The sequence below is a fragment of the Alicyclobacillus hesperidum genome, from assembly GCF_900107035.1.
Taxonomy (GTDB): domain Bacteria; phylum Bacillota; class Bacilli; order Alicyclobacillales; family Alicyclobacillaceae; genus Alicyclobacillus; species Alicyclobacillus hesperidum.
In genome coordinates, this window is sequence record NZ_FNOJ01000005.1 from 114999 (window position 1) to 172669 (window position 57671).

At 52.9% G+C, this 57671-nt stretch carries 60 protein-coding genes and 4 tRNA genes (1 of these 64 only partly in view); 15 read left to right on the top strand and 49 right to left on the bottom strand.

The annotated features are described in order from the left end of the window. From rdgB to BLU70_RS05635, 5 genes are all read right to left on the bottom strand, one after another. Positions 1 to 151: the beginning of an RdgB/HAM1 family non-canonical purine NTP pyrophosphatase gene (gene rdgB / locus BLU70_RS05615; protein WP_074692574.1), read on the bottom strand. 455 nt of this gene lie to the left of the window's left edge; only the first 151 of its 606 coding nucleotides appear in the window; the start codon lies at positions 149 to 151; its stop codon lies off the left edge, out of view. A 14-nt stretch (positions 152 to 165) separates the two neighbouring features. Beyond that, complete coding sequence (gene murI / locus BLU70_RS05620; protein ID WP_040289260.1) at positions 166 to 1011, bottom strand: glutamate racemase; 846 nt, start codon at positions 1009 to 1011, stop codon at positions 166 to 168. Positions 1012 to 1091: 80 nt separating this feature from the next. Beyond that, positions 1092 to 1526, bottom strand: a complete 435-nt coding sequence (locus BLU70_RS05625) for a MarR family winged helix-turn-helix transcriptional regulator (RefSeq protein WP_237716434.1) — start codon at positions 1524 to 1526, stop codon at positions 1092 to 1094. A gap of 143 nt (positions 1527 to 1669) precedes the next feature. Continuing rightward, a complete protein-coding gene (locus tag BLU70_RS05630; protein WP_006446718.1) occupies positions 1670 to 1897 on the bottom strand; it encodes a helix-turn-helix domain-containing protein in 228 nt (75 codons plus the stop codon). A gap of 137 nt (positions 1898 to 2034) precedes the next feature. Beyond that, a complete protein-coding gene (locus tag BLU70_RS05635) occupies positions 2035 to 3255 on the bottom strand; it encodes a MalY/PatB family protein (RefSeq protein WP_074692643.1) in 1221 nt (406 codons plus the stop codon). A gap of 200 nt (positions 3256 to 3455) precedes the next feature. On the opposite strand from BLU70_RS05635, the gene BLU70_RS05640 reads away from it, so the two are divergent. The 4 genes from BLU70_RS05640 to BLU70_RS05655 all read left to right on the top strand — a co-directional run bounded on the left by BLU70_RS05640 (position 3456) and on the right by BLU70_RS05655 (position 7098). Continuing rightward, a complete protein-coding gene (locus BLU70_RS05640) occupies positions 3456 to 4289 on the top strand; it encodes a sulfurtransferase (RefSeq protein ID WP_006446720.1) in 834 nt (277 codons plus the stop codon). Continuing rightward, on the top strand, positions 4279 to 4674 hold the full coding sequence (locus BLU70_RS05645; RefSeq protein ID WP_074692577.1) for a hypothetical protein: 396 nt from the start codon (positions 4279 to 4281) through the stop codon (positions 4672 to 4674). The genes BLU70_RS05640 and BLU70_RS05645 overlap by 11 nt, the downstream gene beginning before the upstream one ends. A 107-nt stretch (positions 4675 to 4781) precedes the next feature. Next, positions 4782 to 5513 carry a GntR family transcriptional regulator gene (locus BLU70_RS05650; protein ID WP_006446722.1) on the top strand — a complete coding sequence of 244 codons (732 nt, stop codon included), beginning with the start codon at positions 4782 to 4784 and terminating at the stop codon, positions 5511 to 5513. A 157-nt stretch (positions 5514 to 5670) separates the two neighbouring features. Next, a complete protein-coding gene (locus tag BLU70_RS05655) occupies positions 5671 to 7098 on the top strand; it encodes an MFS transporter (RefSeq protein ID WP_040289263.1) in 1428 nt (475 codons plus the stop codon). On the opposite strand, the gene trhO is transcribed toward BLU70_RS05655, so the two are convergent. The 11 genes from trhO to gltX form a co-directional block, all read right to left on the bottom strand. Further along, positions 7061 to 7996 (bottom strand): oxygen-dependent tRNA uridine(34) hydroxylase TrhO, encoded by a 936-nt coding sequence (gene trhO, locus BLU70_RS05660; RefSeq protein ID WP_040289264.1) that lies wholly within the window; start codon positions 7994 to 7996, stop codon positions 7061 to 7063. The genes BLU70_RS05655 and trhO overlap by 38 nt on opposite strands. Before the next feature lie 90 nt (positions 7997 to 8086). After that, positions 8087 to 8551 carry a hypothetical protein gene (locus BLU70_RS05665; protein ID WP_006446725.1) on the bottom strand — a complete coding sequence of 155 codons (465 nt, stop codon included), beginning with the start codon at positions 8549 to 8551 and terminating at the stop codon, positions 8087 to 8089. Positions 8552 to 8628: 77 nt separating this feature from the next. Continuing rightward, positions 8629 to 9402 (bottom strand): succinate dehydrogenase iron-sulfur subunit, encoded by a 774-nt coding sequence (gene sdhB / locus BLU70_RS05670; RefSeq protein ID WP_040289265.1) that lies wholly within the window; start codon positions 9400 to 9402, stop codon positions 8629 to 8631. After that, entirely contained in the window at positions 9399 to 11159 is a 1761-nt protein-coding gene (sdhA, locus tag BLU70_RS05675) for a succinate dehydrogenase flavoprotein subunit (protein WP_074692579.1), read from the bottom strand. Before sdhA ends, sdhB begins: the two co-directional genes overlap by 4 nt. Before the next feature lie 53 nt (positions 11160 to 11212). Then, a complete protein-coding gene (locus tag BLU70_RS05680) occupies positions 11213 to 11839 on the bottom strand; it encodes a succinate dehydrogenase cytochrome b558 subunit (RefSeq protein WP_006446728.1) in 627 nt (208 codons plus the stop codon). Positions 11840 to 12007: 168 nt separating this feature from the next. Further along, positions 12008 to 13837 carry an excinuclease ABC subunit UvrC gene (gene uvrC / locus BLU70_RS05685; RefSeq protein ID WP_074692582.1) on the bottom strand — a complete coding sequence of 610 codons (1830 nt, stop codon included), beginning with the start codon at positions 13835 to 13837 and terminating at the stop codon, positions 12008 to 12010. A gap of 12 nt (positions 13838 to 13849) precedes the next feature. Continuing rightward, complete coding sequence (locus BLU70_RS05690; protein WP_074692585.1) at positions 13850 to 15379, bottom strand: hypothetical protein; 1530 nt, start codon at positions 15377 to 15379, stop codon at positions 13850 to 13852. 148 nt (positions 15380 to 15527) lie between these two features. Continuing rightward, positions 15528 to 15603: transfer RNA gene (locus BLU70_RS05695), tRNA-Lys, on the bottom strand. A gap of 9 nt (positions 15604 to 15612) precedes the next feature. After that, a tRNA-Glu gene (locus BLU70_RS05700) sits at positions 15613 to 15685 on the bottom strand. Between the two features lies 1 nt (position 15686). Next, positions 15687 to 15760: transfer RNA gene (locus BLU70_RS05705), tRNA-Gln, on the bottom strand. Positions 15761 to 15897: 137 nt separating this feature from the next. Beyond that, a complete protein-coding gene (gene gltX / locus BLU70_RS05710) occupies positions 15898 to 17385 on the bottom strand; it encodes a glutamate--tRNA ligase (RefSeq protein ID WP_006446731.1) in 1488 nt (495 codons plus the stop codon). A 61-nt stretch (positions 17386 to 17446) separates the two neighbouring features. Between gltX and BLU70_RS05715 the strand changes: the two genes are divergently transcribed. After that, on the top strand, positions 17447 to 17776 hold the full coding sequence (locus tag BLU70_RS05715) for a hypothetical protein (protein WP_074692588.1): 330 nt from the start codon (positions 17447 to 17449) through the stop codon (positions 17774 to 17776). A gap of 214 nt (positions 17777 to 17990) precedes the next feature. Here the strand turns inward: BLU70_RS05715 and hisC are convergent, their stop codons facing one another. The 3 genes from hisC to cax form a co-directional block, all read right to left on the bottom strand. Beyond that, entirely contained in the window at positions 17991 to 19088 is a 1098-nt protein-coding gene (hisC, locus tag BLU70_RS05720) for a histidinol-phosphate transaminase (RefSeq protein WP_074692591.1), read from the bottom strand. Positions 19089 to 19157: 69 nt separating this feature from the next. After that, complete coding sequence (locus BLU70_RS05725) at positions 19158 to 19814, bottom strand: DUF502 domain-containing protein (protein WP_040289268.1); 657 nt, start codon at positions 19812 to 19814, stop codon at positions 19158 to 19160. Between the two features lie 13 nt (positions 19815 to 19827). Then, positions 19828 to 20892 (bottom strand): calcium/proton exchanger, encoded by a 1065-nt coding sequence (cax, locus tag BLU70_RS05730; protein WP_074692646.1) that lies wholly within the window; start codon positions 20890 to 20892, stop codon positions 19828 to 19830. A gap of 127 nt (positions 20893 to 21019) precedes the next feature. Here cax and BLU70_RS05735 point away from each other — a divergent pair, with 127 nt between their 5' ends. Beyond that, positions 21020 to 21388: a hypothetical protein gene (locus BLU70_RS05735; RefSeq protein ID WP_040289269.1), complete on the top strand. Its 369-nt coding sequence runs from the start codon at positions 21020 to 21022 to the stop codon at positions 21386 to 21388. A 4-nt stretch (positions 21389 to 21392) separates the two neighbouring features. On the opposite strand, the gene BLU70_RS05740 is transcribed toward BLU70_RS05735, so the two are convergent. Together BLU70_RS05740 and BLU70_RS05745 are read right to left on the bottom strand one after the other, a co-directional pair. After that, the gene (locus BLU70_RS05740) at positions 21393 to 21617 is read right to left on the bottom strand and encodes a hypothetical protein (RefSeq protein ID WP_006446737.1); all 225 of its coding nucleotides are present in this window, start codon (positions 21615 to 21617) and stop codon (positions 21393 to 21395) included. Beyond that, a complete protein-coding gene (locus BLU70_RS05745) occupies positions 21614 to 22516 on the bottom strand; it encodes a DUF72 domain-containing protein (RefSeq protein ID WP_006446738.1) in 903 nt (300 codons plus the stop codon). The genes BLU70_RS05740 and BLU70_RS05745 overlap by 4 nt, the downstream gene beginning before the upstream one ends. 93 nt (positions 22517 to 22609) lie before the next feature. Here BLU70_RS05745 and BLU70_RS05750 point away from each other — a divergent pair, with 93 nt between their 5' ends. Together BLU70_RS05750 and BLU70_RS05755 are read left to right on the top strand one after the other, a co-directional pair. Continuing rightward, on the top strand, positions 22610 to 22804 hold the full coding sequence (locus tag BLU70_RS05750) for a hypothetical protein (protein ID WP_232302234.1): 195 nt from the start codon (positions 22610 to 22612) through the stop codon (positions 22802 to 22804). A gap of 73 nt (positions 22805 to 22877) precedes the next feature. After that, the gene (locus BLU70_RS05755; protein ID WP_244885123.1) at positions 22878 to 23933 is read left to right on the top strand and encodes an LCP family protein; all 1056 of its coding nucleotides are present in this window, start codon (positions 22878 to 22880) and stop codon (positions 23931 to 23933) included. 26 nt (positions 23934 to 23959) lie between these two features. Here BLU70_RS05755 and BLU70_RS05760 read toward each other — a convergent pair whose 3' ends face one another. The 10 genes from BLU70_RS05760 to BLU70_RS14880 all read right to left on the bottom strand — a co-directional run bounded on the left by BLU70_RS05760 (position 23960) and on the right by BLU70_RS14880 (position 30861). Further along, positions 23960 to 25114 (bottom strand): glycosyltransferase, encoded by a 1155-nt coding sequence (locus tag BLU70_RS05760; protein ID WP_006446740.1) that lies wholly within the window; start codon positions 25112 to 25114, stop codon positions 23960 to 23962. Positions 25115 to 25168: 54 nt separating this feature from the next. After that, complete coding sequence (locus BLU70_RS05765) at positions 25169 to 25408, bottom strand: hypothetical protein (RefSeq protein ID WP_006446741.1); 240 nt, start codon at positions 25406 to 25408, stop codon at positions 25169 to 25171. Positions 25409 to 25441: 33 nt separating this feature from the next. Then, positions 25442 to 26323, bottom strand: coding sequence for an NAD(P)-dependent oxidoreductase (locus BLU70_RS05770; RefSeq protein WP_052012281.1), 882 nt, complete (start codon positions 26321 to 26323; stop codon positions 25442 to 25444). Beyond that, positions 26320 to 26799, bottom strand: coding sequence for a MarR family winged helix-turn-helix transcriptional regulator (locus tag BLU70_RS05775; RefSeq protein WP_237716431.1), 480 nt, complete (start codon positions 26797 to 26799; stop codon positions 26320 to 26322). Before BLU70_RS05775 ends, BLU70_RS05770 begins: the two co-directional genes overlap by 4 nt. 69 nt (positions 26800 to 26868) lie before the next feature. Further along, a complete protein-coding gene (locus tag BLU70_RS05780) occupies positions 26869 to 27552 on the bottom strand; it encodes a TVP38/TMEM64 family protein (RefSeq protein WP_052012282.1) in 684 nt (227 codons plus the stop codon). A gap of 122 nt (positions 27553 to 27674) precedes the next feature. Next, the gene (locus BLU70_RS05785) at positions 27675 to 27875 is read right to left on the bottom strand and encodes a hypothetical protein (RefSeq protein WP_176780847.1); all 201 of its coding nucleotides are present in this window, start codon (positions 27873 to 27875) and stop codon (positions 27675 to 27677) included. A gap of 86 nt (positions 27876 to 27961) precedes the next feature. Continuing rightward, positions 27962 to 28489 (bottom strand): GNAT family N-acetyltransferase, encoded by a 528-nt coding sequence (locus BLU70_RS05790; RefSeq protein ID WP_081503925.1) that lies wholly within the window; start codon positions 28487 to 28489, stop codon positions 27962 to 27964. After that, a complete protein-coding gene (gene rpiA / locus BLU70_RS05795; RefSeq protein WP_006446747.1) occupies positions 28486 to 29163 on the bottom strand; it encodes a ribose-5-phosphate isomerase RpiA in 678 nt (225 codons plus the stop codon). Before rpiA ends, BLU70_RS05790 begins: the two co-directional genes overlap by 4 nt. Before the next feature lie 42 nt (positions 29164 to 29205). Further along, positions 29206 to 30657 (bottom strand): cardiolipin synthase, encoded by a 1452-nt coding sequence (gene cls, locus BLU70_RS05800; RefSeq protein ID WP_074692599.1) that lies wholly within the window; start codon positions 30655 to 30657, stop codon positions 29206 to 29208. 81 nt (positions 30658 to 30738) lie between these two features. After that, entirely contained in the window at positions 30739 to 30861 is a 123-nt protein-coding gene (locus BLU70_RS14880) for a hypothetical protein (RefSeq protein WP_272942622.1), read from the bottom strand. A 68-nt stretch (positions 30862 to 30929) separates the two neighbouring features. On the opposite strand from BLU70_RS14880, the gene BLU70_RS05805 reads away from it, so the two are divergent. After that, complete coding sequence (locus BLU70_RS05805; protein WP_040289276.1) at positions 30930 to 31256, top strand: DMT family transporter; 327 nt, start codon at positions 30930 to 30932, stop codon at positions 31254 to 31256. Here the strand turns inward: BLU70_RS05805 and BLU70_RS05810 are convergent. The 6 genes from BLU70_RS05810 to BLU70_RS05835 all read right to left on the bottom strand — a co-directional run bounded on the left by BLU70_RS05810 (position 31247) and on the right by BLU70_RS05835 (position 39103). After that, positions 31247 to 32218 (bottom strand): cation diffusion facilitator family transporter, encoded by a 972-nt coding sequence (locus tag BLU70_RS05810; RefSeq protein WP_237716432.1) that lies wholly within the window; start codon positions 32216 to 32218, stop codon positions 31247 to 31249. The two genes, BLU70_RS05805 and BLU70_RS05810, sit on opposite strands and share 10 nt — an antisense overlap. 617 nt (positions 32219 to 32835) lie before the next feature. After that, on the bottom strand, positions 32836 to 33738 hold the full coding sequence (locus BLU70_RS05815) for an SPL family radical SAM protein (protein ID WP_074692602.1): 903 nt from the start codon (positions 33736 to 33738) through the stop codon (positions 32836 to 32838). 135 nt (positions 33739 to 33873) lie between these two features. Next, the gene (locus BLU70_RS05820) at positions 33874 to 37077 is read right to left on the bottom strand and encodes an adenosylcobalamin-dependent ribonucleoside-diphosphate reductase (RefSeq protein WP_006446754.1); all 3204 of its coding nucleotides are present in this window, start codon (positions 37075 to 37077) and stop codon (positions 33874 to 33876) included. Between the two features lie 26 nt (positions 37078 to 37103). Next, entirely contained in the window at positions 37104 to 37577 is a 474-nt protein-coding gene (gene nrdR / locus BLU70_RS05825) for a transcriptional regulator NrdR (protein ID WP_040289278.1), read from the bottom strand. A 149-nt stretch (positions 37578 to 37726) separates the two neighbouring features. After that, positions 37727 to 38578 carry an HAD-IIA family hydrolase gene (locus tag BLU70_RS05830; protein ID WP_006446756.1) on the bottom strand — a complete coding sequence of 284 codons (852 nt, stop codon included), beginning with the start codon at positions 38576 to 38578 and terminating at the stop codon, positions 37727 to 37729. A gap of 60 nt (positions 38579 to 38638) precedes the next feature. Further along, positions 38639 to 39103 (bottom strand): hypothetical protein, encoded by a 465-nt coding sequence (locus tag BLU70_RS05835; protein WP_074692604.1) that lies wholly within the window; start codon positions 39101 to 39103, stop codon positions 38639 to 38641. A gap of 326 nt (positions 39104 to 39429) precedes the next feature. On the opposite strand from BLU70_RS05835, the gene BLU70_RS05840 reads away from it, so the two are divergent. The 3 genes from BLU70_RS05840 to BLU70_RS05850 are packed head-to-tail and all read left to right on the top strand — an operon-like array spanning position 39430 to position 42007. Further along, a complete protein-coding gene (locus BLU70_RS05840) occupies positions 39430 to 40683 on the top strand; it encodes a glycosyltransferase family 39 protein (protein ID WP_074692607.1) in 1254 nt (417 codons plus the stop codon). 24 nt (positions 40684 to 40707) lie between these two features. Beyond that, positions 40708 to 41625 carry a glycosyltransferase family 2 protein gene (locus BLU70_RS05845; protein ID WP_074692610.1) on the top strand — a complete coding sequence of 306 codons (918 nt, stop codon included), beginning with the start codon at positions 40708 to 40710 and terminating at the stop codon, positions 41623 to 41625. After that, complete coding sequence (locus tag BLU70_RS05850; RefSeq protein ID WP_006446760.1) at positions 41609 to 42007, top strand: DMT family transporter; 399 nt, start codon at positions 41609 to 41611, stop codon at positions 42005 to 42007. Before BLU70_RS05845 ends, BLU70_RS05850 begins: the two co-directional genes overlap by 17 nt. A gap of 27 nt (positions 42008 to 42034) precedes the next feature. Here the strand turns inward: BLU70_RS05850 and dapF are convergent, their stop codons facing one another. Beyond that, a complete protein-coding gene (gene dapF / locus BLU70_RS05855) occupies positions 42035 to 42871 on the bottom strand; it encodes a diaminopimelate epimerase (RefSeq protein ID WP_040289283.1) in 837 nt (278 codons plus the stop codon). 109 nt (positions 42872 to 42980) lie between these two features. Here dapF and BLU70_RS05860 point away from each other — a divergent pair. After that, positions 42981 to 43067, top strand: a tRNA-Leu gene (locus BLU70_RS05860). A 63-nt stretch (positions 43068 to 43130) separates the two neighbouring features. Here the strand turns inward: BLU70_RS05860 and BLU70_RS05865 are convergent. Then, positions 43131 to 43550: a DoxX family protein gene (locus tag BLU70_RS05865; RefSeq protein ID WP_006446762.1), complete on the bottom strand. Its 420-nt coding sequence runs from the start codon at positions 43548 to 43550 to the stop codon at positions 43131 to 43133. A gap of 121 nt (positions 43551 to 43671) precedes the next feature. Here BLU70_RS05865 and BLU70_RS05870 point away from each other — a divergent pair, with 121 nt between their 5' ends. After that, the gene (locus tag BLU70_RS05870; protein WP_338082081.1) at positions 43672 to 44196 is read left to right on the top strand and encodes a CBO0543 family protein; all 525 of its coding nucleotides are present in this window, start codon (positions 43672 to 43674) and stop codon (positions 44194 to 44196) included. 60 nt (positions 44197 to 44256) lie between these two features. Here BLU70_RS05870 and BLU70_RS05875 read toward each other — a convergent pair whose 3' ends face one another. The 6 genes from BLU70_RS05875 to BLU70_RS05900 all read right to left on the bottom strand — a co-directional run bounded on the left by BLU70_RS05875 (position 44257) and on the right by BLU70_RS05900 (position 51391). Next, positions 44257 to 45621, bottom strand: a complete 1365-nt coding sequence (locus BLU70_RS05875) for a GH1 family beta-glucosidase (protein WP_074692614.1) — start codon at positions 45619 to 45621, stop codon at positions 44257 to 44259. 17 nt (positions 45622 to 45638) lie between these two features. Next, entirely contained in the window at positions 45639 to 46616 is a 978-nt protein-coding gene (locus tag BLU70_RS05880) for an ABC transporter ATP-binding protein (protein ID WP_040289288.1), read from the bottom strand. Continuing rightward, complete coding sequence (locus BLU70_RS05885; protein WP_006446766.1) at positions 46609 to 47601, bottom strand: ABC transporter ATP-binding protein; 993 nt, start codon at positions 47599 to 47601, stop codon at positions 46609 to 46611. The genes BLU70_RS05880 and BLU70_RS05885 overlap by 8 nt, the downstream gene beginning before the upstream one ends. Then, complete coding sequence (locus tag BLU70_RS05890) at positions 47588 to 48571, bottom strand: ABC transporter permease (protein WP_006446768.1); 984 nt, start codon at positions 48569 to 48571, stop codon at positions 47588 to 47590. Before BLU70_RS05890 ends, BLU70_RS05885 begins: the two co-directional genes overlap by 14 nt. Further along, a complete protein-coding gene (locus BLU70_RS05895; protein ID WP_040289290.1) occupies positions 48568 to 49557 on the bottom strand; it encodes an ABC transporter permease in 990 nt (329 codons plus the stop codon). Before BLU70_RS05895 ends, BLU70_RS05890 begins: the two co-directional genes overlap by 4 nt. Before the next feature lie 106 nt (positions 49558 to 49663). Next, entirely contained in the window at positions 49664 to 51391 is a 1728-nt protein-coding gene (locus BLU70_RS05900; protein WP_006446770.1) for an ABC transporter substrate-binding protein, read from the bottom strand. Between the two features lie 475 nt (positions 51392 to 51866). On the opposite strand from BLU70_RS05900, the gene BLU70_RS05905 reads away from it, so the two are divergent. Beyond that, the gene (locus tag BLU70_RS05905) at positions 51867 to 54413 is read left to right on the top strand and encodes a beta-mannosidase (RefSeq protein WP_074692617.1); all 2547 of its coding nucleotides are present in this window, start codon (positions 51867 to 51869) and stop codon (positions 54411 to 54413) included. Positions 54414 to 54473: 60 nt separating this feature from the next. Here BLU70_RS05905 and BLU70_RS05910 read toward each other — a convergent pair whose 3' ends face one another. From BLU70_RS05910 to BLU70_RS05925, 4 genes are all read right to left on the bottom strand, one after another. Beyond that, a complete protein-coding gene (locus BLU70_RS05910; protein WP_040289292.1) occupies positions 54474 to 54923 on the bottom strand; it encodes a hypothetical protein in 450 nt (149 codons plus the stop codon). A gap of 82 nt (positions 54924 to 55005) precedes the next feature. After that, the gene (locus tag BLU70_RS05915) at positions 55006 to 55242 is read right to left on the bottom strand and encodes an indolepyruvate ferredoxin oxidoreductase subunit alpha (protein ID WP_006446774.1); all 237 of its coding nucleotides are present in this window, start codon (positions 55240 to 55242) and stop codon (positions 55006 to 55008) included. A gap of 350 nt (positions 55243 to 55592) precedes the next feature. Next, entirely contained in the window at positions 55593 to 56648 is a 1056-nt protein-coding gene (locus BLU70_RS05920; RefSeq protein WP_040289293.1) for an LLM class flavin-dependent oxidoreductase, read from the bottom strand. After that, on the bottom strand, positions 56645 to 57616 hold the full coding sequence (locus tag BLU70_RS05925; protein WP_074692620.1) for an ATP-grasp domain-containing protein: 972 nt from the start codon (positions 57614 to 57616) through the stop codon (positions 56645 to 56647). Before BLU70_RS05925 ends, BLU70_RS05920 begins: the two co-directional genes overlap by 4 nt. Between the last annotated feature and the right edge of the window lie 55 nt (positions 57617 to 57671).

Below are 57671 nucleotides of genomic sequence, written 5' to 3' on the forward strand. Positions count from 1 at the left end.
CCTGGGCAATCGCAAGAAACGTCGTCGCAGTCTCAGGCGCTTCAGGCAATTCCGCAGGCAGGGGCAGAAGCTCAGCCGGGATATCTGCGAGTAGCAACCGAAATTCCTCAACCTTATGCACATTCTTTGTGGCAATGAACAATCGCATCATTTATCAGACCATCCTTAGGGATTCACCATGCGCTCAATTGTCACGACGAGTGGAGCATCCACATGTTCAACCGCTGCAGCCACCACAGGTTCCGCAAACCAGTTGGCGAGTGCCACCTTCAAACTGGCTGAGTCCCCTGATGTGAGATAGCGGTACATAGGTTTGGCAGAATCTGTATTACGAAGGTTGCGCTCGGCAAGCAACCTTGCCACGTGAGCCGCCGTCGCATCGGCCGACGAGATGACCTGCACCGCGGCACCCATCACACGTCGGATGATCGGTGCAAGCAACGGATAATGGGTGCAACCGAGCACCAAACTGTCGATATCACTGCCGGCCAAGGGCTTAAGCGATTGGCGGACGACAGCCTCGACGTGATCCCCATCCAATTGGCCCCGTTCAACGAGTGGCACAAACAACGGACAAGCCAACTCATGTACAACGATGTCAGGCGCGATTGTACAGATGGCCTTCCGGTAAGCATGGCTCGAGACGGTCACGGATGTCCCGATGACACCGATACGACGATTGCGCGTCGCCCTGACTGCCGATAAAGCCCCAGGAGCGATCACGCCGACGACCGGAATCGGGAGTCGCTCTTGAAGATTGTGCAAGGCGACCGCTGTTGCCGTATTACACGCGACGACCAACAATTTAATGCCGCTCGCAAACAGATAATCTGCAATTTCTTCCGAAAATCGAATGACTTCCTCTGGCTGACGGTCGCCATACGGACAACGAGCACGATCTCCAAAGTAAACCACAGACTCATGTGGTAAGCGCTCTTGTATAGCACGCATCACTGTTAAACCGCCAATGCCCGAATCGAACACACCTATCGGCAGCCGCGACGTTTCCAAGGTATGTGCACTCCTCACGCTGATCTCAGGTGTCGATGAGCACCAATCGCTACGACCTGCAACACGCCGTAGGCTGGCGCCTACTGATTAGCCATATTCGTCAAAAGCAGTTCGAGTGCTTCTAAAATTGTCTTGCGCGTCGAAACGTCGACATGGCTTAATATAGTATGTAAATAGGCGCGGCGAGCACGAAGCACTTCTTCAATAATTTGTGCCCCCGGCGGCCTTAATTGAACGCGCACAACGCGACGATCCACCAAGTCCCTTTGTCGGCAGACGTAGCCAGCCTTTTCCAATCGATCCACCAAGTCGGTCGTCGTGCTATACGCGAGATACAGCTTGGACGACAACTCACCAATCGTCAGTTCCCCCTCGTTGTTGAGTGCGATGAGAGCATCGAACTGCGGCGAGGTAATGTCGTGTTCTCGCAATAAAACACGGCCCTTGCGGCGGACAGCAGCTGCCACTAAGCGAAGGGACTTTTCAATTTCCTCAACGTACTCGTTGAACTCCACCAAGCCTTGTCCACATCCCGTCCATGCTTGCGTCCAGTAAATAGTACCACTCAGCAATTTCGACGGTCAACGGACAAATCTCGACATGAAGTTCACTGCCAAATAAGACGCTGAACACCCCTACCTAAGTAGGGGTGTTCGGATCAAATCACAAGCTCACCCAATCGAACCAATTCGACAACCGCTTGCGACCGGCCTTTGACGTTCAGCTTTTTCATCACATTCGAGATATGGTTGCGAACCGTCTTCTCACTGACGAACAGCTGCCCGGCGATCTCTTTGGTCGTCTTATCCTGAACAAGGAGTTCAAATACCTCCCGTTCCCGATTTGTAAGCAGCGATTTTACGCGCGCGTCCTTGGCAGGTGCCATCCCCTTATCCCTCCTTGTCGAGTAATACAAGAGCGGGATACAGTCAGGGTATAGTATGACACCTCGTAAGCGAGCGTTCCGCGACGTATCCGGGATGGGCGGCTGGCAGCCAATCACGCCAAGCCTTCTCCCTCCCTTTACCCTTTCCTTCGTGCCTTTATCGCTCCGGCCAATTGTTGCAGTCCTTGTTCGAGCAAGGCGCGTGGACAAGCGATGTTCATGCGTTGGAAGCCCTCACCTTCCCGACCGAATAGGTGGCCCTCGTTCAAGCCTAGGCGAGCTTCTTCAATCAAAAACTGATCGAGTTCTTTCGGACTCAACCCCAGTGCACGAAAGTCGAGCCATACCAGATACGTTCCTTCCGGCCTGAACATGCGCACTTCGGGAACGTTTTGTTGTAAAAATGACTCCATAAAATCGAGATTGCCTGCAAGGTAATGCAACAAATCATCCAGCCAGTTTTCACCGTGGTTGTATGCCGCAATCATCGCCTCAACGCCAAATACATTTAACTCCGCCATCGCGGCGCGCGCCGACGCAGTCTGGTACTTGCGCCGCAAATCGCCATCTTCGGCGATGATGTAAGCAGTATTCAGCCCAGCCAAATTAAAGGTCTTGCTCGGAGCCGCGCACGTGATCGAGCGAGCCGCAAAGCTTGGATCCAGCGACGCAAACGGAATATGGCGATGTGGCGCAAAGACGAGATCCGCATGAATTTCATCAGCCACCACGAGCACATCGTGACGTAGACAAATCTCACCGACCCGCCTGAGTTCATCCTCTGTCCAGACGCGCCCCACAGGATTGTGAGGAGAGCACAAAAACATAATCTTGGCCTGACGCGCCTTCTCCTCAAGGTCTGCAAAATTGATTTCATAGCGACCGTTACGTTCCACGAGTGGATTTTCAATGACAGTTCGATTCCAACTCGCAATCGTCCGCTTGAATGGGTGATATACGGGCGGCTGGATCAGCACACCTTCTCCTGGTTCTGTGAAGGCCTGGACGATCACGGATAATGCAGGCACCACCCCTGGTGCGGGGACAATCGCTTCAGGCGCAATGGTCCACTTGTGCCTGCGCTGCATCCAAGACACGATACTGTCGACATAGGCTTGAGACTTAATGGTATACCCATAGACTCCATGTTGAACGCGGCGCATCAACGCCTCTTGTACGGCTGAAGGCGACGGAAAATCCATATCAGCAACCCACATGGGCAAAACATCTGTGCGGCCAAATCGCGAGGCCAAGGAGTCCCATTTCGAGGCCGCGGTATTCCACCTGTCAATGACTTGATCAAAATCGTATGACACGCTGCATCCTCCGTTCACCCGCCTGCGCACTGGGTGATCCATCCGCATCGGCGGTTCATACCAACACATCTACTCTATCACAAGCACCTCGGATAGTGTCTTTCTGCCGGAAGGAAGCGCTAGAAAAATGGAGAATTTCCTCTTGCGTATTGACGCGACATTCTCTAATTTTAATTTAAGGGGTCGGAAAACAAGGTTTTCGGTTTGCCACCTCTACGTTCCGATTTCAAGGAGGTCGTACCATGGCAAAGGACGTACTTGTCACAACAGAGTGGGTAGCAGCCCACAAAAATGATCCCAACGTACTTCTCGTAGAAGTCGATGTCGACACCAGCGCATACGAAAGTGGTCATATTCAAGGCGCTATCGCGTGGAACTGGACGACCCAATTGAATGACCAAGTTCGCCGCGACATTCTGAACCACGAACAGTGGGCGGAGCTGTTGAGCAATAGCGGCGCAACGCCAGAGACGCTCATCGTCCTCTACGGCGACAACAACAACTGGTTCGCTGCATTTGCTTATTGGCAATTGAAGATCTTCGGTCACGAGAACGTCAAACTGATGGACGGCGGCCGTAAAAAGTGGGAACTCGAAGGTCGCGAACTCGTCAAGGAAGTTCCGTCGCGCACGAAAACGCAATACCCTGTTCCAAACCGCGATCTCGACACTTCCATTCGCGCTCGTCAAATCGACGTTTTGAATTCGCTCAACAAGGGTAATGTCGCTCTGGTCGACGTCCGGAGTCCACAGGAGTTCACGGGTGAGGTCATCGCACCTCCCGGCATGACAGAGACAGCTCAACGCGGCGGTCACATTCCAGGCGCAGTCAATGTACCGTGGGGCAAGGCTGTCAATGAAGACGGCACCTTCAAATCGGAAGCTGAGCTTAAGCAGTTATACGAATCGGTCGGCGTTACCCCTGACAAAGAGGTCATTGCATATTGCCGCATTGGCGAACGGTCCTCACATACCTGGTTCGTCCTTCGCGAGTTGCTTGGCTTCCAAAACGTCAAGAACTACGACGGATCGTGGACAGAATGGGGCAGCATGGTAGGGGTGCCCATTGAGCGATAAGCACACACTCTATCGCGCTGACGCGCAACCTCCGGCAAAGCGCTTGCTTGAAGCCATGACGTCCAAACAGAAGCCTGATATAGCGCAATTGTTTTTTGATGCGAGCGTGTTGAATGCGTATCGCGAGCGCGACGGTTTCCGTATCATCCGCACGGACACGTCTGGCAGGCTGAGTAAGCCGGGTGGCTGGAGCGTCGATTTCGGTATCAGCGGCGAAGGCGACCGGCATATACATATCCCGGCGCACGCATGGGTGCATCGCATCCCGGTCGAAGAGCAAGCGCATTGGCTAGAGTACGCCTTGACACTGCCGCTTAGCGACAACTTCGTCCGCGGCGTCGTTCGCCCCGGCTGCATAGATGACGGACCCATTCGCAACTGGTAAGGTATTAGGGGAAGCCTTTGGCACAGGCCGCGGCTTCCCCTCTCCGTATATGCCAGCGAAAGCAGGGCGGATAGGGACCATACCCGCCCGAGAAAGGATCGAGTTTCATGCGCGAAAGCGTCCCGCTTTACAAACAATTAAAAGCCGAGCTGTTATCGAAAATTCGCAACGGAGAATGGGAAGCAGGGCAGCAACTTCCGTCGGAAGCGGAACTGGCAACCTTGTTTGCCGTAAGCCGGACGACGGTTCGGCAAGCTGTTGGCGATTTGGTCAGCTCGGGATTTGTCATACGCCGCCAGGGCAAAGGCACGTATGTGGCAGAACAGGCCTTTCATTCCACAGCCACAACACTATACGGATTTGCGGAAGAACTAAGAGCAGCGGGATACGAGGTCAATATTGTACTGGATCGCCTTGAAGAACGGGAGTGTCCAGAGGATGTGGCCACCATCTTACGGCAAAACAAAAACCGACGTATTCTCTATATCGAACGGACGGCACACGTCGACGACCTGTGCTATTTTCGGGAGACTTCGTACATTGTCCCCCCTTATCACATCGACCTCGCCAAGGTGATTAGCCAACGTTTGGCGTACGATTACATATATGGATTTTTTGAGCAAAACGGTGTGAGAATCAACTCAGGTAATCAGACGATTTCGGCAGAACTTGCAGACGAGACGGACTGCAGCGTCTTTCAACTCGAACCTCCCGCTGCCGTGCTTGCAATCGAACGTATCACGCGTGACGAGTCTGGTGCAGCCGTCGAGTATTCCCATGTTCGCTACCCTGCCTCTCGCTATCGCCTTCACCTCAACCTCCTTCGACACACGGACTAATTCGACCTATACAAAAGACACGGCCTTCGTTACAATGGTCGTGTTGAATCATTCTTGTTATGATGTCATAACAAGTATATGCATAGTGACCATAGAATTGGCGAGCTGACACCAGGTTTGCTTGGCTTTGGATCGCCGCACGCGGTAGGTGACCACGATGCATTCACATGTAAAAGGTCGTACAGTGTTGCACCGATTTCCCCTTAAAGCTGTTTCCTCGAGCCCCCATGGCGTCTGGTTTGTGGTAGGTACAGTCTGCCTCGGAGCCTTCATGGCGGCCCTTGACGCGAGTATCATCAGCATAGCCTTACCAAAACTGGAACAGTCATTTCGAACAACGATGGCACAAATCGAATGGGTCAGCTTGATTTATTTGCTCGCACTGGCGGGTTGTATCGTGACATTTGGGAGACTGTCCGATATTTTGGGTAGAAGGCCGATGTATACCTTTGGCTTTTGCGTGTTCTTGGTCGGATCTGCCCTCTGCGGCGCGGCGTGGAGCTTGCCATCCCTCCTCGCTTTTCGCGTGCTTCAAGGCATAGGCGCTGCCATGCTGCAGGCCAACAGCGTTTCCATAATCACCGCAGCGACCGACGCAAGCCGCCGCGGCCAAGCCATCGGCTTTCAAGCGCTCGCGCAAGGACTTGGTCTGAGCTTGGGGCCGTTATTGGGCGGTGTTCTGACACACATGGGATCTTGGCGTCTCATTTTCTATATGAACGTTCCCGTCGGCATTGTCGGGATCTTATCGGCCATTCTTTGCCTCCCGCGCGATCGCGATGGTCAATCTCACCCAGCATTCGATTGGGCGGGATCTATCACATTGGCCGGCATGCTTGTGGCGACAATGTATGTTTTAAAAGAAGGATTTCGCCCACATAGCTCCATTGGGGTGACCGCGTGTATCGTTCTGGGAATTGTCCTGCTCGGAGCACTTTTCGTGACTCTGGAGAGAAGGCACAGCTCGCCCTTGATTTCTCTGGCATACATCGAACGTCGCCTCATATGGCTCGGCAATCTCAGCTCTATCCTCGCATTCAGCGTCATGTACGCGATCACGCTGCTTGTACCGTACTGGTTCGTGCATATCGAACATCGCTCGTCAGCCATCGCTGGGCTTCTACTGACAACCTTGCCCATCGGTATGGCACTTTGCACACCGTTTGCCGGGCGTCTGGCAGACAAATGGTCACAGCAGCGTGTCGCCGCAGTCGGCATGGCTGTTGCAGGGATTGGGTGTGTGTTGCTCACGTTGTATGCGTATCGCACCCCCATTTTTCTCTGCGGCCTTTTCTGCATCGGATGTGGCGTCGGAGCGTTCACCCCTGCGAACAACGCCCGCGTGATGAATGCCACGCCGAAACACGACCTCGGCGTGGCTGGCGGAATCCTGAATATGTCGCGCACTCTCGGCATGGGGGTCGGCGTCACGATAGGCGGATTGAGCGTGGAATTGCTAACAGCCGCATTGGGTCAGCATGCCGTCGCAACGGCATACCGCGGCAGTTTCATTGTCGCCGCAGTTTTCGCCTTGGTGGCGCTCATTCTCAGCCTTGTGCCAGCCCCGACGTCGACAGATGTTTAAATAGCGGATCGACTCTGTCTTCAGCAATGGCCTTGGCTTCGCACTCCGGTGTGCAGAAACCATGCCGCTCCACTTCACAAGCAAAGCAACATAAGTGCTGACGATGGCAATCTAAATATGCGCAATTGATATAGCGATCACATGGTTGACCACAGTGACTGCAGCGGGAGATCACTGTATCCTCTTCCGTTTGGTTGATGCGAACGGCTATCCGATTGTCAAACACATAGCACTTCCCATCAAAGAGGTGACCCTTGACTTCTGGGTCTTTGGCATAGGTTACAATGCCGCCATCCAGTTGATATACTTCGTCAATGCCTTCGCGCATGAGGTAGCCAGACAGTTTCTCACAGCGAATGCCGCCCGTGCAGTAGGTTAGAACCTTCTTGCCCTTCCACTCATCCTTATGCTCTGCAATCCACTCCGGGAATTCGCGAAACGTGCGGATGTCTGGACGTATCGCATTGCGAAAGTGGCCGATGTCGTACTCGTAATCGTTTCGTCCGTCGATCACGACGACATCTTCCTCCTGTAACATGGCATGCCACTCTTTGGGCGACAGCCGTTTCCCTGTTAATTCCCACGGACGAACCTGGTCTTCGACGCCAAAGTGAACGATCTCGCTTTTGTGCCGCACGGATAGCCTGGGAAACGCATGGTCCTCCGCTTCGTCGACTTTGAAGACCATATCGGCAAAGCGCTCATCGCGATGCATGAATTTTCGATATGCCTCGGTCGCCCGTTTTGGGCCGGAGAGTGTGCCGTTGATCCCTTCATGTGCGACGATCACACGTCCACGCAAACCCAACATCTCACACAGTTGTAGTTGCTCCGCAACCAAAGCATCCGGATCATCAATCGGAATGAACTTATAGAACAGCAAAATTTCGTATGACATGCAAATGCCTCCTTTACATCTTATACACGGCAAAGGCCGAGGCCCGCCAACGAGCCCCGGCCCATCTCTTGATTCCTGACATCCGTGCGTTTACTGTGCAGAAGAAGAACCGCTTGCCGTTGCCCCGCCGCCAAGCGACTGATCCACTTCATTCGGACTCATGATCAACCAACGGCCATTGATCTTTTTCAGATACAACACGCCACCCTGTTCACTGGAAAACTGAACTTGCGCAATATCGCCTTGCTGGCCCGTAAGTGCATACGAAGTCTCCGCTGGATCGAGCGAAACGTACAGATTGTACAACGACGCATGCCAACCAGGCGTGTTTTGGAACGTGGGCGTCATCAGATTACGCGCCTGGGTAAACTCTTTTAACTCCACAAATCCGATAAAGCGCCGCACGGTATTTACCGGCGTGTTGCTGGTTTGGTTATCGATGGTCGGACGCAACAAGAAGTAGCTCCCGAAACCGAGGATCAACAGCGCCACGATCAGAGTGACAAATCCACGCGTCTGCGCCCGCTGCCGACGCCTTTGCGCCTGAGTATTCATCGGCGAACCCCCCGCTTGAAAATCAAGGCACTGCCCCGGCAACCCGCATAGCGCGAAGGCCAGGGCAATGTTTCACATTATTTACGCAGCCAGGCGCCAAGTGCGTGGTACGTAACCTGTCGATTCATGGCCGCGATCGACGTCGTCAGTGGAATGCCCTTCGGGCACACTTGGACACAGTTTTGGGCATTGCCGCATTCGTGAATACCGCCCTCGCCCATCAAGGCTTCCAGCCGGTCTTCTTTGTGCATCGCACCGGTTGGGTGCATGTTGAAAAGACGGGCTTGCGAGATGGCAAACGGTCCGATAAACGGGTTTTTGTCATTCACATTCGGACACGCCTCAACGCATGCGCCGCACGTAAAACAGCGCGACAGTTCGTACGCAATCTGTTGATCCCGCTCCGACATGCGCGGTCCAGGGCCGAGATCATACGTCCCATCGATCGGAACCCAAGCCTTGATCTTCTTCAACGCGTCGAACATGCGGCTACGATCCACCACGAGATCGCGAACGACGGGAAACGTACGCATCGGGCGGATCCGGATGGGCTGTTCGAGTTTGTCGACGAGAGCCGAGCAAGCCTGCCGCGGCCTGTTGTTAATGACCATGGTACACGCGCCGCAAATCTCTTCAAGACAATTCATTTCCCAGGTCACAGGTGCCACAGGATCGCCATTTTTGTTGCGAGGGTTGCGCTGAATCTCCATCAGGCAGGCGATCACGTTCATACCCGGACGATATGGAACGACAAATTCTTCGGTGTATGGATCGGATTCCGGGCTGTCTTGGCGTTCAATGATCAAGTGCACCGTCCGCGTTGTTTCCATCGTTTCCGCTGTCGTGCTCATTCTTTGGTCGCCTCCTTGCTAACCGCATAGTTGCGTAAGCGTGGCTTAATCAGGGAGACATCGACGGCTTCATACGAAAGCTTTGGACCATCAGGCGTAAATTCCGCAATGGTGGTCTTCAGGAAGTTTTCATCATCGCGATCCGGAAATTCTGGCTTGTAATGTGCACCCCGACTTTCATTACGATTGAGCGCACCCAAGGTAATCGCCCGCGCCATAATGAGCATATTCTTCAAATGGCGAGTAAACTGAGCTACTTGGTTCTCCCAGCGCGATCGATCCGACATATTGATCCGTTTGAACCGCTCTTGCAGTTCCTGAATCTTTTCGTCGGTCTTCTGCAGCCGTTCATTAACGCGCACGACCGTAACGTTGTCGTTCATCCATTTACCCAGTTCGCGGTGGATCTGATACGGATTTTCGTCGCCTTCCATACGCAGAATCCCCTCGAACTCGTCTTCATATTTCTTGCGATACGATTCGAACAACGACTCAGGCAAACTATCCGTAGCCTTACGTAGATTCTTTGCATAGCGAACCGCGTTGGGCCCCGCAATCATGCCACCGTAGATGCACGACAACAAGGAGTTTGCACCCAAACGGTTGGCACCGTGGTACTGAAAGTCCGCTTCGCCTGCCGCGAACAGCCCGGGGATGTTTGTCATTTGATCGATATCCACCCAAAGTCCACCCATTGAGTAGTGCACAGCCGGGAAGATACGCATCGGAACTTTGCGCGGATCATCACCTACGAACTTCTCGTAGATATCCAAAATATTTCCCAATTTGACATTCAGCACATCAGCCGGAATGTGCGACAAGTCAAGGTAAACCTGATTTTGGCCGTCCACACCGAGCCCCATCTCGACACAGACTTTATGGATGGCACGCGTTGCAATGTCGCGCGGCACCAGGTTTCCGTACTCTGGGTACATCTCTTCGAGGAAATACCAAGGCTTTCCGTCTTTGTACGTCCAAATGCGGCCGCCCTCACCACGAGCTGACTCTGACATCAACCGTAGTTTGTCGTCGCCTGGGATGGCGGTCGGGTGGACCTGGATCATTTCCGGATTGGCGTACTTGACGCCCTGCTGATACAGCTCTGACGCGGCGGATCCCGTATTGATCATCGAGTTCGTGCTCTTGCCAAAAATGAGACCATTACCGCCCGTACACATGACAACTGCGTCCGCCTTAAAATAATGAACTTCCATCGAACGCAGATCTTGTGCACAAATACCTCGACAAACCTGTTCATCGTCGAGCACGGCGCCGAGGAAATCCCAACCTTCGTATTTTTCGACTAGGCCGGCCACTTCGTAACGGCGAACCTGCTCGTCCAGCGCGTACAACAACTGCTGCCCTGTCGAGGCTCCGGCAAAAGCTGTACGGTGATGCTTCGTACCACCAAAACGGCGGAAGTCCAGCAATCCTTCGGGTGTACGATTAAACATAACCCCCATGCGATCCATCAGGTGAATAATGGCTGGAGCCGCCTCACACATGCCCAAAACCTGTTGTTGGTTGGCGAGAAAGTCGCCGCCATAAATCGTGTCGTCAAAGTGTTCCCACGGGGAATCGCCTTCCCCTTTGGTATTGACCGCACCATTGATACCGCCCTGTGCACACACCGAGTGCGAGCGCTTGACAGGCACCAGGGAGAACAGTTTAACCGGCACACCGGCCTCAGCGATTTTGATGGTTGTCATCAAACCTGCCAAACCGCCGCCGACGACGATGATTGTCTGATTAGCCACGCAGAATCCCTCCCATGCTCCGTGGTTCCTGCACGTTTCAAATACTTACAAACTCATGCGGAATGCGTGAATGCGATAATCGAAGCCACGCCCATCCCCGCGAGGACGACGAACACAATCATCGTGACCCACGCGGTGATCCGCTGTGCGCGAGCGCCCACGGTGATGCCCCAGTGGATGCAGAACGACCAAAGACCGTTGGCGAAGTGGAACGTCGCGGCGACCACGCCAATGATCATAAACCAGAAATAGGCCGGGTTGCTGACGAGATTGTGCACCATGTCATAGTTCGGTGCATTCCCGGAAAACCGCGTCGTCCAAAGGTGGAAAATAATAAACACGAACGTGATGACGCCCGTCACCCGCTGCAACACAAACAGGATATTGCGGCCGAACGAAAACCGATTCGCGTTGTACCCCGACACAAATGCGACGTACAGACCAAATACCCCGTGGTAGGTGATTGGCAGAAAAATAAAGACAAACTCGATGAAATGCAACAGCGGCAGCGTCTGAATCGCATCGACCGCGTCGTTGAACGCCGCCGGACCGCGCAATGCTGTCGCGTTTGTGAACAGGTGCTCCAACAGGAAAAGCCCAACCGGGATCACGCCAGACAACGTATGCAAACGCCGCCACAGGAATTCCCGATTTTTGTGCGCTGCTTGGGCCACCGCCACAAAGGTTCCTCCCTTCGACTCCTAGCCAGTTCGTATGTATCGGCAGCCCTCTGACTGCCTTGCCGGATAGGGTACAGAATTCTGGTTCGAGACTCCACATGACTGGGGAACATCGGTTCTCAAACCTGCTTTGCACTTTTTAAATTGTAATGATTGGCCATCGTAGAATCAAGAAAGCGGTGCCTTAGAAGAAGCATCCTGTCGAATATTCTTGTTTCGCTCGTTTAGCACCGCGCGCAAATGCGTGACGATCTCGCTCGCCAGTTTATCGCCAATCCCAAGGCCTCGAAATTCGTCCAAATCGGCATCTGCCATCGCCTTTAGACTTCCAAACTTGCGCAACAACGCCTTTTTTCGCTCAGGGCCAACGCCCGGGATATCGTCAAGCGCTGACGCAAACCCTGTCTTTCTGCGCTGCTGTCGGTGAAATTCGATGGCGAACCGATGCACCTCGTCCTGAATGCGCTCCAACAGGTAAAAGGCCTGGCTGTGCCGATCCAAGGCAACAGGAATCTCTTCGTCCATAAAAAAGAGCTGACTCGTCCGGTGCTTATCGTCTTTCGCCAAGCCGCAAACTGGAACGTCGAGGCCGAGTTCGCCTTCGATCACCGACAATGCAGCCGCAAGTTGCCCACGCCCACCGTCGATCACGATAAGATCTGGCAAAGGTTTACCTTCGCGTTGCAAGCGCGTATATCGGCGGCGGACTACTTCCCGCATAGATTCGTAGTCATCGGGCCCCGAAACCGTCTTGATTTTGTATTTCCGATACTCCGATTTCGCCGGTTTGCCATCGATAAAGACAACCATGGCCGCAACGGCGTCCGCCCCTTGGATATTGGAGTTGTCAAACGCCTCAATCCTGCGTGGCGCTTCAATGGCCAAGGCATTCCCGAGCTCTATGACGGCCCCCAACGTGCGATCCATGTTCTTCTCCATCAACTGGATCTTATCCGACAGTGCCTGTCGGGCGTTTTCGCAAGCGAGATCGACAAGGTCTCGTTTCGCACCGCGCTTTGGTTGAATAACCTTGGCATCGAGCACCATTGCCAAAGCCTCGGATGGCACACCATTCGGCAAGAGCACTTCCTTGGGCAGATCGGCCCGTTCGTGATAAAACTGTTCGACGTACGACATAAAGTCGGTCAGCGGTTCATCGTAGTGTGGCATGATCGCGACGGAGCGTTCGATGACCTTGCCGCTGCGAACATAAAATACCTGGATGCTCAAGAGGCCCTTTTCTTCCGCATAGCCGAACACGTCCCGATCGACGCGGTCTGCGGTCGTCATCTTTTGTTCTTCCATGACCTGTTCGATGTGCCGGATCAGATCGCGCAGTTCAGACGCTCGCTCAAATTGCAGCGCTTCCGCCGCGGCCTCCATTTTCGCGGTCAAATCCCGCACAACGTCCTGATGACCACCGCTCAAAAAATGTGTAATTTGCTTGGTCATCTCCTGATATTCCGTTGCGTCGACTGTGTACACGCACGGTGCAAGGCACTGCTGAATGTGATAGTACAAACAAACCTGCTTCTTGAGCGTTTTGCATTTGCGCAACGGATACAGTCGATCCAATAACCGCTTTGTCGCTTGCGCGGATGTGGCACTTGGATAAGGGCCGAAGTACTTGGCTCCATCGCGCTTGACCCGCCGTACGATTTGCAATCTCGGATGCGGTTCATTGGTCAATTTGATATACGGATACGTCTTGTCGTCGCGCAACATAATGTTGTACGGAGGCGTGTGCTGCTTAATCAGGTTGCACTCGAGGATTAACGCCTCGGCCACCGTGTCCGTCACGATGTACTCAAAATCACAGATGTTCGAAACCAGAGCTTGTGTCTTGCGATCATGTGATCCTGTAAAGTACGACCGAACGCGATTGCGCAAAATCTTTGCCTTCCCGACATACAAAATCTCGCCCTTATTGCCCTTCATCAGGTACACCCCTGGGCGTTGCGGCAACAATTCCAATTTATCGCGGATCATTTGGTTCATTCAATCACCCCCTCACTGGACGGCTGCGATGACAAGCTCCGGCCCCCCCTTGCCCGATTGCACCCACAATACATAGGAACCACATGTCGAAAATTGTTGCAGAGGCGTTTGCAACTGCATCGGCTTTGCCGTGCCTCCAGACTTGATCAACGGCGCCATGGTCAACTGCAGACCGCGACCAGCATTCGGTGTCGTCTCGAGCCACCATAAAGTACCGGACGCGCCTTCTGCGACGTAATGCGGTTGCCCGTCGACCGGCGGTCCTTGATAGCGCGTGACCTGCCCGCTTTGACTGATGCCATACCACGTCGATCCGCTGTTTGCAGAGGCGCGTTCAGGCTTGCCGACAATCCCTTGAAAGACTAGCCCATCCCCGACGACGCTGGGCCCTTGCATAAACCCGAAAGCTGCCGGTATCTGCCGCACCTCGGTCCAGGCTTGCGCCGGACTGCGGCCGACCAATGTATACTCGCCGATGGGCGTACCTATCCACGCACCATCTCGATACATTCCTGATTGGATGGCAATTTGCCCGTGTCCAACAGCGACGACAGCAGACGTCGATGGCTGTTGCGGGATCGACTTGACCAGTGCCGAACGTCCATTCGCCAGTAACAAAGAGTAGATCTGTTCGTCACTGATGCCGCCTGGCGCACGCCAGTTCGCCAGCACCACAAGCCACCCCGGAATCGCCACCAGCGACCAGTTGCTCAACTGCCATGCCGATTCTTCGACGCCCGAGGCGACCGGGGTCACAAAAGCCAAGGCGTAACGGCGGCTTGCCGTCGCCAGTGAACCTGGTGCTTGCAGCGGATAACGGCGCACCGCAATGGCGTAAGATCCGTTGCCATACTGCTGAATACTTCCGAGAAACAACGAACCTGACCCCACTGTCGCATGCGTGAGATCGACTTGTTGGCCTTGCGCCAATGAGTACAAACCCTTCAGTTTAAGCGGCAGCGAGTCAAACTGGATAGCCGCAGCCGTCTTGTCCTGGACGTGCGTCGACAGTTTGGCGCCGTAAACCGATTGCCATTCGCCAAACCCACCGTACACGGCAAGCCCCACACCGACAAGTGCCAGTCCTGCCGCACCAATCCGCACAAACCCCGGCCCGCGATGGTGCCTCAGCGCTTCATCAAACGCGATATTCGCGCGCATGACTTGTACGGCGCGAACAAGCAGTGGCCGCGGAACGCCAATAGCAGCTTCGGCCACCTCGGGCAACGCGGCCGTTTCGCCCGACTCGGGCCACTCGTCGAGATCGTGCGAATCGTCCAGAGCCTCACCGACGTCGATGTGTGGTACCGTGGCCGCCTCCACTTGTTGCAAACAACGTTCGATCACGCTGTCGGGCATCGTCTGCACTTCGGAACGCCGAATTGTACGAATGGCGACGACAAAGACCTGTAAAAACGCGTCCTCGGCCTTCACGCGGTCGTTATAGCGATTCCAGAGTAATTCCCAAACCTGTGCGGCGAAGCGCTCGAGCAAGCGCTCGACCAACTGCCTGCGTTCACTGCCACTTAACCGCCTTTGCACACCGCAGCTCCTTCTTCCCGTTCCAGAATTCCTAAACCATCATACCGAACCCTCGTCGGAAAGGACAGGACCAGCAATCGCCAAAAGTTTGCCATGAGTTTCTAAAAGCGCAAAAACGCGATCTCCTCAACGGAGACCGCGTCATCTATGGTGGGTCATGAAGGACTCGAACCTTCAACCTGCCGATTAAGAGTCGGATGCTCTACCAATTGAGCTAATGACCCTCGACCTAATGACCCTAAGGGGATTCGAACCCCTATTACCGCCGTGAGAGGGCGGCGTCCTGAACCATTAGACGATAGGGCCATGGCTGCCGAACTAGGACTCGAACCTAGACTAACTGATCCAGAGTCAGTCGTGCTACCATTACACCATTCGGCAACGAGCGAGCGTCAACGGTATTAACTATACTCACTGACGCCCATTTTGTCAACCACTCTGCAAAACTTTTTATGGGTTACTTTTTCCGCCCCTCCGAAAAAGAGGGCCGTGCATCGTCAACCTAGCATGAACCGTCGTTACTTTGTCGCTACCGTCCCTGAAGCGATGCGCTCGGCTGCAATTTCAAGCCGCTGGCAAGCTTCCTCGCGACCAAGCATGGCGATCACGTCAAACAGCCCCGGACCCACGGTGACACCGGTCAACGCCAGACGAACAGGATGGATGAGCTGCCCCGCCTTCAAACCAAGTTCGTCAATGAGGGCGCGAAACGACGACTCGATGACCGGAGCTGTAAATGGCGCAACGCCGGCGAGTCGCTGTGCGACCGCCCGCAGCCTCTCAGGAGTGGCCGGATCGCTAAACTGTTTGCGTACACCTTTGTCGTCATAAGCCGTTATGCCTTCAAAATACGGGCGCATACCGTCGATCAAATCCGCGGCGTTGCGACTGCGCGTCTGCACAAACTCCACGACAGTCCGAATCCAAGCCAACACATGCCGATCCACTTCATTCGCCGCAACATAGCCGAACCGGACCAATTCATCCCAGATTTGACCGACCACCACATCTGGCGATTGCGCACGGAAATAGTGCGCATTCAACCATTCAAGCTTTTTCACATCGTAGACAGCCGCATGTTTCGCGACGCGATCCAGGCTGAACACTTCGATAGCCGTCTCTCGGTCGACAATTTCGCGATCGTCACCGGGTGAAAAGCCGAGTAGCAATAGATAGTTGACCAGCGCCTCCGGCAAAATCCCCATCTCTCGGTACTCGGAAACGCTTGTCGCACCGTGGCGCTTGCTTAATTTACTGCGATCCGGCGCCAGAATCATGGGCACGTGCGCAAACGCTGGTGCCTCGCTACCGAACGCTTCAAACAGCGTCACGTGCCGCGGGGTGTTTGATAAGTGCTCTTCAGCTCGAATCACGTGCGAGATACGCATAGCGAGATCATCCACACAGGAGGCAAAGTGGTAGGTCGGCGAGTCGTCAGCTTTCCAGACGATAAAATCGTCGATCTCGCTGTTCTGAAAGACAACATCGCCGCGAATCAGATCATGTACCACCGTCTCCCCCGTTGCATCCGTACGCAATCGATAGACATGTGGTTCTCCTGCCGCCAACCGACGCTCCCGTTCTTCGGCCGACAAGTCGCGACACCTTCCGCTGTAGCGCGACGGCCGACCTTCTCGCGCCGCCTCCTCGCGATCCGCCTGCAACTGCTCTGCACTGCAAAAACATGGATATACTTTACCTTCGGCAATCAGCCTCTGCAAATGGTTACGATAAATTTCCGTGCGCTCCGACTGCCGATACGGTCCATACGGTCCGCCACAATCAGGGCCTTCATCCCAGTCGATGCCGAGCCACCGAAAACTGTCGAGAATCTGCCGATATGACTCCTCCGTTGAGCGGGCTCTGTCCGTATCATCGATGCGAAGTACAAAGACACCTTGCTGTTGACGCGCAAACAACCAATTAAAATAGGCCGTACGGGCACCACCGATGTGCAGTGCACCCGTCGGACTCGGCGCAAAGCGAACTCGAACCTGCTTGTCCATAGTTACCTCCTAGGGGATAGCCAACCCGTCAAAGCACACAATACAGCTGAGGTGACAGCACATGACACGACGAGTCGATCCAAACCTTCGGAAAGTCGACGTCAGCCCGAACTCGGGCGCCTACGATCCTGGTCCACTCGACGAAGGTGTAACCGACTACCCAACAGCCGAATTATGGCAAGCCCAAGCGACGACATACGATCTCGCTGTCGAAGAATTCCCAGAAGGGCCCTACGATGCGGCAACCAACGAGAAACGCCTTGGCAAGAGCTCTCCGTGGCTGGAAGGCCAAATGGTCAGCGGCCGCTTTCGCGACAGCAATCTGATTCGCTCGGACCGGCTCTCCGCTGCACACGAAAGCGACACCGATGATACCGTTGATCCCACCTAAAAGCGAAGTTGAATGACGCCTTCGCCCTGCCAACCATTTTGTGGTATGGAACCCACCAGCCCCCGATTGCCAGTCTGTGCTTGGTACGGGTAACATCGTATTTGAAATCAGTACTCTGATTGAAGACACGGCCCCCTAATCTGGTTGGTTTACCACAGGGGGCCGCTGTGATTTTACGGCTTTTTTCTCCGTCAAACAAGCGAGATTGGTAACCTTAAGCGTGTGCGACAACCTCGCGCAAGGCGGCGATACACGCCTCATTCTCAGCCTCAGTGCCAAACGACACTCTCACATAGGATTCCAACCCTACAAATCCTGTTCGCACAAGAATCGCTTGCTTGCGCAAAGCCTCGAACACGCGCTTCCCATCTCCGACTTCAATGAGCGCGAAATTCGCCTCGCTCGGGACAACATGCATGCCCGACTCACGCAACGTCTCGTACTGGCGGCGGCTCGCCTGAACCAGCTCCTGTGAACGTTTCACGTGCTCTGCATCAGACAACGCGGCGACAGCACCAACTTGCGCGATGCGGTTGACGTTGAACGGTTCCCGCACGCGATGGACATAGGCGAATACCTCCGGATGGCCAATCGCATAGCCTACACGCAATCCAGCAAGACCGTACAGCTTCGAGAATGTGTACAGAAGACACACGTTCGAGTGCCGTAACACCCCTGTATTAAACTGAAACCGTTCCGGGTCCGTGGCATAGTTATCATAGGCCATGTCGACAATGACCAACACATGATCCGGCAAGTGCTCCATTAAGTGATCGAACTCAACCTGCTTAAGAACGGTTCCGGTTGGATTGTTGGGCGTGCACAGATACAACAACTTGGTTCGCTCAGTCACCGCGGCCAGCAAAGCCTCGACGTCGTATGTAAAATCCGCCCGCAACGGTGCGAGCTTGACCGTGGCCTTCATGACCTGTGCGCCAAACGTGTATTGTGAGAACGTCGGAAACGGCGTCACAATCTCGTCTCCCTCATCGAGAAACGTCTCCGACAACAGTTTGATGATGTCATCTGACCCATTCCCGACGAATACTTGTTCAGGCTGCACGTGATGGTGCTTGGCAACGGCAACTTTGACCAAGTCACTGCCGCCGTCAGGATACAGGTGCAACCTTGGCAACTCACGTTCCATCGCACGCAATGCCAACGGCGAAGGCCCAAGGGTGTTCTCGTTGGAATTCAGCTTAACAAGCGGGCGATTACCCAGTTCCTTTCGCAACTGTTCATCACTGAGACCTGGCTTATATGGCTCGATGTCCTTCAGATTTTGGCGAACCTGCACATTCGGATCAAACATGGTTGGCACCTCCGGCCTCTATACGTTATGTCCATTGTAGCCCAGCACACACCTGACGTCACCTGTCGGTTACATCGGCATCGGCGGCGATTTCGGCAATTGGGTCGGAGTCTGTGTGCTTTCAGGCCCCTCTTCACGCTTCGTTGCACGCGATTGGCCTAATCCTGCAGACAAGGCGAACTTCCAGGCTTGTTCCGCTGTCATACCTGCTTCGCGCACCCGAGATCGGGGAACCATGACCGTCGCTCCAGCGAACTGAAATGCATTGGGCAGATACACCGCTACCAAATCCCCTGTTGGATCTATACTTTCGGGCAATTCTTCAGATGTGATAAAACCAAGTACGAGTGCACGCTCGTCTGGCCACTCAATCAAAACGGGCGTCTGAAACGCCTGGCGTCTGCGAAACAGGTTCTCGATAAGCTCCTTCGCCGTTGTATACAAGGACTTGATCACAGGGATGTGCATGAACAAAGTGTCCGCCCAGGACAGCAACACGCGACTGACGTAAATCCGAGACAGCAATCCCAGGATAAAAATCGCGACAATCACGATGGCAAAGCCGAGGCCAGGGATGTGCAGATAGGCCCAAGGCACATACCAACTGACCAAGCCGTCTACCTGATTGACCACAAATACGACGACCCAAACGGCGAACACAAACGGCAAAACCGTGGCAAGTCCGATACCAAAATGTTTTGCCGCTGCACGCAACAGCCCCTTCATCGCAATCACCCCTTTAAGCGGCTGCTGCCGGTAGACTGTAGAATCCGGCAGCGAGGACGAGATAAGCGCCAACCGCCATGGCGCCCTCGAGCCAGTTCGATTCTCCGTCGAGCATTAAAACAACCACGAGTAGCACGGCGGCAATCATGCTGACCAACTCGGGCCAGGTAAACATAAAGTTAAAAGGTACACCGATGCACACGCCGACAAAGAATAGAACGGGGGCGATGAACATCGCCACCTGTAAGGTGCTTCCAACCGCAATTTCGACAGACAGATCCATGCGATTTTTCCATGCCATCCAAACGGCCGAAGCGTGTTCGGCGGCGTTGCCGATAATGGCGACAACGACAACACCGATGAATAGCTCGCTCCAACCGAGTTGCGTCGCGATGGATCGCACGGTACCGACAAGCCAGTCGCTTTCGACGCTGACAAGTACGGTGGTCACGGCAAGTGTCAAAATAGCTGGCCAAAGCCTTGGTTGCGAACCTTGTGCTTCCTCCTGCTCGTGCCCGATATATGCGAACACGTCCCGATGCGTAAACAGGCTAAAGTAAAGGCCAAGAAGATAAACAATGAGCGATACACCCGCAACGCCAAAGGACAACACAGACGAAACTGGATGAGCCGTGCGGGCAAACACTGTGGGTACGACAAACGCAACCCCGACACCCAGCATCAGCATGGAAGCATTGCTACGAGCGACACGCACATTAAATTCTTGAATTGGGTGGCGGATGCCGCCCACAAAAAAGCTTAGCCCCAGTACAAAGAGAAGATTTCCGACAACAGAACCGGTGATCGAAGCCTTTACTAAGGATGTTAACCCTTCGTGCAACGAGAAAATCCCGATAATCAGCTCAACGGCATTGCCAAACGTCGCTGACAACAGTCCTCCCAAACGTGCACCAGCATGTGCGGCAATGGTTTCGGTCGCCTTCCCCATGAGCGCGGCAAGCGGAATAATAGCAATTGCGGCAGCAAAAAACTGCGGCATATCACCAAAGCGACCTACTTGTACGACAATGCTAACCGCCACGAGAGTGGCAGTGACAATGGACAATAAACGGTTCAAATCCGACACCTCACTCGAAACGACAAACGCTGTCTTCAACGTAACAGATTTTCCCCACAACTGCACATCGTCAGCAAGCGCGTCTAGGTGCTGTGTTACAATACGATTGAAGAACGGGGGAAGATGGATGTATCAGTTTCCGAAGATCAAAATGCTACGCGGTGAACTGAAGCGCACGGAAATTCGCAATCAAGTCAAATATCAGTTGACCACCAAAGAGTTTATTCAACAGCGTGGTCGAACAACCTATCGGATCGCGCTTGAGCATATTTTAGGATTCGTGGAGTGTGCCGATTCGGAATATGAACGCCATGCCAAGCCCGTGTACGGCACGAAACCCGATCGATTCGGAAAGCCATACAAAATTGTCGCGAACCTGATGTACCTGATCACGGAAAGCGGCGTGATCGAACAATCGCGCGTTTCCTTTTACACTCGTCTCTCGTCGCACTTTGCAAAGCAAATGGAAATTCTTCTTGGCTCGAACGGCACGTGAGCCATCAGTAGTTTCGCCAGTCGTCTTCCTCCTGCTCCGACGGCCGTTTCTGTTGCTGGATTCGACGCACCACCCAGCGTATCGCAACGACGAGGACACAGAACGCGACGACTCCATACCCCACCCACATGAGCCAAGGTACGCCCAATCGTTGATGTAACCACGCTGCCAACTCATACGCGGCAATCGCAATTGCTGCAAACATCCAGTCAGGAAAACCGTAATTCATGAATATCCTTCACCGCCGTCTACAATGTGGTCGGGCAAAAGCGACAATTGCTCCGACTGCTGTAACATCGGGCGCGGACGCTTCGCCCCTCCGATCAAATCGAGCCAATCAAACGCGTTCCATACCGCGTCATTGTTAGAATTGTTGTTCATGAGGACATGAAACTCTTGAACCCCATTGGCAAGCGTAACGACGTCTGGCACAAACGATTCTAGTTCGGTGCGGCTGTATCGGTAGTCAAACCGCTGTTTGGAAGATGTCAGCCCCGGCTTGTCCCACATCTCCAGGTTCCGCCCGTGCATCCGCAAAATTCCTAATTGTGTATGCGTCACACGCGGCACATAGGGCACCGATTTGCGACCGGCTTGGGGTTCATCGCAAATAACATGAACAGCGCCAAGCGACGAGATCCAAGCGATGGTCTTTTCGATCCGCTCGGGATCTTGAAACCAACTGCGTTCCCGAAATTCTACAGCCGCGTTCAGGGGCTGACAGAACGCCACCAACCGCTCAACGGTTGCTATATTCTCGCGCGTTGCACCGAACCACGGTGGAAACTGCAACAAGATGGCCGATATCGCCCGTCGTTCGGCAGCTGGGCGCAGTGATTCGAGAAACGCTCGGCCTACTTCTCGCCGCTCCTGTCGCGTCATACCATGCGCGTGCAACGTCATCGCAGCGGGTGCTTTCGCGTGAAAACGAAAATCTCCGTCAACCTGATCCAACCACCGCTCCCATGTCCGAGCGGCTACAATGCCATAAAACGTGCTGTCGATCTCGACAACGGAAAAAAACGAAGCATAATAGCGCAAACGGTCCGCATTGGCCAACTGACGAGGGTAGAACGAATCGTGATCGGCAAATGCACACGTCCCAGCGCGTATGCGCAACCTCTCCACCTCATTCCAACCTTCGCAACTTTGACCGCTTTCCTGTCAAATCGCTATAATAGTCATGGTTATTTGGCACAGCTACCCCAGCACTGATAGGAGATGAGACACGTGGCCAGCAACCAACACGCCATCCGCTGTCCGCATTGCGATCATACCTGGTTCCGAGAAGAACGCCAAGTGCAGCTTGACTCGAGCGTCGTCATACGACCCGACTTACCGGTACCGGGGCGCATCCTGCGCGAGCAATACCAGTACATCTGCACAAATTGCAACCAAGTGTTGCACCACGAATAAAATCCTCGATTAACCAAAACGCATAAAACGCCCCATCTCCTCAAATCATAGGATAGATGTCGAGGAGATGGGAGTGGTTTTCTTGACGGAAAAACCCAAGAAGCCATACAAAGGAAGACTTGCTAGCGCTGGACGCTACGCCGCCGTCGCGTTCGGCCTCCTCGCAGCCGCGGCGACATTCGTATATGGCAATCGCCATATCCTCGCACACAAGTTCGCGCCGGCCACAGGCTCATCAAGCCATCCAATACAGCCGCAAATCTGGCCTCATGCCCAAATGAGTCACATCGGCTCCGCGACCAGGCAAACCATTCTGTTCATCGGAAGCGATGAGCGGCCAAAACAGGGCAATGGCAACTCCGATGTTTTGATGGTCGCAAGCCTTGACGATGAACATCGCCGAATTGAACTTCTGTCCATTCCGCGCGATACCCAAGTGCCTTTTCCGGACGGCCACTATCACAAAATCAATGACGCTTTGGCAGAAGGAGGTCCATCGCTCACATGCGGTCTGGTCGAACAGTTAATTGGCATGCCCATCGATCACTATGCCTTGACCGAATTTGACGGACTCGTGCGCATCGTCGACCGCATGGGCGGTATTGACATCAACGTCCCGCGAAATATGTACTATCGCACCGGGGACAAAAAGTATGGGATTATTCGATTGCACAAAGGCACGCAACATCTCACCGGCGAGCAAGCGTTGGGTTTCGTCCGCTATCGGCACGACGCATTAGGCGATATCGGCCGCACCGAACGACAGCAAGCATTTCTCGTTGCCGTCAAAAACCAACTGCTCCGCCCAGAGACCATTCCGCAACTGCCCGCAATCGCGTACGATCTTTTACGCAGCGTGGACACCGATCTGACCGCAGTCGATCTCGGCCGGCTCATTGCGCATGCGCACACGTATCGCTCCTACAGCACCATCCACGCAACACTGCCGGGATCGTTTCACGATCCGGACGCAACGAGACCGGGCGATTTAAGCTACTGGATCGTGAATCCAAAAGAGGCCCACTATGTCGCCAAGCGCTTCTTTATCGATGGAGTCGTTCCCAAAAACACCATTCAGGATCCCCAATTGACCCGCACTTGGACGACACCTGCCGACTCAGATCATTGAACGAAGCAGCAAATGAGCGGCGCATGTTAGACGCCGCTCTTCGCACGTGTGAATGCAGTCGATGCCGATTCTCGCGTGACCACGATATCGCCACGTTCACGATGCTCAATTTCTCGCCATGTCACCCTGTTGTTCATCACGTATGACCACACCGTTGAAACGAGAATGCCAACGGCTTGTCCAATTGGAACAATCAAGCCGATCCGTTCACAGGTATGCATCACAAGCGTCGTAATCAGGATGCCGACGAGCGAAATCGCGACAAAGATTGGTAGCTTCACATTCCATTTGCGGCCCGCCCCCTGCGAGCGCCAAGTAATTTGATCGTTCCAAATGTAATTGCTCAACATGGCGACAAGGGAAGCGAGAATGGACGCCATGGTATCCTTCATATGAAATCCATAGAGCAAGATGGACAGTACCACCTCATTGACGATCACGCCGCTTGCCCCGATGATACAGAACAAGAAGAACCGTCTATCACTGGGGCTTTGTGAGACCAAGCGCACAAGGTGCCGGAAATAGTTCCACTGTTCATGCATGCTCATTTTCGATTCGCCGGCATCACGGGCCAAAAAAGAATACGCGATTTCGTGAACCGTTCGATAGTGCCCCTTCACCAACACTTCAATCAGGATCTTCCAACCAATCGGATCGAGCTCGGCGCCTGCTACCACGTCGCGCTGCAAGCCGAAGAATCCACTCGTGCAATCCGAAATACGCCGTAGACGGTGTAATGCAATTTGCCCGATCACGCGCGCAGTCCACGAAACCAACTTTCGGAATGGCCCTAATCCTCCGTCCGATCCACCTTCGACAAAGCGACTTGGAATCACGATATCGGTACCCTGTTTAAGTCGTTCATACATCGCAGGAAGCAACTCAGGAGGATGCTGCAAATCTGCATCCATCACGATGAAATAACGGCCCTGAGCCAACTTGAATCCTTGCACAACAGCACTGGCTAACCCGCGCTCACCATTTCGATGATGCACATGCACACGCTCGTCCGTCGCTGCCAGCTCGGCCAACACCTCTAGTGTTTCGTCAGAACTATCGTCGACGAACCAGATCTCATATAAGACATCACGCAGAGATGCCATGGCTTCGTGAATACGCCGCACGATCGGACGAATGTTATCCTTTTCATTATAGGACGGAATAATAATACTTAAGTCCAAGTTGACAACTCCTTTGGTCTGCTCACCGTAGCGAGTTCGACCATCCTCAAAGCACTATGGCCACCAATAGCCTGTGTGCATCGCCAACCAATCCTGCTCAATGAGCGAACCGATGGGATAATACGGTGCCAGAACAGGATAGCTGTTGACAAACCACTGAGCTTCTTCGGACGAACCCTTACGCAACCACCAAGGAAGCAAACCCATTCCTTGCCCCAACCACAAAGGCTCTTCTAAATCCTCGTACCAATCGTACCACGTATCGGGTTCCCTCGCGTCACCATTTTGCACCATGCCGAGCCCTCCCGTATGAGAGACTCCTATAGCTTATGCCTGACGCTCGCCTCCGGTTTGCGCAGCCATAAAGGCGACCAGCGAAGCCATATCGAGATCGCCAAATCCTGATGCGACAGCCTCGCTCATCACAGATGCAGCGGTCGATGCCAAAGGAAGTCGCCCATGTACCACTTCCGCCTGACGCAATAGAAGCCGCATGTCCTTCAACAGATGCTTTAACGCGAACTGAGCGGGATAGTCATCCGTGACGACAAGTTGCCGTTTCGCAGACAAAACTGGCGACCAAATAGAACTCGCTTCCAGAACATCAAATACCGTCTCACGCGCGAAGCCGCTAAGTTCGCCATAGATGACCGTTTCTGCCATCGTTTCCATGACGACACCCAGAAATGAATTCACCAACAGCTTCATCGCCGCACCTTGGCCGACACCACCCAAATAAAATGACTTGCGTGCCATGGCAGCAAGGAGAGGCTCTGCTTGCGCAAAGTCGTCAACTTGACCGCCAGCTACAACTACCAAGGCTGCATCCTGAGCGGGTTTCACCGATCCGAGAACTGGGGCTTCAAGATACCGCAAACCAAAGCTATTTATACGATCCGCCAATCGACGACTTTCCTCGACGCCTATGGTGCTCATATTCACCACGAGCGTACCCTGTTCCATGCTTTCAACTGCACCCGAGTCAAACAACACGGATTCGACTGCAGCAAAGTCTGACACCATCACGAATACGACATCCTGAACAGCTACCGCGTTATGCACATCGAGTGCGACCGTCACATTTTCAGGCATATCTTGCGCGAACGGTTTCACGGTTCGATTGTACGCCGTGATGGAATGGCCCAAGCGCGCTAGGTTTTGCACCATGGGTACCCCCATATTGCCAAGACCCAACCAGCCAAGTTTCACTCCGCTTCACCCTTTCTTCCGTGACAGGGCGCATCGCACTCGTTGTCTAAAATTTCCACCATACGTTCCAGCAAGTTTAGAAATTGCCGCGCATCGTCTTCACCGAGCTTGTCCAACAAGTCCCCCAATTTTTTTGTTCGCTCGATGGACAACAACCTTAATTGACGTTTTCCATCTTCCGTCAAACTCACATAGACAACCCGACGATCTTCATTGGACCTGACCCTCTCGACATAATGTAACCTGACCAGCTCGTCGCACACTTGCGTGATGGCACCCGGGCTCAATCCAGCAATACGGGCGATTTCAGATGATTTTGCCTGCTGAACAAAGCTCAGGTACCGCATGACAAAGAGCTGTGTGGTCGTTAAGCCGGATTTGTTCTCAGGGAAATGCGCACGCATGCCACGCACGAAGCGTTCCACAATAGTATCCAGCTTTTGAACGATATCCAGACGCTCTGTGTTCACCGACATTCACTCCAAATCAAAGATACAGGCAGCCCGCCCATAACGCATGGCAGCTGCCGTGCTCACATCCGGGGATTAGCGAGGCATACGTTGCTCTGTCTCATGAGACGATCGCGACGATTTTGATACGCGTTTGCGCAACAGCGTACCAAACCACACTAAAGCAGCGAGCGGTATGCAACCGATGATGATATAAATCCAGTTGCCGAACACCCCTGCATAGACCAGTGCCACACCAAGATAATAAGGTAGCATCGCGACTACCGCAGTCCATGTGTACGACCACAGCGTGGTCGCAGGAATCATGCCTGCGACATAGTTGACGACAAACGCAGGCACCGGTAGCAGACGAGCGAGCAATAGACCCCAGCTTCCCCATTCGCGAACCCAGAGGTTAACCTGGTCAAACCGCTCGTGTGACGCAACACGCCCAAGCATGATGCGAGTAAAATGGCGGGCAATGAAATAAATGATAATGGAACTGATGGTAGAGCCAATCCAAGCATACGCAGTCCCATACAAAACGCCAAACACTCGTAAAAATATGATGAGTAGGCCCTCTGACGGGATGGGTGTGAGGCACCAAATAACCATCAAAATGATTCCGTAAATAATGCCCCAAAATCCCCACGACTGTATGAGTTCCGTCAGTCTATGATTTCTATCTAGATACAGTACCACACCGGCCATCGCAGCGCCCAAGACGACCATTGAAATGGTGCGCCAATCGGTGAGTAACTGTTTGATGAATCCCGCCACGCCCACGACTCCTCGCTCAACTATCCACTCTTCCTTCACAGTATCAGACCACGAGCAAACGTTCAAACGTTTCCCTAGCCAAAAACGTGAACTGCCGCTCAAACGACAGTTCACGCTTTGCGTTACACAGGATCGATGGGTGACGTGCGTTTGCTCCCGATCCGCTTGGAGTCCTCAGGCTTCGGTGCCAAAGAGTGATCATGGATTGTCGTGTGGATGGCATAGCGCTCTGCAATTTCGCGATCGCGCTCCATGAGTTCGTGCTGATCGAAATTCCGCATCGGCGGCCCTGGCTTGCGATGTGTCTGACCTTGCACAAACATCCCTCCCTCGTGCCTTTACCCTGCCCGCCTGTGGTGAAGCTATGTATACCAAAAGGGAGGGTGAAATCTCCATAAGTGGCGAGCCTTTATCGAATGGATGTAGCGAGGCCTTGGCCAAGGTCCCGCTCCATGACGTAATATTCAAGCCCAGACGTATCAACGTGCGTTGCGATCCGCACAAAGCCTGCCTTCTCGAACATCCGCCAAGAAGCCCGATTTCTGGCCAGCACTTTATGTGCCACGAGCTTTGACCAACCGAGTTCTGTAGCCAAGCGAACCAACCTTTCGATAACCATCGTACCAATGCCCATCCCACGCCATCGCGAATCCCCGATGACGATGGGCAACATATCTTTACACAAGGTCACATCGCCGACCATGAACCAGTCTTTGCGACCCATTCTCCTTTCAATGGCAAAGGAATGCCCACGACTCGCGAGCCACGTGTACATTCGAACAATCTGGCGCTCATCATAAGGGGCATCCGTTGTACCCTCAAGCCATTCCACTAATTCGGCATCATACCACCGGATAGCAATAGGCAGATCGCGCCGCAAATGAAATGGACGGAGACGCCAAGCCCCGTCCGCCAGCCGCAAAGTATCGGACATCATGGTGAATCCGCACGCGACAACGTCTCGACACTATCGGCTCGCCCCACGATGACAGCGTCGGCCATGTTAATGAATAGTCCGGTCTCGACGACGCCCGTGATCGCCTTGAGGACGTCTTGCAACCGACCCGGATCGGCGACAGAGTCGAAGACGGTGTCTAGAATATAATTGTGGTTATCGGTGACAAAAGGCACACCTTCCCGCTCGCGAAGCGTCCACTTACCGCCCAAGTTTGCGATCCGTTGAGCCGTCGTTTCCCATGCAAAGGGAACCACTTCAATGGGAATCGAAAGGTTGGCGAAGGAATCATACAACTTTCCGTCGTCGACGACGATAAGCAATTGATCAGACGCCGCCGCAACCAGCTTCTCGCGAAGCAGGGCACCGCCCCCACCCTTGATCAATTGAAAATCAGGTGTCACCGCGTCCGCGCCGTCGATGGTGAGATCCAGCCGCGGGCATGCTTGAAATGTCGTCAACGGAATATGTAACTCTTTCGCAAGTGCCTCGGTGGCGGCAGACGTAGGAATACCGACAATGCGCAATCCTGCGGCAACACGCCGACCCAGTTCCACAATGGTATAGTAGACGGTCGACCCGGTCCCGAGTCCCACCTTCATGCCGTCCTTCACATAATTGGCTGCTTCCACTCCAGCGAGTTCCTTTTTGTTCATAGCCTTCACTCCAGCTCATTTACATACATGGCGCCCGCCACTTTAGAGAATCGGCGACAGCAGTCGCGCACACGATTCTGCAATACGTTCAAAGCGCGGTCGACCATTGTACATCTTCAATGTCAATCTATCACACTTGGTGAGATCCTGCTCAAAAATGTCGGCCAACTCACCCGCCTTAGCGCGATCGTAGAGAATGGCGTTGACCTCGAAATTGAGTTTAAAACTGCGGATGTCGATGTTCGCGGTCCCCACCGAGGCCACGGCGCGATCGACAACGACCGTCTTCGCATGTAAAAAACCATCGCCATACAAGTAGCATTTCACGCCAACCTGCAGCAACTCCCCCAAATAAAAACGCGACGCCCAAAATACCCAAATGTGATCAGCTTTTTGCGGCAACATGACGCGGACGTCAATACCCGAGAGTGCCGCCGTTTTGAGCGCGGTCAGCAAACTGTCATCCGGGATGAAGTATGGTGTTTGAATGTAGACGCTCTGTTTGGCAGCGTAAATCATCTTGATGTATGCGTTGCGAATTTGCTCCCACGCAGTGTCCGGACCACTCGCCACCACCTGCATGCCGACGCCGCCAAGGCTGGACTGCGCTCGTCTGAAATAGCGGTCCTCAAACTCGATGGGATCTCGCGATGAAGAGTTCCAATCCAGCAAAAAGATGGATTGCAGTTCAACAATGGCACTCCCCGTTATGCGCAGATGCGTATCTCGCCAGAATCCGAAGCGCTCGACGCGCCCCAAGTACTCGTCGCCAACATTAAATCCACCCACGTAGGCAATTTTCCCGTCGATCACGACGACCTTTCGATGATTGCGATTGTTCATCCGCAAATTGATATACGGGATGCGAGATGGAAAGAAGGCAGCCACCTGTCCCCCAGCCGCCTCGAGACGGCGGAAAAATGATTTGGGTGTCCACGCACAGCCGACGGCGTCGTAGAGCAATCGAACTTCCACCCCCGCTTTGGCGCGTTCGGCAAGCGCCGCTACAAGCCGCTCGCCAAGGCCATCTGGGCGAAAAATATAGTATTCAAGATGAATATGATCCTGCGCGCGAGCTATATCCGCGAGCAAGGCTTCAAATTTATCTTTGCCATTGGTGAATACCTGCACCCCGTTGTCCTGCGTATAGACTGCGTATGCGGTCGTCAGGTTCATGGCGATTAAATCTTGGTATTGTTTTGCTGCCGGATCGTTATACTGCATGCCCCCGCCTTGGGCAAGCTGCCGTTGCTGGCGCTCAGCCAGACGGGCGACCCACGTTGCATTGCGCAAACGAAAACGAGCTAAACGAAAACGACTAATATGCTGACCAAACAATACATAGAGAAGAAAACCGCCAATCGGTATAAACAGAAGAACCATCAGCCATGCCCAAGTGACAGCGGCGTTGTGACGTTCGACAAAAATGATGACCGCGGCCGTTCCAACATCGACCACGAAGATGACAACATACAGTAGATGTAAAACCGACATGATGGCGATAACTCCAATCCTGAGTACATCGTCTAACAATGTTTAGCTTGTCCGGTATATAAGTGCGTGACGAACATTTCGTCACGCACGTGCCCGCCAGTACGTGTAGACCACTGGCGCGAATGCGACACAAAAGGCGGCGACAGCCATCCATTTCAGGTAATCTTGTTGTATGCCATGCCACATCGCTCGTCGATCCTCCACATCAGCCTCTTGCCATCAGCATATGCCCGGACAAGAGGCTATGGCACACTCAGAAAGGTGTAGATAACATGCCTTACTTTTTTCTAGCCGTCGCCATTGCGAGTGAGATTTGTGCAACGTCGTTGCTCAAAGTGACAGATGGTTTCACCAAGTTATGGCCGAGTATTGGCGTCGTTCTGGGGTACGCACTGTCGTTTTATTCACTATCCCAGGCATTAAAACACATTCCCCTTGGCCCCGCATACGCGATATGGTCAGGTATTGGTACAGCAGCCACGACCTTGATTGGTTTGTTGGTGTGGAAGCAGTCCATTTCAATTCCCTCGGCGATTGGTTTGGGACTCATCGTGGCAGGCGTCATCATCCTCAATTTGTCTCCCACTTCTCATTCGTGATGGTGGTGATGCCCTTCCCCCGAGTCGCTGGCTGCGCATAAGACGGCTTGGTCATGAGGATGGTTCTGATCTTCCACTTGAATCGTCACATGCCCAATATTTAAGTGCAGCAGCCGATGTTCAATTTCCCGAATCACCGACTGACTCTCCGTGATCGTCGAGGCGCCATCGAGTGCAATGTGACATGAAAGCGCATTGCGCCCGCTTGCGATGGTCCATACGTGCAAATCGTGCACGTTGTACACGCCGCGAACAGACCGAATCGCGTCGGCTACTGTCGTGAGATCGACGTCCAATGGCGTTCCTTCCATTAAAATGACGATGGTTTGGCGTGCAATTCGCCAAGCACCGTATGCAACCAGTAAAGCAATCAACACGCTTAACAGCGGATCGACGACATACCAGCCCGTGAGAACGATCACGATGCCTCCCACGATCACCGCAGCCGAGGCTGCGGCATCGCCGAGCATATGCAAGACCGCACTACGGACGTTCAAATTGTCGCTACCATGCATGGTCAGCCCCATCGAAAGATTGATGACAAGGCCGATCCCCGCACTGATAAACATCCAGATTGGCTGTACGGTCTCTGGAGTCTGAAAACGCCGATACGCCTCAACCAAAATCCATATCGCAATCAGAATCAGCGTAATCGCATTTAAAAAAGCTGCCAATATGCCGGCGCGGTGATACCCATAGGTCATCCTTTGATTGCTTGGGCGCTCGGCCTGTTTTAATGCGTACCAAGACAAGCCGATGGCAGCGATGTCTGTCAGCACATGACCCGCATCGGATAGCAGTGCGAGACTGCCCGACAATAAACCTCCGACGACTTCAACAGCGAGCACTAGTGCGGTTAAGAAAAACGCACTGCGCATTTTGCCAGCCGGTGCGTGTATATGAAAGACTCCGTGATCGTGATGATGGTGATGCTCATGAGCATCGTGCGTGTGGTTCATCATGATGCGCAAACTCCTCGTCGTGTATCCATGCACCGAACCCGCTTCATAAATCCGCCTGACCGATGCATTTTGTCAATCTCACCATATTCTTTCGTGTGACGTGGTGCAATACCCTTGTGAAAAACATCCCATATGTCAAAACGCATGCTTTACACGTACAGGGAAACCATGAGCCTAGCTCAGACCCATGGCGGCGTACGCTTGAAACCAATATCGCCAATCACGGCTCATAAAACAAATAACATGGGCATGCACACATTGAACATCGGGATGCCATTTCGCGAGGGTGTTATCCAATTGTATCAGGATCTCACATCTATAACCCAGGATGGCTACAAAAGTGCACACGTGATCTATTGCGGCGAAGACTTCTTCTGCGTTCGCCAGCCGTGTCGATGCCGCCGTCTGTGGAATTCGTGCAACGTACGAAGTATTCTGGGGGACTGAACCCGTTTGCGAAGAAGCGGACATGATACGGTTGAAGTCGCTCACATCTAGCAAGCCATTTTTTTGAAAGATATTTTTGAGTACGCACATGAGGGTGCAAAATGGATGATCCTAAACGGATGAATGGAAGAGCCTCCGCAAATGGAGGAACGAAACGCTTTCGTTCATGTCTAATCCATATCCTGATGTGATGGTCCTCGCGTCACGTCGCAGCGATGACTTTTCACTTTTCCCTCGCCCGCTAATGGAAAGGCCTCTGACCTTGAGACCCGAATCATCCATTCCGGAAAGTATTTCGTGAAATGCTTGGCCACCATGGTATGTAAATCGGGTCGATACCACTTGGACAACCCATGTTCATCAAAAAGTCTGGGCATCCCAAGTCGGACGGAACGCTTGCCAAAGGAACCATCCCCAATGCTTAGCGTATCGATCCAGATGCGATCCACCTTCCCACTCAATAATTTCGGAAATTCCGCAGAGAATGGCAGAACCGGAGAGATGGCTGCCTGTGTTGCAATTCCAGCCTCATGCAACTGCTGTAAAACCTTGATCCTTGCTTGTATGCCTGGGGCAAAAGGAGCAAAAATTCGCCGGATGTCATCTCGATCTGTCTCGACGGTCACGGACACCAGCAAATCACAGCACTTCTTGAGTTCAACTAAAAGTTCTATGTCCCTTGTGATAAGCGGCCCCCGCGTCTGAATTTGAAGCACATCGGGCGGATAATTCAACATCGCTTCAAGCAATGCTCTTGTGATTCCAGCCTGACGTTCAATCGGCTGGTAAGGGTCGGTCGCGGAGGACATAAAAATATGGACGGGCTTCTGCCTCCTACGGAGCTTAACCATTTCCATACTGTAATTTTCAGCCGCGTTGCTTTTCACGTCGACCCATTCTCCCCATGGGACAGCATGAAATTTCTGAATTGGCATTTCTCTCACATAACAATAGGCGCAAGCAAAAGTGCAACCACGATACGGATTTAATGAGTGCGTGAAACCAACGTCTAAATATCCCCTGGCCTCGGTTAGGATTCGTTTCGCAACAATATGCTTGAACTCAGGCTTCATACCGACTCACCTCTCCTCGCATACGCGGCTGAATTGAACATCATGGACAAACAGGCGTGGGCAACAACGCTCCCCACGCCTGTTTTTACTTGCTGCCAATCTCGAGAACCGCTCAAACATGTAAATCCCGTTCGGTTAACACTTACTATAACCGCATGCCTCACATTCATAACAACCACCGGTGCGAATCAAGGTGTGTTGGTGACATTCAGGGCACCAGTCTTTTGCAATTGAATATGAACGCAGTTCGACCCGCTCTGGTTGCACCTGCTCTGTCGTGACCGTTTCCTGACCACTCGCCCACTCATGATACGCAAGCTGACGCATTGGGAACGTCTCAGCATGCTCAATCAGCGCCTTCGCAATCGCATCCGGAACCGACGTAATCCGACGATCACCAAAGCCAACGGCATTCGAACCGCCAATTCCTGAGAAATGCTTGACCAATTCCGCCTCGCGATGAGGATTGTTCGAATCGCGGAGGTATAGTGTGATGGCTCGACCTAATGCCTCATTCGCCGCATAGACATCGGATCCCGCCTTGCCAATATTGACGAACACCTCTGTTGCCACATGTGTATCGGGATCGTCGTTGATTGTGATAAACGCCTTGCCAAGTGGCGTTTCCTTGCGGTATGTCGCACCGTACAACACATCGGGCCGTTTGCGCTTCACGTAGCCAGCCATCGCTGCAAGTGCTGCCACAGGCTCGGGTGTGGATGACTGCTCCCGCCCCGACTGCACATGGTTCTCCTCGGTAGCATGTTCTTCATCAGCCTTCAGCGACAAAACCTGCTCCGAACGCGAACCATCGCGATAAATGGTGATGCCTTTGCAACCGAGTTCGTACGCGAGATCGTACAATTGCTTCGTATCCTCGACCGTGTACGAGTTAGGCGCATTACATGTCTTGGAAATTGAACTGTCGATCCACTTCTGTAAGGCGCCCTGCACGCGAACGTGCTCTTCCGGTGTCAATTCCATTGCCGTGACGAAGTAGGCAGGCAATTCCTTCTCACCGTGGTGCGTCTGGAAGTACTCATCGACGATGGATGCGTGTTCCTCAAACATGCCAAGGCGAGAATTGCGGAAGTATGTCCAGGCATAATATGGTTCACATCCAGTCGAGCAACCAACCATAGTGCCTGTCGTGCCTGTCGGTGCAATGGTCATGGTCGTCACATTGCGCACTCCATAGCGGCGGATTGCCTCGACGACGTGTGGACGCAGAGCGGCCATCTGTTGCATGAACCCGGACTGCAAATACAGTTCGGCGTCAAACTTCGGAAATGGCCCGTTTTCTTTCGCCAGCTCTACTGACTCGAGATATGCCCATTCCGCCATCAGTCCCAGTACAGCGTCAATGAGTTTCACAGCTTCCTCGGAACCATATCGGACGCCACAGTAAAGCATCAAATCATGTAAACCCATGATACCGAGTCCGACACGGCGCTCCGACATCTGATTGATTCGATTTTCTTCGAAAGGATAATATGTCGCATCGATCACGGCGTCCTGAAAGCGAATGCCGCTACGCGTGGTCTGCTCAAGTTCCTCCCAACGAATGTGATGGAGTAAAAACTCGGCTTCAGATTCCGAAAAGTGCTTTCGTAGACAGGAACGAACGTAGCTTTCCCGGTCTTTATCTTGGAACTCCGTACGTACCCCACTGTCTCGGAACCCATTGGCAAAACGGGCCAAGACCACGGCGCCCAAGTTGCAAATGCCGTTTGCCGGTAAGGGTTGCTCACCACAGGGGTTCGTGGCAACCAGCGGATTGAAATACCAAGAGTTACTCATCCGGTTTGCACGTCCAAGAAAGACGACGCCCGGTTCAGCTGATTTCCAGGCAGATAAACACAGTTCATCCCAGAGCTCGCGCGCCGAAAGCGTCTGCGTCGCTGCAAACGGCTTTCCGTCAGCCAGCCAAGTCTCGAAATCGCCATCGAACGTCTGTGCTGTTTCTCCCGTGACAAAGCCGATTTGCCACGGCTCATCAGCGGCCTTTGCTTGCATGAAGCGCTCGGAAATGCCAACGCTAATGTTCGCACCAGTGATGACACCATCGACCTGTTTGGCGCGGATAAAGCGCAAAATGTCTGCGTGGCGGTCGTTCAAAATCAACATGAGCGCTCCCCGGCGCGATCCGCCCTGCAATGTCAATTGACATCCGACACTCATAATTTCGCCGACGCCGACAGGTCCGAAGCCGTCGCCAAACACTTGATTCCCTTTATCATACAGCTGCCCCCACGAATACGCGCCAGAGGAACGGCCGTTTACGCCTCGAACATAACTGTAACGCGGGCGCAGTGAGGACAAAATCACGCTGACCCGTTTGCCCTCGCGCATACATTCCCACATATCCCCGAGCGTCGATGCAATGGTACTTCGCTGATCTCCGGGATAAAGAACCACACCCACCACTTCTGGAAGCACCTTAACGTCGCTTTGCAAGATTCGATCATATAGTTCGCGCGCCGAAACCGTGCCAGATTCAATGACCGGGCGTCCGGCTGCAATCCAGTTTTCGATTCGACCATCCCACAGTTCGTCGTAATTCTCGACGGAAGTGTCAGGAAACTGGAACGTCCAGTCAGCATCCTCTTCCACAGCCCTTAGAAACGCCTGACTGATGCGTATCACTTTGGTCGAATTCGGATAGTCTGCCTCAAGGAAATCGAACACGTCACCATGCCACACATCGAGTACCAGACAGAGCTCGGACTTGCGTGACGCACTCGACACAGGCACGAGCGTGCCTTGGGGTGGGATGCGCGACAAATTCATCCCGACGCCGCCACTGCGAGCCTGAATCTCGAGCGTCTGCCCAAATGATTCCGCGTAATCGCGAAGCGTGGGTCCAACACTAGGGATGACAAAACAATTGTAGCTCGTCGTCTGCATACCTGTCCCCATAGACGCATTGATGCGACCACCGGGCACATAGCGCCAACGGTTTTGCAATTGATAGAACGCTTCTTCCCAACGCGCCGGATCATTGGTGACTGCAGCAGCTCCACGGGCGACACGGCGCCACATTTCGCGCGGCGTCGTTTCCAGCAATACATCCACCTGATGCAACGGCAATGTCTCCTGAACGCCATCTCGCAACTCCACTGTCACTTGCGACGCTTCGCTATCAATGGCAACGACGCGGGCCAATTCGTGATACGCACGTTTCGTGTCCAAAACGGCCACCACAAGGGATCCCACAACGAGCGAGTCTTTGCGCACATCCTTCTGTAGGTAGCGATCCGCCAAAATTTTCTCGCCGGTCGGACCTAAATAGTCATCTTCAGTAAACTGTAGCATCGGCGTCTCCGTTGCATTCGACATATGTATCCTCCATCCCGCGCACCCCGTCAGCGCGCCTTTCCTGCTTCTCCTAAAAGTGAGAGTACTTCCTTAGCCAATGTTTCCACATCTCGAAATTCGCGATATACGCTAGCGAATCGTACATAGGCAACTCCGTCGAGTTCCCGCAATTCGTCCATCACCCGCTCACCGATGGCCGACGAAGGCACTTCCCGCTCGTACTCCATGCGCAACGCCCGTTCAATATCAGCACATACCGATTCGAGCCGCTCGACCGAAATGGGGCGTTTTTCGCATGCCCGCATCAGGCCGCGATATAGCTTTTCACGCGAAAATTCCTCTCGCTCCTGATCTTTCTTAACCACCATGAGCGGCCTTTGTTCAACGCGCTCATACGTCGTAAATCGGCGACCACAAGCTTCGTTGACACATTCGCGACGGCGCCGGATGGTGCTGCCGTCCTCCCCCGGACGCGATTCGACAACACGCGTGTTCTCAGCGTCACAGTACGGACACTTCACCCGAGTCACCACCTTAGCTCGTCCATCAAACACCCACATATGTGGTGTCACCAAAGAAACATTCGCATTATACACGCTAGATGTGCGTGTGACAAGACGTGGCGAGATCGCCGCTAAACCGCATAAAATCGCGATTTTATCACAATCTCTCAAGCGTTTTGTCGAAAAAGATTTGCTACCGAATCCACAATCAAATCGGGTTGCGGATCGCCATCTTTCGGCTCTCCACTAATGCCAGAGCGGACGAATACGCTGTAGACCCCTATTTGGTTGCCCGCTAAAATATCCGTGTGCAAATTGTCGCCGACGATGAAGGCTCGGTCCACTGGCACGCCGTATCGCGACAAAGCATATCGCACAAACGAAGGGTCCGGTTTGCCTGTCACAACGACCTCGGCGCTCGAGGCGGCAGCGACAAATGCCCCAATTGCGCCATTGCCGGGCATGAATCCGTCCTCGACAGGAAGTCGGACGTCAGGGTTCGTCAAGGCGAACCAACCTACGCGATAGGCGATACGAGATACGACGGCGAGATCGCCATATGTCACACTTGGATCGAGGCCAACTGCCGCCGCTTGTGCCAGCTTCACCCACGGTTCGCGAATGTCCTTCCCGTCGGCTCGACGCGCGTCGAATCCGGCTTTCCGCAGCGCCTCGCGCAGCCCTTCTCCGCCCACATATGCGACGATCGCGCCCGATTGTGGCACCCGCTGCGACACGGCGTCAGCTGCAGCCTGGGCCGACGTGCAAACCTCGTCGACCGACGCCGTAAAGCCCATACGCTGCAACGCAGCAACCACAGCCTCGGGCGTCCGCGAGGAATTGTTGGTAAAAAAGACTGGTCGTATGCCGGAATGTCGCAACCGCTCGACGAACTCCGGCGCCCCCTCAATCACGTCGCTGCCGCGCCACAACGTACCGTCGAGATCGAGAAGCGCGAGCTCAAATGAACCTCCTTTGCACAATGTAGACATATCGAATTGGAGTGGCTGGCCTGCCATGTGTACACGTCCTTCCGTACAAGAGTCAGAAGAAGTGTACCACGCTCACCCACGAACTGCTTACTCCTCCTCCCGCGCGAGGGCCGCTAGTGCCTTATGTAGCCAACGCCTCCGTTCACGATGCCACAACCCTAACGAACGAAGCCATTCCGCCTCTACATAGGGTTTTTGGAGTCCGGTGAGTTCGCGTTCCGCATGTTCATCCGCTTCATCGGCACGGCGCATGGCGATGAGGAGCAACTGGCGCGTGCGTTCCTGTTCCGTTGACGCCTCGTCCGGTATGAAGTGCAAACGAATACAGTGACCGATCGCGACACCCCGCATGCGGCTCGTTTCCTGTTGGATCAGCCCCAACTTTGCCGTGATCTTCGCGCTATGCTCGCAGACCTGAAGCTCATCGATAAGCGCTGACATAATCTGTTCTGCGTACAATGAACGGCGCAGATCGCGTAAAGGGATCCCCCAAGCCGGATGTAACGGTTGAAATACCTGCCTCATCCGTATAGGCAAGGCTTGCTCTGACATAGGCATTCTCCCCTTCGACAGCCATCTCTGGCCCATCCTATGACCCCCATGCCTACGCCGTCACCGTTCTGAAAGAACTTCGTGGAATATCAAATTGACCGGAATCACGCAAACTTTTAACATGAAAGCTGGCTACCCTTTGGCCCATCATGGGTCATCTCGCCGTGCAGCGGCCATTTTCACTGTCGAAATGGGCTAAACACGGCTGCATACATACGCGTTTTTGACAGAACAACGTCTGTAACCGCTCGTTGCGCCCAATCAGTTCCCTTACACCAGAGACGAGACCGCTCGCAACGAGCAAATCTTGAGGAGGAATCTCGCACTTGACCCCCACACATTCTGCATCAAAGACGTGGCTCTGGAGCCTTATCTTACTTGCGCTCGCAGTGTTGTTTCATATGTATTTCATCGTAAGTGCGTGGAAACAACCAGTGATACTTTTTGGGGACGCATATTATTACGATCACTCAGCCACCGTGCTCAACGCCTTGCATCTATACTCCTATTGGAGTTGGGGCCCTGCGGCGCAAGTGACGCCGGGATATCCGCTCTTCCTGTCCCTAATTTACCGATTTGCTTCCTTGTTCTCGCAAAGTCACCAAGTGGCGATGCATACGGCACAGACGGTACAACACCTGCTCTCTGTGGTCACCGTCATGCTCGTGTATAGGCTGATGCGCTTTTGCCTTCCGCGCTGGGCCAGCTTCATCGGAGCCCTGCTTTGGCTCGTGTATCCGCCTGTCATCTACGCGAACAATCAGCTGCTAACCGAGAACCTGTACATTCCTTGTCTCTTGGCGTTTACCTTTGCGTTCCTCACAGCCATTCGCGATAAAACGCTTTGGCATTTTGGCGTGGCAGGTTTTTGGCTGGCCGTGACCACATTGGTTCGACCAAGCGTCATGCCGCTTGCCGTGGCGCCGTTGCTGTTGCTTTTTGATCGCGCAGTACGCACGCAATGGCGGCACTGGCTAAGCGAATTCGCCTCGTATGTCGGCGTTTTCGTATTGTTCATGCTGCCTTGGTGGATCCGCAACGCCGTGGTCATGCACCAATTGATCCTGACGGACCTCGACTCGGCGAATCCACTGTTGTATGGTTCGGACCCAAATTTTGAAAAGGACGTTTCTTTAAGTAGTGGATTGTCTTTAGAACAGCAAAAGGCATTGGCTATTCATCGGATTGAAGCTGGTTTTCATACTCACCCACTGATGTATTTAAAATGGTATACTCTCGACAAGATTGGTCTGTTATTCGACACACCCTGGTATAATTCTACATTGGCAAAACACGCGGGACTCCTTACGCGTGCCACCTTTGCCTACGCTCACCTGCATATCTTGTGGGTCGTCGTCGGGGCGATTGGCCTTCTGATGAGTGCATGGTTCCCGTATTTGCGGTGGATTGCGGCACTTGCGCTCTTTCTCATCGTCGTGCAACTGCCGTTTATCCCCATCAATCGCTATGCGTATCCAACCATGCCGTTCTTCTTTCTCGGCGTGGGCGTCGTGCTGTATGGACTACAACAACTTTGGCTCCGCAGAGCCGGTGCTACACCAACTTCGCAAGGGGACTAACGACAAACGGAGGAACAAAACTCAATGCGGATTGCGGTACTCATCCCGTGTTACAACGAGGAACTGACCATCGGCAAGGTCATTGCCGACTTTCGAAGGGAATTGCCTGATGCCGATATTTACGTGTACGATAACAATTCCCGGGACCGTACAGCCGATATCGCGCGCGCGGCAGGTGCCATTGTGCGAAGAGAATTTCGCCAAGGAAAAGGCAATGTCGTACGCTCCATGTTTCGCGATATCGACGCCGATATTTACGTGATGATCGACGGCGACGATACGTATCCCGCCGAATTTGTGCATGATTTAATCCAGCCTGTGGCTGCTGGCGAGGCGGACATGAGTATTGGTGATCGCCACTCGGATGGATCGTATTCGAGTGAAAACAAACGACCGTTTCACAACTTCGGAAACCAGTTTGTGAAGGCTTTGATCAATCGCCTGTTCCGATCCCAACTGCGCGATATCATGACTGGGTATCGCGTCTTTAATCGGCGTTTTGCCAAGACGATGCCGATTCAAAGCGAAGGCTTTGAAATTGAGACAGAGATGACATTGCATGCATTGGACAAGCGTTTCCGGATTATCGAGATCCCGATCCGCTATCGAGATCGGCCACCGGGCAGCGAATCGAAACTGAATACCGTAAGCGACGGCATCCGCGTGCTCAAGACGGTGTTCTGGATTTTCAAAGATTATAAACCGCTCGCCTTCTTCGGCACGGTTGCCTTACTTTTCTTCATCGCCGGCCTCGCCGTAGGCATTCCAGTCATTACCGAATTTTTCGCGAGCGGTCGGATTGCGAAGATGCCATCGGCCATATTAGCTGTCGGTCTGATGGTACTTGCGACCAACTCGCTCACGTGTGGGTTTATTCTGGATACGATTGTCCGCAACCACCGGGACAATTACGAGCTGTTGCAAAATGAGTTCAAAGATTGAAGACCGGCAGCAGCCGACGGCGAAAGGGCGCGTTTCCATGCTGTACGTCGTATTGATTCTGGCCAACGTATGTCTTTTGGTAGGAGGACAAACGCTCTGGAAGTATGGCCTTCAGCACCGCGATTTAACGGACATTCGGTCTATTGTCGTCGCGATGTTCTCGCCATGGGTCATTGCAGGCATTGTTCTTTACGTGGTCGCTACTGTCATCTGGATTTTTCTGCTCAACAAGCTATCGCTTAGCCTGCTCTACCCGTTGCAAAGTTTGGCATATGTACTTGCCATTCTCGTATCCATGTTCGTGTTTCACGAACACATTCCTGCCCTGCGCTGGGTTGGGGTTGGCGTCATCCTCGCCGGCGTGGCGCTTATCGCCGTATGACGGTCGGTAAGCGCCACTTTTATTGACTCAAACGAAGTAATCTCCTTCGCAGACCGTGACAGCCTCACCGGTCATCAAGATATGCCCATCATCCCGCAATTCGATGTCGAGATCGCCCCCAAGCAGGTGCACGGTCACTTTGCTTCCGACCAATCCCTTGCGGGCCAAGGCGGCCACGCTCGCACAAGCACCCGTTCCACACGCGTAGGTCACGCCGGACCCGCGCTCATAGACGCGAAAATCGATCTCAGTTGACGACTTGACCGCCACAAATTCCGCATTCATTCGTTCAGGAAAGTCCGGATGGGATTCAATGCGGGACCCTATGCGCAAAACCTCCTCGTCATCGACGCGGTCGACCAACGCAACAAAATGGGGATTGCCCACGCTGACGAGCGTACCCCAGACCGGGACGCCATCGATATCCACCGCCACGTCGTCTCCGCGATGCACCCCCGTGTAAGGCACAACAGACGAACCAAAGCTCGCCTGCCCCATATCAATGGTCACCAGGGGCACTCGCCCATGACGATCCATATGTACCCGCGCTTCCACGACGCCCGCTTTCGTCTCGATGGAGAACACTCCTGTATCGACAAGCCCGTGCTCATACGCATATTTCGCAACGCAACGCAGGCCATTGCCGCACGATTCCGCTTCCGACCCATCCGAGTTCCAAATTCGCATCCCCACGTCCGCCACGTCCGAAGGCTGAATCACAATCAATCCATCAGAGCCAATGCCGCGACGCACGTCGCTCACACGCCTTGCCAACTCGGCAAGGTCCAAAGAAGGCAGCTGTGTCTCTGCGGTTGAAACGTAGATATAGTTGTTGCCAAGCGCATGCATCTTGGTGAACCTCATTGGGCAACCCCCTTGGCTTCAGACATAAAATTTTTTCGTCCGATCGAAAATATTCGTTGCAATCCACCTAAATTCCTTGTATACTTTAATCGTTGTCTCGATGAGACGCGCGGTCGTGGCGGAATCGGCAGACGCGCTAGATTCAGGTTCTAGTGGGGGCAACCCCGTGGAGGTTCAAGTCCTCTCGACCGCACCATAGAAAAGGGATTTCGGAATTCTTCCGAAGTCCCTTTTGCGTTTACTGTAACGTATTGTCCGATCACGGCAACGTAAACAACACATAGTTCCCCGGACCGACACAAGCCAAGGCGAACGCGGTTGCCATCAACATGACGTTGTATTCGAATCCTCCGCGATCGACCCAATACCCATTGCGCCAGTGAACCGTAATGATGGCATCCAGCATGACCACGATGATAAAGACGGCCGCCACAGGCAACAAAATGCCTACACACAGCATAGCGCCCGCAAGAAATTCCAACGTTCCGGCTACGACGGCCCAAATTCGGCCACCCGGACGAAATCCCAAACTCTCAAGCCACTGTCCGGTTCCGGAGATCCCGGCTCCACCGAACCAGCCAAACAACTTTTGCGTGCCGTGTCCAATGAACGTCAAACCCATCACCAAGCGAACGACCAATAAGCCGATATCCGCAAGACCTGCGTGCGCCATGCCCATCCCATCCTTTGCACCTATAGTAGCAGTGTTTCCGGAAGCGATGGCAAATACGCAGTCGGATGCCCGCAGCAATGTCATGTGTCTACCGCATGGTTGATCGGCACACTGGATACGCTTGAAGATGGGAGTTGAGGCGATCCGTGTGGTGATATTGTCCTTTTCTGCAATATTTCTCGTGATTGTTTTCGCTACAAAAACACATCCATGTCTTACTCAATATTGCAAAAGCGTGCTTTGGGTGACCGTGATCGCACTGTTGTACAATCTTCTGTGCCGAGGCTACCCACTTTGGTATCATCCGCGCTGGTGGCTGATGACGGACAAGTTTTCGCAATTGGTGCAAATATTTGTTCTCCTCCCCTGTACCACCCTACTGTTTCTGCGGAACATGCCGCGCCGGCCGATGGCGAAAATCATCTACGGTTTGTGCTTTCTCGCGGTCTACGGGATTTATGAGGCCTTGCTGTGTGCGACCCATGAAATTATCTATTGTCACGGTTGGTCATTTGGTTGGTCGCTATTACTGGATGCCTGCATGTTTTTCGTCATGTGGCTTCACAACGAAAACTGGCGGATTTCCGTCGGCTTGTCTGGACTCATCATGTCGCTTTTCCTCGCCTGGTTTCATGTGCCATGGGACACGTAATTGCAAAAGGCCAGGGATACTACCCACTGGCCTTTTGCAATTTCAATCTAGTTATGAAGCTTATACCGTTCCTTGCACGGTTTCTGGCAAGCTATTTGCGGCGATCACCTGGCGATACCACTCGAAACTGTCCTTCGGAATGCGCTCTTGGGTATCATAGTCGACGTAAATGATGCCAAAGCGTTTGGTATAACCGAAAGCCCATTCAAAGTTATCCAGCAAGGACCAAAGGTAATATCCCTTCAAGTTCCCGCCTTCCGAAATAAACTTACGCGCCGCCTCCAGGTGTTGATGCAAGTACGCGATTCTATCTGCATCATGCACATTTCCATCTTCGACCACATCGGCGCTCGCTGCCCCATTCTCCGTAATGTAGATAGGGAGATCCGTGTAATCCTTTTGCAAGCGGTGTAAAAGGTCATACAACGCATCAGGATACACTTCCCAACCCATGTCGGTCACGGGGTTGTCCGTCTTCAGGTGCTTCACGCCAAGCAGCGGGTCGTTTGGGTCATCCGCAACTAAGGAGCGCGTATAGAAGTTGATGCCGAGAAAATCCATCTTTGTGGCGATGGCCTCCATGTCCCCAGCGCGGACCACATCTAAATCGCCACAGAAGCGCTCCACCCTCTCCATGAACTCGGCCGGATATTCGCCTTTGAAAAGCGGATCGAGGAACCAGCGATTGGAAAAGCAATCTTGGCGCGCGGCCGCAGCTACATCCTGCGGCGAGTCGGAGGCGGAATACGCGGGCGTCAGGTTGAGCGTGATGCCGATCTCGCCCTTCAACCCGAGTGAACGATACAATTTCACCGCCTCGCCGTGCGAGAGCAAAAGGTGATGTGCTGCACGATAGGCCCGTCGCCAATCGCGCAAACCTGGCGCGTGCTCGCCGATGCCGTAGCTCAGCAACGATGCACACCAAGGTTCGTTGTGCGTAATCCACATTGGAATTTGATCGCCAAGCTCCCGAAATGCCTTTTCTGCAAATTCGAGATAATAATCCACGACGGCTCGGTTCGACCAACCGCCCTCATCTTCAATCCACTGTGGTAGATCCCAGTGGTAAATCGTCGCCGCCGGGGTGATGCCATGCTTGTGTAACTGCTCCAATAACCGCTTGTAGAAATCAAACCCGTTGTCTAGAACCTTTCCCTTCGCTGGGAATACGCGGGGCCAAGCCAAGGAAAAGCGATAAGAACGGATTCCCAATTCCGCCATGAGCTTTACGTCAGATTCGTAGCGATGGTAGTGATCACAGGCGATGTCACCCGTGTGGCCGTGTAATACCTTGCCCGGCGTCTTCGAAAACGTGTCCCAAATCGACGGTCCTCTGCCATCTTCGGCAGCGGCCCCTTCGATTTGATAGGACGCGGTCGCAGCGCCCCAGATAAAATCGTCCGGAAACGAACGGTTTTGACTCATAGATCATCATATCCCCCTTATGCAGGATGGTGGCAAGCGACAGCATGGCCACTCGACAACTCGCGCAACGGTGGCTCCTCGTTTCGGCATACGTCGGTCACGAGAGGACAGCGATTGGCGAACGGACATCCTTTGCGCCCCTCAAGCAGATTCGGTGCACTGTTACTCGTTTCAGGCAACGGACCGCGGTGGCGCGTGCCGGGTGTCGCAGTGAGCAAGAGCCTTGTATACGGGTGTGTCGGCGCTTTAATCAACTCCGCCGATGGTGCAGTTTCCATGACTTTGCCGCCGTACAAAACCATAATGCGGTTGCCGATATAGCGCGCCGAAGCTAAATCATGCGTGATATACAGGAAAGCCAGGTTGAGATCATTGCGCAAATCGTTCATCAATTTCAGAACGCCTGCACGGATCGATACGTCAAGCATGGAAATGGGTTCGTCGGCCACGATGAACTTAGGGTTGACAGCCAGTGCCCGGGCGATCGCCACACGCTGACGCTGACCTCCAGACAATTCGTGCGGAAATTTACGACGCGTCTCAGCAACCGGCGTCAGACCAACCTTGGTCAACAGCTCATCGATTTGTTCACTGACGCTGACACCCTTGTTTGCACGGTACTTGCGCACAGGAAACGCCAAGTGCTGTTCAATCGATCGCGTTGGATTTAGCGAACCAAACGGATCCTGAAATACCATCTGCGCTTCCTTGCGGTATTCCTTGATCTCGCGCCCACGAATGTGTGTCACATCGCGTCCACCGACTATAATCGAACCGCCCGCAGGCTCAATCATCCGGACTAACGCCTTGCCAATCGTCGACTTTCCACTTCCCGATTCACCGACCAAAGAAAGAACCTCGCCAGGCCCAATCGAAAAACTGACGCGATCGACAGGCCGAATAAATTGCCCCTGGCCAATCGGAAAATGAACCACCAAGTCCTTGACTTCCAGGAGCGCCGTCCCGGTAGCAGGCGTCTTTGTTGCATTAGACATGGGAGACCAACTCCTTTTCACTGAACAGGTGGCACTCGATCAATTTATCGCCGACAGCCAACTTTTCCGGACGCACGCGTCGACAAATATCCGTCGCATAGGGACAACGAGGATGAAAAGCACACCCAGATGGAAGATCCTGCAAATCAGGCGGGTAGCCACCGATGCCCTGAATCGTGACATCCTCAGCAGTCAACTCCGGAATCGCCTTCAGCAAGCCTTCTGTGTAAGGATGGTGTTTCTCTTGCAGATGCAAAAGGTCGCTTGGTGTGACTTCGATAATCCGCCCTGCATACATGATGGCAACTCGGGACGCCAATTCGGCTACGAGGCTGAAGTCGTGGCTGACAAACAAAATCGCAAATCCCACTTCTTGTTGAATCTTGCGGATTTCATCAAGAATTGAGCGCTGTACCACCACATCGAGAGCTGTTGTCGGTTCGTCCATAATCACGAGCGCAGGGTTAAGTGCAATCGCGATAGCGATCACGACACGCTGACGCATGCCGCCCGAGAGTTCGTGCGGATAACTCTTCAGATGTTTGGGATCAATGCGCACAAGCTCCATTAGCTCCCGCGCACGGGCCCGTGCCTGCTCCTTCGTCATATCTTTGCGATGAGACAACAAGGCATCCAGAATTTGAGTTTCCACAGTCATCACGGGGTTCAGGGCGCTCATGGCGCTCTGAAAGACCATCGCCATTTTGCTCCACCGGAATTGCCGCAATTCTTTCTTCGAGAGTTGGTAAACGTCCTGGCCAAGGATTTTCACCCGACCCTTGGTTACCACCGCATCGCCCTTGAGTAAGCGCATGATGGTGTAAGCCATCGTCGATTTGCCAGACCCCGATTCGCCAATGAGCCCTACAATCTCGTTTGGATACACTTTCAAATTGACGTCGTTGACAGCGTGAACAAGTCCGCTACCTGTGACATATGCGACAGACAGGTCTTCAATCTCCAGAACCGGTTTATTGTCCGCCATCTGTCGACACCCCTTTCGTCTGGCTCTGCTGCAACTCCTTCAGCAACTTCTGCACATCCTTCTTTTTGCGCGAAGTACGGAGGCGTGGATTCGTCACCTGGTCGATGCCGAAGTTCATCAACGCAAAACTTGTGCCGAGCAAAGCGATTCCGAGACCTGGCGGTACAAACCACCACCATGCGCCGCTAATCATCGCTCCGTTTTGGGACGACCAGTACAACATCGTGCCCCAGCTGGTGGAAGCCACATTTTCAAAGCCCAGATAAGCCAAGCCAGATTCCGCAAGTACAGCAGCAAGACACGCGTACATCACGTTCGATGCGATGACTGATGTCATATTCGGAACAATTTCGAAAAGAATGATGCGAAATGTCGATGCACCCGACAACCGCGCTGCCGCGATATAGTCTCGACTTGCAATCGTCATCGCCATGGACCGCATCACACGGGCGCCCCACGCCCAACCGGTCAATGCAATGATCAAGCCGTTCATGTACGGCGTCGAATTATTGACGTACGATTCGATGATAATGAGAAGTGCCAAGCCAGGCATGACCAAGAAGATGTTACAGATGGCGTTAAGAATCGAATCGGTCACGCCACCTAGATATCCCGCTGTCACGCCAATGAGCACCGCGATAATCGTACTGAGCACGCCAGCCCCAATGCCGACGATCAGCGTCGCGCGTGTACCCCAGATAAATTGTGAAAACACATCCTGCCCCAGACTTGTCGTGCCAAAAATATGGCTCGCTGAAGGCGGTTGCAACATGTTGAAGTTGGTCGATGAAGGATTGTATGGCGCTATCAACGGTGCAAATATCGCAATGACGACAAACAATCCAAAGAGAATAACACCGACCAGCGATCTCGGGTTTTTAAAAAACGTCTGCAGTGCGGAGTTTTTACGCTTCGCTTTTTGCTTTGGAGTGTTGGCAGTTGTATTGACGGCAACGCTCTGTGTACTCACGACGTTGCACCTCTCCTTCTTACGCGCGGATCCAAACGGCCGTACAACATATCGACGATGAAGTTAATCACCAACGCCGTCACGGCAATAATGAGAAACATGCCTTGAATGAGCGGATAATCCTCACTCGAAACCGCATTCGTCAATCCGTAACCGATACCCGGATAGGAGAACACTTGTTCAATCAAAATCTGACCGCCGATAATGGAAGATAGCGCGATCGCGATCGAAGTCAATTGCGGTAACAGCGCATTGCGTGCAGCGTACGAAAATATCAAACGACGCGTTGGCACGCCCTTGGCTTCTGCAAAAACGACGTAATCTTCCCCAAGCGTGGTCATCATATTGTTCCGCATGCCGATGATCCATCCGCTGATACTGCCCACAAACACGACGAATGCCGGCAGGATACTGTGATAAATGGCACTCGTAATAAACGGCAAGTTGTATCCTTGCGTCACATCGTCACCGGAACCGTGCGCCATCGGAAACCAGTGGTGTATAAACCCAAAAAAGTAAATACAGATGAGTCCCAGCCAGAAGCTTGGAATCGCCTGTCCAAACATCGTGACAATCGGAATGACGTTATCCGCCGTGCCACCGCGGCGCCAAGCGATGAGTATGCCAACCAAGGTACCGACAACAACCGCAATGATGGTGACGACGCCGAGCAAAATGATTGTCCAAGGCAAACTGTTGGAAATAATGCTAACAACGGAAGTCGGGAAATACTGAAACGAACTGCCCCAGTGGCCTGTCAAAAGATTGCCAAGATACTGGAAGTACTGTTGATACAGCGGACCGTTCGACAATCCAAGTTCCTGCTCAATCGCTTTCAGCGCAGATGGATTGATGTTGCCGGCTTGTTTCGCTATCATCGCCTGTGCCGGATTGCCAGGCATCAACCTCGGCAAAATGAAGTTGAGCGTCACGGCAGCCCATAGGGATAAAATTAAGAACCCTAAGCGGTTGAGGAAGTAACGCATGGATCACACCCCTTTTCGAAAGGCGAGAAGACTGTTCGAAAAAGTCCTCTCGCCCGCCTCACAAAATTAATTCTATCCTAGCCGATGCTAAAAGCGGTTACAAACCTTAATTTACCGGCTTTAAACGATCCATGACAATCGCTGCAGATTGATAGTTATACGGCGATGGATCGATCCACAAATTGCTCTGGGTCGAGAAGCCCGTGAACTTCGCGTCGTTGTACTCGAACCAGAGTGCGCCGTCCAACAGCGGAATGACAGGCAATTGCTCTGCTGCAACGCGCTCGACCTGATACATATACTGCTTTTGCTGGCTGAGGCTCGAGGTCGCCGCGAACTTGTTGAATACCGCATCCAAGCTTGGATTTTTGTATCCTTCGATATTGAACGAGCCATTCGAATCCAGCATGTCATAATACGTCGTGTATGGGGTCGGCCCTGTGTTGGTCCACGAGATCGCGAGATCAAAATGTGGCGTCTGACCGGCACCCGGATCAATGGAGTTGTAGTACGCCGTGTATTGATCTTGCTGAACATTGACGTTGATGCCAACCTTTTGCAGTTGTTGCTTGATGAGAAGTGCATCCTCATCCCAATCGCTCCAGCCGGAAACGGTCAACAAGTTGAAGGATAGCTCCTGGCCGCCCTTCGCAAAGATGCCATTCTTGTCCTTCTTAAAACCAGCCGCTTCGAGAAGCTTGACGGCCTTGGCGTCGTTGACCGTAAAGGACTTATCGGCAGCGGGGAGGTTCGGATCAAGCCAAGCCTTTTGCGGCGGCAAGACCAAGCTGGTCGGTACGGCTGGCTGTTCGTACCCCGTCTCACCCTTCTGTGACAACGCGTTCCGATCAATAGCCAAACTAATCGCTTCGCGCACGGACAATTGCGCCAACAGCGGGTTGCGCAAGTTCGGATACAACTCGACAGGGTTGTTTGGCGGGAAGTAGTAGTGATTGTGCTTCGGATCCGCCGCCACAAACGTCTTCTGAATGTCTGGGATGTTGATGCCGGCATACTGAATCTCACCGCTTGCAAGGGCCAAATCCGCGCTTGAATTACTAGAAAACGCTGGGTAGTTGAGCGTTTTCACAGCGGGCGCCCCGCCGTAATACTGCTCGTTCGCAGTAAACTTGTAGTCTTGTGACGAGAAATAGGAGATTTTAAACGGCCCTGTCCCAATCGCGTTGGCATGTGTGATCTTTGCCTTCGCAGGGTCACCCAACTTGCTCCATTGATGTTGCGGAACGATATACGTCCCACCGAGTACATATTGTTCAGCAAACGGGATATTCGGCGCCTTAAAGTTAAATACGACGGTGTACTTGCCTTGTGCTTTAACGCTTACAAGCTGTTGCCAAATGCCATTCGTATCGGCGTCCGGATACTTCTTCAGCGACTCAAATGTAAAGACGACATCATTCGCCGTAAACGGAACACCATCTGTCCATTTTGCCTTGTTCTGCAACTGAACGGTCAATGTCTTACCACCGTTGCTAAAAGCAAAAGACTTACCGAGCAAATCGAACTGCTTGCCTGTCGTGTTGTCAAAGTAGAACATAGTCTCATAAATATTCCCAAGTGTTCCATCAACACTGTTTGTTCCCGAAAATGGGTTGAAGTTGTCAGCGAAGCTACCCGTGACATTGGGAGCCACCGTCAAGACTGCACTACTTGTGCTGGCCGACCCTTGTGAAGCACTGGTCGTAACACTTTGATTTCCGCTTGTCGAAGTAGAATTTGAAGCGTTCGTCGTCGCTGTACCACATCCCGCAACCCCGAGTGCGACAACGACCGCCGAGCCAACGATGCCAAAAATCCGTTTGTTTGACACCATAAGTCCCCCTTTAATGTTGCAACAATTGCTGTGCAGAAACGCGAATCACCCGAAATCGCTTTCGGCCATTTCGAAGACGAATCCGCTTCCTCGCACCTCCAGCTGTCGCTAGGTGTACAATCCTTTATTCGCCTTGCATCGAATCGGACAACAAGCGACAACACAACGATTGTCGAAAACGGTTTCGACAAGAACACTAGTGCGATTCGCCCTAGACAATGGTTATTGTGCATCATTTGTTGTTCATTTTCAAGTGCGAAATTTGGTTGAACGAGTAGAAAAATATAGAACATGTTCGAAAACGGTTCCGAACCTGGATAGCTCGATGCCTGTTGGGCTCAGAGAGGCCCCAATGGGCTCCAAACTTGCGCCGTGGCTGCCACGACTGCCGCAACAATCGGTTTCGTCTATCAACTTGGTGCACCGTTTTGTATAATGTCGCTTGTACGACCTATGTCATTGTTAGGAGGCTACTATGACTTCCACGCTCTATCTTCACGACAACTGGCGGTTTTCTGCGGCCAACGAAATCGATTGGCATAACGCTACGGTCCCTGGGTGCATCCACACAGACCTGCAAGCAAACGGTCTCATCCCTGATCCGTTTTACGGAACTCATGAAGGCTCGATACAATGGATCGATAAACAAGATTGGCTATATGAAACCGCATTCGATGTTCCTCAGGAGGTTTTGAATGAATCACAAATCGAGATCGTCTTCGAAGGCTTGGATACCTACGCAGAAGTATTCCTGAATGACACGCTCATTCTTTCGGCCGACAATATGTTTCGGACATGGCGCGCAGAAGTCAAGCGCTTCTTAAAATCCCGTAGTAACCGGTTACATATCCGCTTTCGTTCGCCGATTCAGGAGGATTTGCCAAAACTAGAGAGGTTAGGATACGGTCTGCCTGCAACGAATGACCAGTCAGAGCGTGGAGGTTTAGGTGATAAAAAACTGAGTGTATTCAGCCGTAAAGCCCCTTACCATTACGGCTGGGATTGGGGCCCACGCCTTGTAACAAGCGGCATTTGGCGACCTGTCAAACTTGAAGCCTGGTCACAAGCACGCATAACAGATGTTTATATTCACCAATCTAGCGTGACGCTTGAGCATGCCGTATTAGAAGCGAATATTGATATCGATTCCGAAGTAGATGGCCTGGCCCTTCTTCAACTGCATGTGGAAGGACGAGTTATCGAGAGACAAGTGACACTTCGTCGAGGCATGCAGACGTACACAATCCCTGTGGATATTCCAGACCCTCGGCTTTGGTGGCCACGCGGCTATGGCGAAGCCAACTTATACACGTTCCGGGCAAGAGTGTTGATTGCTGAAACGGTAATTGCGAGCCGTACGCTGCGTACGGGCCTACGCGATATTCAACTGGTTCAGACGAATGACGACATGGGTACCTCGTTTTATTTCCAAGTGAACGGTGTCCCTGTTTTCGCCAAGGGAGCCAACCACATTCCAAATGATAGCTTCATCACGGAAGTCGACGAAGAGCGCTATCGACATGAAATTGTAACGGCCGCAGAGTCCAACATGAACATGTTACGAGTATGGGGCGGCGGCGTATACGAAGACGACTGTTTTTACAACTTGTGTGACGAATATGGAATTATGGTCTGGCAAGATTTCATGTTCGCCTGTAGCATGTATCCCGGCGACGAAGCGTTTTTGCGCAATGTGGAACAAGAAGCAAAGGACAACGTCCGGCGACTCCGAAATCATCCGTGCATTGTCTTGTGGTGTGGTAACAACGAGATCGACACCGCTTGGGCACAATACGATGAACAGGGAGGTTGGGGTTGGAAACAACAGTACACCTCTACACAGCGGGCAGAAATTTGGTCCGCCTATGAAGCCATTTTCCACCGCCTCTTGCCGGATGTCGTAGCGCGATTGGCGCCTGGAGCCGCATATTGGCCGTCCTCCCCGATGCAAGCACTCACGGGAGACATCAATCAACATGCCAAAAACGATTCAACACGAGGCGACATCCACTACTGGGGCGTATGGCATGCGGTAGAACCGTTCTCCAACTATAACGTCTACCTTGGCCGCTTCATGAGCGAATACGGATTTCAGTCATTTCCTGAACTGCGCACAGTGCGATCTTACGCTAGCGAAGCTGATATGGAACTGGAATCGGATGTGATGAAATGGCACCAGCGCAGCGGCGATGGCAACCGACTCATTAAAGAGTATATGGACATCTATCTGCCCAAACCAAAGGACTTCCCTGCATTTTTGACGATGAGTCAAGTCTTGCAGGCTGAGGCCATCCAAACAGCCATAGAAGCGCACCGCCGCAAGAAACCGTACTGTATGGGCAGTCTGTATTGGCAAATCAATGACTGCTGGCCCGTCGCATCCTGGTCGAGCATGGATTATTTCGGACGCTGGAAAGCGCTACAGTATTATGCAAAACGAAGCTTTCGTGACATCGCGATATCCTTCGAAGAAGATGATGAACACATCGCGGTCCAAATCATCTCGGATGGACGCGAAAATCTCGCAGCTACACTTCATGTCCAGTTGTTTCAATTTGATGGCCAACGGATTCGCGAGCACACGACACAGGTACACGTCGAAGCCAATCGCGTAATGACTGCGTTTTCGTTGAACAAAAACGACTGGACGACAGGCTGCTCTCTGCCTGAGATTGTCCTAGTGGCTACACTCGAGAATCAAGGTCACACGCTCGATCAAAAATGCCACTACTTCACTCCAGTGAAAGAGTTGCGACTAGACAAGGCAACCATCACTGTTCGACCCGTAAATCCCGACAATGGCATGACCTTCTTGGTAGAAACGAACGTCTTCGCCAAGAGTGTGATGTTAACTGCATCTGTTGAAGGCGTCTTTTCAGACAATTATTTTGATCTCGTTCCGGGGCTGACAAAGACGGTCACATTTTTGCGGCGCGAACCCGGTGACACTGCTCTCCAGCCTGCACAACCAGGACTCATTACCGCGTCGTCCATGTGTGATTGGACAGCCATCGCGCAATGATGTTCCTATCGTCTCGAACAGCGTGCAAGGGTTGCCTTGATGGGCAACCCTTGCGTTATCTTAGGCAGTTGGGCGGTATTTTTGCAAAGAGTTTTTTAACGCATCCAATGCAGTTTGCAGTTTGCTATATGCCGATGCCGGCGCACCCTCGCCATTGATAGCATCCTCTATCGTCACGACGGCCTCGGCTTGTTCAAACAGAATGCCGTTTGGAGAATTTGGGGCACTACGGGTACCTAAATCCGTGATGGTCTCCAGTTGTGTGTCGTAACTGACATTGCGATTTTCTGCAATCGTCTTCGAAACTCCGTGATAAATCGTTTCACACACTTGGTAAAGATGCGGGTCAACGGAACGTTCGTTGGCCGACCGACTGGCAGACTGATTCAATCCGTCACTTGACACCGTATGGTTCGCTGGCATGGTGTTCGTTGAATCGGATTGGACTGTGCCACATCCGGCGGTCAGCAGAAGTATGCAGCAAAGCGGCCAAATCCATAGTTTTCGCACACCCTATCCCTCCTTTACAGGTTCTCTATGAAACATAAAGCCGCCGATTCGCATCCGCGAATCGACGGCACCGTCCATCTGCTTACTTCTTGAAGAAGTCAGCATTCTTTTGGATGAAGTCCTTTTCATCCTCCGGAACGAAATCTTCCTGGAAAATCGCGCTAACCGGACAAACCGGCTCGCACGCAGCGCAATCGATGCACAAATCCGGATCGATATAATATTGATCTGGACCTTCGTGGATTGCATCAACCGGACAGGTTTCGACACAATCCGCAGCCTTCTCGCCAATGCAAGGCGAGGTAATGACAAACGGCATTCGTATGATCCTCCTTTGGAGTAAAGTCAGGATGATGTCCTATTAGAGATATACATCAAATGTATAGGAAAACTCAAACGAAATCTTTGTGGCAATTTATTACGAACCGCCTATCGAGTTTTCCACGGAAATAGAAAATACACAATCACGAAAGAATTCAGTGCTCACTTCAGCATGCCAAAGCGTGGCGCCTTGCCTTACACACGCTGCGTCAAAAGAATTGCCGTCGCAATTCGCAACGGCAAACGATTTGGGGTGATCTTGCATGAAACGCCGGGATTAGCTCCCTGCTCAAGAACACGATACAGAGTCTGTGTAAAAATACCGTGATCGCATTGTAAATCTATTGTTTACGCTGTGATATCGGCAGTCCTTCTCAATTCGGCAACCCGAGGCATGACTTGCTCCGCAAACCGTTTCATTTCTTCCAACTGTGGTGAACATTGAAGCAGTAACAGATCCAATCCAGCCTGTTCATACTCGACAATGCGGTGGGCGATCATGTCTGGCGTACCAATGAGCTGTGGCCGCAAACCACGGTTGGATACCGAATAATCGTAAAGACGAATCTGTTGCTCAAGTTGTGACATTTGAACAAAGTCATCCATGCTGGCATACGCGTCACCTGGACGCAGAGTGGTGATCCTCTCCAACTCGGCTTGCGCTTCTTCGAGGGTATCTCGACAAATGACATAGGCAGCCATACCAAACGAAGCAAGCGGTGGCAACCCTTTGCGCTCACGACGTGCCCGCATGTCTGAAATTTTTTGGGCAACTTCCTCAACCGTACCACCATGCATGACATAGGCGTCACATAAAGAGGCAATCATATCCTTACCTGCTTCACTTTCGCCTCCCGCATAGAGACGAGGATAGGGTTGTTGCACGGGCTTCGGCTGCAAACGCGCATTTTGGATTCGATAGCGCTCACCTTCATACGTAAACGAATCCTGCGTCCACATGCCTTTCATGACCTCGAGGAATTCCCGCGTGCGGGCGTAGCGATCGTCATGTTCGGTAAAAATGCCACCGTATTGGCGAGCCTCCTCCGCCCACCACGCCGACACGACGTTTAACGTAAAGCGTCCCTTGCTAAGTTGATCGATATTCGCAGCCATCTTCGCAGCTACCGCAGGATTGTGATACGCGGGGCGAATCGCCGTCATGATCTCAAGTTTCTCTGTGACGGCCGCGATCGCGCTAGCTGTCGTCCACGCCTCTAGACTTGGCTCCTGCGGGCCTTTGATGTCATTCAGGTAAAGTTCCGCAATCAAGGTCACGTCATAACCCATGCGCTCAGCCTGGACTGCAACCTGCTTGGCATATTCAAAGGTCGGCGGCATCGACTCGTCATCGACATTACGTAGCCACCCCCCGAAAATAGGCAACCAAAATCCGTATCTCACCTCATTGGAACCTTCTCGTGTGGCGTCGCCATGCCTTCTAAGTTGTCTAGCTCCGACTTTAGGAATGTGGCGACTTCAAGCATGCCGAAGATACCTGCCCGCGCTTCTGCGTCGCTGTTGTAATTGGTATTCGTGTTAATGTCATAAGTGTAAACACGCCCACTGCGGTCGCGGATCGACTCAATGCCGGCGACAAGAATTCCGTTTTCCGCCAGCATGCGTTCGTACGATTCGATCCACTCGTGTGGATGCCCCTCAACAATTTCAAATTTCGAGCGCGTACCGCCTTCCCCAACAGGGCAGAACATGTCCCCAATTTGACATGCGTCTGCAGGGCACAGTTCAAAGCCTTCCGATGTGTCCACGCGCACGGCATATAAAAATTTTCCACCGACAAATTCGCACCGCGTGATGGTTGCATCAGGAGATTCAATGTACTCCTGGACAATCCAAACGCCATCGACTGGCGCGTCATACTCTCCCTTCGCGAGCATCGATGCAAGGCTTGCGGTATCGCGAAACAGCTGCACCCCTAGCCCCTTGCCGGCGCGATTGTGCTTTACAATGAACGGAATCCCAGCAAACGCCTGTGCTGCCGCCATTAATTGCTCTTCTCCCACGGCAATGCTGGTCCGAGGTGAAGGGATGCCGGCGCGCCAGAGCGCCATCGCCTGGTGGGCTTTGCTCACCTCAATTTGAAGTGCCTGACTGCCATTAATTACGCGGCGGCCATGACTCTCTAACCAAGCCAGAACACTCGACGTATACTCAACCGCATAACGGTGATCACGCGTATGTGAGGACGCACTCATACGACTATAGAACACGCCTTTCGGCGGAACACTCGACAAGTCCAAGTGTCCCTGTGCCAAATCCCATGTTTCATACGGAGCCGATAGTTCGTCGAGGCGCCGCGTCAAATGAATGGTCCACTCTGGGTTCTCATGCAAAATATATACTTTTCTCAAATAAGCGCCCCCCACAAAAACCAGTGAAACTAGTATAGCAAAATCGTTTTTGATA

Coding starts and splice junctions, on each gene's coding strand:
- BLU70_RS05640 (WP_006446720.1), top strand. CDS start 3,456: ATGGCAAAGGACGTACTTGTCACAACAGAGTGGGTAGCAGCCCACAAA.
- BLU70_RS05815 (WP_074692602.1), bottom strand. CDS start 33,738: ATGAAGCCTGAGTTCAAGCATATTGTTGCGAAACGAATCCTAACCGAG.
- BLU70_RS05830 (WP_006446756.1), bottom strand. CDS start 38,578: ATGGCAGGCCAGCCACTCCAATTCGATATGTCTACATTGTGCAAAGGA.
- BLU70_RS05845 (WP_074692610.1), top strand. CDS start 40,708: ATGCGGATTGCGGTACTCATCCCGTGTTACAACGAGGAACTGACCATC.
- BLU70_RS05865 (WP_006446762.1), bottom strand. CDS start 43,550: ATGGGCATGGCGCACGCAGGTCTTGCGGATATCGGCTTATTGGTCGTT.
- BLU70_RS05785 (WP_176780847.1), bottom strand. CDS start 27,875: ATGTTTGTGCAAGGTCAGACACATCGCAAGCCAGGGCCGCCGATGCGG.
- BLU70_RS05820 (WP_006446754.1), bottom strand. CDS start 37,077: ATGTCGAATGCAACGGAGACGCCGATGCTACAGTTTACTGAAGATGAC.
- sdhB (WP_040289265.1), bottom strand. CDS start 9,402: ATGAGCACGACAGCGGAAACGATGGAAACAACGCGGACGGTGCACTTG.
- BLU70_RS05775 (WP_237716431.1), bottom strand. CDS start 26,799: ATGTCGGTGAACACAGAGCGTCTGGATATCGTTCAAAAGCTGGATACT.
- BLU70_RS05900 (WP_006446770.1), bottom strand. CDS start 51,391: ATGGTGTCAAACAAACGGATTTTTGGCATCGTTGGCTCGGCGGTCGTT.
- BLU70_RS05880 (WP_040289288.1), bottom strand. CDS start 46,616: ATGTCTAATGCAACAAAGACGCCTGCTACCGGGACGGCGCTCCTGGAA.
- dapF (WP_040289283.1), bottom strand. CDS start 42,871: ATGAGGTTCACCAAGATGCATGCGCTTGGCAACAACTATATCTACGTT.
- gltX (WP_006446731.1), bottom strand. CDS start 17,385: ATGGACAAGCAGGTTCGAGTTCGCTTTGCGCCGAGTCCGACGGGTGCA.
- BLU70_RS05735 (WP_040289269.1), top strand. CDS start 21,020: ATGTATCAGTTTCCGAAGATCAAAATGCTACGCGGTGAACTGAAGCGC.
- BLU70_RS05630 (WP_006446718.1), bottom strand. CDS start 1,897: ATGGCACCTGCCAAGGACGCGCGCGTAAAATCGCTGCTTACAAATCGG.
- BLU70_RS05875 (WP_074692614.1), bottom strand. CDS start 45,621: ATGAGTCAAAACCGTTCGTTTCCGGACGATTTTATCTGGGGCGCTGCG.
- BLU70_RS05715 (WP_074692588.1), top strand. CDS start 17,447: ATGACACGACGAGTCGATCCAAACCTTCGGAAAGTCGACGTCAGCCCG.
- BLU70_RS05740 (WP_006446737.1), bottom strand. CDS start 21,617: ATGAATTACGGTTTTCCTGACTGGATGTTTGCAGCAATTGCGATTGCC.
- BLU70_RS05790 (WP_081503925.1), bottom strand. CDS start 28,489: ATGATGTCCGATACTTTGCGGCTGGCGGACGGGGCTTGGCGTCTCCGT.
- BLU70_RS05870 (WP_338082081.1), top strand. CDS start 43,672: ATGGGAGTTGAGGCGATCCGTGTGGTGATATTGTCCTTTTCTGCAATA.
- BLU70_RS05805 (WP_040289276.1), top strand. CDS start 30,930: ATGCCTTACTTTTTTCTAGCCGTCGCCATTGCGAGTGAGATTTGTGCA.
- BLU70_RS05810 (WP_237716432.1), bottom strand. CDS start 32,218: ATGATGAACCACACGCACGATGCTCATGAGCATCACCATCATCACGAT.
- BLU70_RS05725 (WP_040289268.1), bottom strand. CDS start 19,814: ATGAAGGGGCTGTTGCGTGCAGCGGCAAAACATTTTGGTATCGGACTT.
- trhO (WP_040289264.1), bottom strand. CDS start 7,996: ATGTCATACGAAATTTTGCTGTTCTATAAGTTCATTCCGATTGATGAT.
- uvrC (WP_074692582.1), bottom strand. CDS start 13,837: ATGAACCAAATGATCCGCGATAAATTGGAATTGTTGCCGCAACGCCCA.
- BLU70_RS05895 (WP_040289290.1), bottom strand. CDS start 49,557: ATGCGTTACTTCCTCAACCGCTTAGGGTTCTTAATTTTATCCCTATGG.
- hisC (WP_074692591.1), bottom strand. CDS start 19,088: ATGTTTGATCCGAATGTGCAGGTTCGCCAAAATCTGAAGGACATCGAG.
- BLU70_RS05655 (WP_040289263.1), top strand. CDS start 5,671: ATGCATTCACATGTAAAAGGTCGTACAGTGTTGCACCGATTTCCCCTT.
- cls (WP_074692599.1), bottom strand. CDS start 30,657: ATGTCGGTTTTACATCTACTGTATGTTGTCATCTTCGTGGTCGATGTT.
- BLU70_RS05835 (WP_074692604.1), bottom strand. CDS start 39,103: ATGTCAGAGCAAGCCTTGCCTATACGGATGAGGCAGGTATTTCAACCG.
- BLU70_RS05905 (WP_074692617.1), top strand. CDS start 51,867: ATGACTTCCACGCTCTATCTTCACGACAACTGGCGGTTTTCTGCGGCC.
- BLU70_RS05915 (WP_006446774.1), bottom strand. CDS start 55,242: ATGCCGTTTGTCATTACCTCGCCTTGCATTGGCGAGAAGGCTGCGGAT.
- BLU70_RS05650 (WP_006446722.1), top strand. CDS start 4,782: ATGCGCGAAAGCGTCCCGCTTTACAAACAATTAAAAGCCGAGCTGTTA.
- BLU70_RS05765 (WP_006446741.1), bottom strand. CDS start 25,408: ATGGTGCAAAATGGTGACGCGAGGGAACCCGATACGTGGTACGATTGG.
- BLU70_RS05885 (WP_006446766.1), bottom strand. CDS start 47,601: ATGGCGGACAATAAACCGGTTCTGGAGATTGAAGACCTGTCTGTCGCA.
- BLU70_RS05850 (WP_006446760.1), top strand. CDS start 41,609: ATGAGTTCAAAGATTGAAGACCGGCAGCAGCCGACGGCGAAAGGGCGC.
- BLU70_RS05635 (WP_074692643.1), bottom strand. CDS start 3,255: ATGGATCACCCAGTGCGCAGGCGGGTGAACGGAGGATGCAGCGTGTCA.
- BLU70_RS05665 (WP_006446725.1), bottom strand. CDS start 8,551: ATGAATACTCAGGCGCAAAGGCGTCGGCAGCGGGCGCAGACGCGTGGA.
- BLU70_RS05750 (WP_232302234.1), top strand. CDS start 22,610: ATGAGACACGTGGCCAGCAACCAACACGCCATCCGCTGTCCGCATTGC.
- rpiA (WP_006446747.1), bottom strand. CDS start 29,163: ATGAACAAAAAGGAACTCGCTGGAGTGGAAGCAGCCAATTATGTGAAG.